The 56655-nt window shown below is 52.7% G+C and carries 56 protein-coding genes and 1 pseudogene (2 of these 57 cut by a window edge); 27 read left to right on the top strand and 30 right to left on the bottom strand.

The genetic code is table 11. The features are described 5' to 3' along the window. Both OGV98_RS19320 and dsbA read left to right on the top strand, forming a co-directional pair. A protein-coding gene (locus tag OGV98_RS19320; protein WP_200003145.1) for a serine/threonine protein kinase crosses the window boundary here: on the top strand, positions 1-166 show its 3' portion. Its footprint begins 821 nt before the window's first position; only the last 166 of its 987 coding nucleotides appear in the window; its start codon lies off the left edge, out of view; the stop codon is at positions 164-166. Positions 167-182: 16 nt separating this feature from the next. Continuing rightward, on the top strand, positions 183-806 hold the full coding sequence (dsbA, locus tag OGV98_RS19315) for a thiol:disulfide interchange protein DsbA (protein WP_003028621.1): 624 nt from the start codon (positions 183-185) through the stop codon (positions 804-806). A gap of 13 nt (positions 807-819) precedes the next feature. Here the strand turns inward: dsbA and yihG are convergent, their stop codons facing one another. Beyond that, complete coding sequence (gene yihG, locus OGV98_RS19310; protein ID WP_003028622.1) at positions 820-1755, bottom strand: 1-acylglycerol-3-phosphate O-acyltransferase, YihG family; 936 nt, start codon at positions 1753-1755, stop codon at positions 820-822. 363 nt (positions 1756-2118) lie between these two features. Between yihG and polA the strand changes: the two genes are divergently transcribed. Both polA and spfP read left to right on the top strand, forming a co-directional pair. Then, positions 2119-4905 (top strand): DNA polymerase I, encoded by a 2787-nt coding sequence (gene polA / locus OGV98_RS19305; protein ID WP_003028623.1) that lies wholly within the window; start codon positions 2119-2121, stop codon positions 4903-4905. 166 nt (positions 4906-5071) lie between these two features. Further along, positions 5072-5119, top strand: coding sequence for a small protein SpfP (spfP, locus tag OGV98_RS23660; RefSeq protein WP_071892919.1), 48 nt, complete (start codon positions 5072-5074; stop codon positions 5117-5119). 119 nt (positions 5120-5238) lie between these two features. On the opposite strand, the gene yihA is transcribed toward spfP, so the two are convergent. Then, positions 5239-5871: a ribosome biogenesis GTP-binding protein YihA/YsxC gene (gene yihA, locus OGV98_RS19300; RefSeq protein WP_003847926.1), complete on the bottom strand. Its 633-nt coding sequence runs from the start codon at positions 5869-5871 to the stop codon at positions 5239-5241. Between the two features lie 209 nt (positions 5872-6080). Here yihA and OGV98_RS19295 point away from each other — a divergent pair. From OGV98_RS19295 to hemN, 3 genes and pseudogenes are all read left to right on the top strand, one after another. After that, positions 6081-6266: pseudogene (locus OGV98_RS19295) on the top strand (hypothetical protein). A 168-nt stretch (positions 6267-6434) separates the two neighbouring features. Continuing rightward, a complete protein-coding gene (gene yihI, locus OGV98_RS19290) occupies positions 6435-6944 on the top strand; it encodes a Der GTPase-activating protein YihI (protein WP_003028627.1) in 510 nt (169 codons plus the stop codon). Between the two features lie 188 nt (positions 6945-7132). Further along, on the top strand, positions 7133-8506 hold the full coding sequence (hemN, locus tag OGV98_RS19285) for an oxygen-independent coproporphyrinogen III oxidase (protein WP_202580885.1): 1374 nt from the start codon (positions 7133-7135) through the stop codon (positions 8504-8506). Positions 8507-8545: 39 nt separating this feature from the next. On the opposite strand, the gene OGV98_RS19280 is transcribed toward hemN, so the two are convergent. From OGV98_RS19280 to glnA, 4 genes are all read right to left on the bottom strand, one after another. Next, the gene (locus OGV98_RS19280; RefSeq protein ID WP_003028631.1) at positions 8546-8656 is read right to left on the bottom strand and encodes a YshB family small membrane protein; all 111 of its coding nucleotides are present in this window, start codon (positions 8654-8656) and stop codon (positions 8546-8548) included. A 111-nt stretch (positions 8657-8767) separates the two neighbouring features. Next, positions 8768-10177 carry a nitrogen regulation protein NR(I) gene (gene glnG / locus OGV98_RS19275; RefSeq protein WP_003028633.1) on the bottom strand — a complete coding sequence of 470 codons (1410 nt, stop codon included), beginning with the start codon at positions 10175-10177 and terminating at the stop codon, positions 8768-8770. A gap of 10 nt (positions 10178-10187) precedes the next feature. Next, on the bottom strand, positions 10188-11237 hold the full coding sequence (gene glnL / locus OGV98_RS19270) for a nitrogen regulation protein NR(II) (RefSeq protein ID WP_003028636.1): 1050 nt from the start codon (positions 11235-11237) through the stop codon (positions 10188-10190). 281 nt (positions 11238-11518) lie between these two features. Then, positions 11519-12928 (bottom strand): glutamate--ammonia ligase, encoded by a 1410-nt coding sequence (gene glnA, locus OGV98_RS19265; RefSeq protein ID WP_003028638.1) that lies wholly within the window; start codon positions 12926-12928, stop codon positions 11519-11521. 380 nt (positions 12929-13308) lie between these two features. Between glnA and typA the strand changes: the two genes are divergently transcribed. Continuing rightward, positions 13309-15132, top strand: coding sequence for a ribosome-dependent GTPase TypA (typA, locus tag OGV98_RS19260; RefSeq protein ID WP_003028641.1), 1824 nt, complete (start codon positions 13309-13311; stop codon positions 15130-15132). A 70-nt stretch (positions 15133-15202) separates the two neighbouring features. Here typA and ompL read toward each other — a convergent pair whose 3' ends face one another. The 8 genes from ompL to yihU all read right to left on the bottom strand — a co-directional run bounded on the left by ompL (position 15203) and on the right by yihU (position 24842). Further along, complete coding sequence (ompL, locus tag OGV98_RS19255) at positions 15203-15895, bottom strand: porin OmpL (RefSeq protein ID WP_003028643.1); 693 nt, start codon at positions 15893-15895, stop codon at positions 15203-15205. Positions 15896-15961: 66 nt separating this feature from the next. Then, the gene (locus OGV98_RS19250; RefSeq protein WP_286551943.1) at positions 15962-17383 is read right to left on the bottom strand and encodes an MFS transporter; all 1422 of its coding nucleotides are present in this window, start codon (positions 17381-17383) and stop codon (positions 15962-15964) included. Between the two features lie 46 nt (positions 17384-17429). Beyond that, positions 17430-18812, bottom strand: a complete 1383-nt coding sequence (locus tag OGV98_RS19245) for an MFS transporter (RefSeq protein ID WP_003028647.1) — start codon at positions 18810-18812, stop codon at positions 17430-17432. Between the two features lie 45 nt (positions 18813-18857). Next, positions 18858-20894, bottom strand: coding sequence for an alpha-glucosidase (locus tag OGV98_RS19240; RefSeq protein ID WP_200018968.1), 2037 nt, complete (start codon positions 20892-20894; stop codon positions 18858-18860). A 48-nt stretch (positions 20895-20942) separates the two neighbouring features. Further along, positions 20943-21785, bottom strand: coding sequence for an aldose-1-epimerase (locus tag OGV98_RS19235; RefSeq protein ID WP_016151256.1), 843 nt, complete (start codon positions 21783-21785; stop codon positions 20943-20945). An 18-nt stretch (positions 21786-21803) separates the two neighbouring features. Beyond that, entirely contained in the window at positions 21804-23045 is a 1242-nt protein-coding gene (yihS, locus tag OGV98_RS19230) for a sulfoquinovose isomerase (protein ID WP_003028654.1), read from the bottom strand. A 14-nt stretch (positions 23046-23059) separates the two neighbouring features. Continuing rightward, positions 23060-23935 (bottom strand): sulfofructosephosphate aldolase, encoded by an 876-nt coding sequence (gene yihT / locus OGV98_RS19225; RefSeq protein ID WP_200018965.1) that lies wholly within the window; start codon positions 23933-23935, stop codon positions 23060-23062. Between the two features lie 10 nt (positions 23936-23945). Beyond that, positions 23946-24842, bottom strand: a complete 897-nt coding sequence (gene yihU / locus OGV98_RS19220; protein ID WP_200018963.1) for a sulfolactaldehyde 3-reductase — start codon at positions 24840-24842, stop codon at positions 23946-23948. Positions 24843-25008: 166 nt separating this feature from the next. Here yihU and OGV98_RS19215 point away from each other — a divergent pair, with 166 nt between their 5' ends. The 6 genes from OGV98_RS19215 (at position 25009) to fabY (ending at position 29733) form a co-directional block, all read left to right on the top strand. Further along, positions 25009-25905, top strand: coding sequence for a sugar kinase (locus tag OGV98_RS19215; RefSeq protein ID WP_192468309.1), 897 nt, complete (start codon positions 25009-25011; stop codon positions 25903-25905). 33 nt (positions 25906-25938) lie between these two features. Continuing rightward, entirely contained in the window at positions 25939-26742 is an 804-nt protein-coding gene (locus OGV98_RS19210; RefSeq protein WP_003847907.1) for a DeoR/GlpR family DNA-binding transcription regulator, read from the top strand. Positions 26743-26847: 105 nt separating this feature from the next. Next, positions 26848-27447 carry a glucose-1-phosphatase gene (gene yihX, locus OGV98_RS19205; protein WP_016151258.1) on the top strand — a complete coding sequence of 200 codons (600 nt, stop codon included), beginning with the start codon at positions 26848-26850 and terminating at the stop codon, positions 27445-27447. Beyond that, positions 27441-28313 (top strand): virulence factor BrkB family protein, encoded by an 873-nt coding sequence (locus OGV98_RS19200; RefSeq protein ID WP_003028669.1) that lies wholly within the window; start codon positions 27441-27443, stop codon positions 28311-28313. The genes yihX and OGV98_RS19200 overlap by 7 nt, the downstream gene beginning before the upstream one ends. Further along, the gene (gene dtd / locus OGV98_RS19195) at positions 28310-28747 is read left to right on the top strand and encodes a D-aminoacyl-tRNA deacylase (protein ID WP_003028671.1); all 438 of its coding nucleotides are present in this window, start codon (positions 28310-28312) and stop codon (positions 28745-28747) included. Before OGV98_RS19200 ends, dtd begins: the two co-directional genes overlap by 4 nt. A gap of 44 nt (positions 28748-28791) precedes the next feature. Beyond that, positions 28792-29733 (top strand): fatty acid biosynthesis protein FabY, encoded by a 942-nt coding sequence (fabY, locus tag OGV98_RS19190; RefSeq protein WP_003825286.1) that lies wholly within the window; start codon positions 28792-28794, stop codon positions 29731-29733. Between the two features lie 150 nt (positions 29734-29883). On the opposite strand, the gene OGV98_RS19185 is transcribed toward fabY, so the two are convergent. Then, positions 29884-30792, bottom strand: coding sequence for an alpha/beta hydrolase (locus OGV98_RS19185; RefSeq protein WP_032950680.1), 909 nt, complete (start codon positions 30790-30792; stop codon positions 29884-29886). Between the two features lie 205 nt (positions 30793-30997). Between OGV98_RS19185 and OGV98_RS19180 the strand changes: the two genes are divergently transcribed. Together OGV98_RS19180 and OGV98_RS19175 are read left to right on the top strand one after the other, a co-directional pair. Then, entirely contained in the window at positions 30998-31240 is a 243-nt protein-coding gene (locus OGV98_RS19180; protein WP_043018956.1) for a ribbon-helix-helix domain-containing protein, read from the top strand. Continuing rightward, entirely contained in the window at positions 31240-31614 is a 375-nt protein-coding gene (locus OGV98_RS19175) for a type II toxin-antitoxin system VapC family toxin (RefSeq protein ID WP_003028682.1), read from the top strand. Before OGV98_RS19180 ends, OGV98_RS19175 begins: the two co-directional genes overlap by 1 nt. Before the next feature lie 36 nt (positions 31615-31650). On the opposite strand, the gene fdhE is transcribed toward OGV98_RS19175, so the two are convergent. The 4 genes from fdhE to fdnG are packed head-to-tail and all read right to left on the bottom strand — an operon-like array spanning position 31651 to position 37174. After that, a complete protein-coding gene (gene fdhE / locus OGV98_RS19170; protein WP_003028685.1) occupies positions 31651-32580 on the bottom strand; it encodes a formate dehydrogenase accessory protein FdhE in 930 nt (309 codons plus the stop codon). Continuing rightward, on the bottom strand, positions 32577-33212 hold the full coding sequence (fdoI, locus tag OGV98_RS19165; protein WP_003028686.1) for a formate dehydrogenase cytochrome b556 subunit: 636 nt from the start codon (positions 33210-33212) through the stop codon (positions 32577-32579). Before fdoI ends, fdhE begins: the two co-directional genes overlap by 4 nt. Beyond that, positions 33209-34111 (bottom strand): formate dehydrogenase O subunit beta, encoded by a 903-nt coding sequence (gene fdoH, locus OGV98_RS19160; protein WP_016155183.1) that lies wholly within the window; start codon positions 34109-34111, stop codon positions 33209-33211. The genes fdoI and fdoH overlap by 4 nt, the downstream gene beginning before the upstream one ends. 12 nt (positions 34112-34123) lie before the next feature. Then, positions 34124-37174: a formate dehydrogenase-N subunit alpha gene (gene fdnG, locus OGV98_RS19155; RefSeq protein WP_085952512.1), complete on the bottom strand. Its 3051-nt coding sequence runs from the start codon at positions 37172-37174 to the stop codon at positions 34124-34126. Positions 37175-37367: 193 nt separating this feature from the next. Between fdnG and fdhD the strand changes: the two genes are divergently transcribed. Further along, positions 37368-38204 carry a formate dehydrogenase accessory sulfurtransferase FdhD gene (gene fdhD / locus OGV98_RS19150; RefSeq protein ID WP_200018960.1) on the top strand — a complete coding sequence of 279 codons (837 nt, stop codon included), beginning with the start codon at positions 37368-37370 and terminating at the stop codon, positions 38202-38204. 128 nt (positions 38205-38332) lie between these two features. Beyond that, entirely contained in the window at positions 38333-38545 is a 213-nt protein-coding gene (locus tag OGV98_RS19145; RefSeq protein WP_181509817.1) for a YdgH/BhsA/McbA-like domain containing protein, read from the top strand. 42 nt (positions 38546-38587) lie between these two features. Here OGV98_RS19145 and OGV98_RS19140 read toward each other — a convergent pair whose 3' ends face one another. Then, positions 38588-38911 carry an AzlD domain-containing protein gene (locus OGV98_RS19140; protein ID WP_003840456.1) on the bottom strand — a complete coding sequence of 108 codons (324 nt, stop codon included), beginning with the start codon at positions 38909-38911 and terminating at the stop codon, positions 38588-38590. Continuing rightward, positions 38911-39570 (bottom strand): AzlC family ABC transporter permease, encoded by a 660-nt coding sequence (locus OGV98_RS19135; protein WP_003028720.1) that lies wholly within the window; start codon positions 39568-39570, stop codon positions 38911-38913. The genes OGV98_RS19140 and OGV98_RS19135 overlap by 1 nt, the downstream gene beginning before the upstream one ends. Before the next feature lie 101 nt (positions 39571-39671). Here OGV98_RS19135 and OGV98_RS19130 point away from each other — a divergent pair, with 101 nt between their 5' ends. After that, on the top strand, positions 39672-40220 hold the full coding sequence (locus OGV98_RS19130; protein WP_003028726.1) for a helix-turn-helix domain-containing protein: 549 nt from the start codon (positions 39672-39674) through the stop codon (positions 40218-40220). 57 nt (positions 40221-40277) lie between these two features. Here the strand turns inward: OGV98_RS19130 and rhaM are convergent, their stop codons facing one another. The 5 genes from rhaM to rhaB all read right to left on the bottom strand — a co-directional run bounded on the left by rhaM (position 40278) and on the right by rhaB (position 45560). Further along, the gene (gene rhaM / locus OGV98_RS19125) at positions 40278-40592 is read right to left on the bottom strand and encodes an L-rhamnose mutarotase (RefSeq protein ID WP_048234209.1); all 315 of its coding nucleotides are present in this window, start codon (positions 40590-40592) and stop codon (positions 40278-40280) included. Next, complete coding sequence (gene fucO, locus OGV98_RS19120) at positions 40589-41737, bottom strand: lactaldehyde reductase (protein WP_044701831.1); 1149 nt, start codon at positions 41735-41737, stop codon at positions 40589-40591. Before fucO ends, rhaM begins: the two co-directional genes overlap by 4 nt. Before the next feature lie 126 nt (positions 41738-41863). Then, positions 41864-42691, bottom strand: coding sequence for a rhamnulose-1-phosphate aldolase (rhaD, locus tag OGV98_RS19115; protein WP_003847879.1), 828 nt, complete (start codon positions 42689-42691; stop codon positions 41864-41866). Between the two features lie 143 nt (positions 42692-42834). After that, positions 42835-44094 (bottom strand): L-rhamnose isomerase, encoded by a 1260-nt coding sequence (gene rhaA, locus OGV98_RS19110; RefSeq protein ID WP_003028731.1) that lies wholly within the window; start codon positions 44092-44094, stop codon positions 42835-42837. Further along, entirely contained in the window at positions 44091-45560 is a 1470-nt protein-coding gene (rhaB, locus tag OGV98_RS19105; RefSeq protein WP_202580883.1) for a rhamnulokinase, read from the bottom strand. The genes rhaA and rhaB overlap by 4 nt, the downstream gene beginning before the upstream one ends. Positions 45561-45863: 303 nt before the next feature. Here rhaB and rhaS point away from each other — a divergent pair, with 303 nt between their 5' ends. Both rhaS and rhaR read left to right on the top strand, forming a co-directional pair. Further along, positions 45864-46712 (top strand): HTH-type transcriptional activator RhaS, encoded by an 849-nt coding sequence (rhaS, locus tag OGV98_RS19100; RefSeq protein ID WP_003840473.1) that lies wholly within the window; start codon positions 45864-45866, stop codon positions 46710-46712. A gap of 131 nt (positions 46713-46843) precedes the next feature. Beyond that, a complete protein-coding gene (gene rhaR / locus OGV98_RS19095; RefSeq protein WP_003847872.1) occupies positions 46844-47692 on the top strand; it encodes an HTH-type transcriptional activator RhaR in 849 nt (282 codons plus the stop codon). On the opposite strand, the gene rhaT is transcribed toward rhaR, so the two are convergent. Next, positions 47689-48723 (bottom strand): L-rhamnose/proton symporter RhaT, encoded by a 1035-nt coding sequence (gene rhaT / locus OGV98_RS19090; RefSeq protein ID WP_003840477.1) that lies wholly within the window; start codon positions 48721-48723, stop codon positions 47689-47691. The two genes, rhaR and rhaT, sit on opposite strands and share 4 nt — an antisense overlap. A 289-nt stretch (positions 48724-49012) precedes the next feature. Between rhaT and sodA the strand changes: the two genes are divergently transcribed. Next, positions 49013-49633: a superoxide dismutase [Mn] gene (sodA, locus tag OGV98_RS19085; RefSeq protein ID WP_003840480.1), complete on the top strand. Its 621-nt coding sequence runs from the start codon at positions 49013-49015 to the stop codon at positions 49631-49633. Positions 49634-49866: 233 nt separating this feature from the next. After that, positions 49867-50850: a 2-keto-3-deoxygluconate transporter gene (kdgT, locus tag OGV98_RS19080; RefSeq protein ID WP_136346032.1), complete on the top strand. Its 984-nt coding sequence runs from the start codon at positions 49867-49869 to the stop codon at positions 50848-50850. A 41-nt stretch (positions 50851-50891) separates the two neighbouring features. Here kdgT and OGV98_RS19075 read toward each other — a convergent pair whose 3' ends face one another. Continuing rightward, on the bottom strand, positions 50892-51788 hold the full coding sequence (locus tag OGV98_RS19075; RefSeq protein ID WP_048234205.1) for a dihydrodipicolinate synthase family protein: 897 nt from the start codon (positions 51786-51788) through the stop codon (positions 50892-50894). A gap of 152 nt (positions 51789-51940) precedes the next feature. Between OGV98_RS19075 and yiiM the strand changes: the two genes are divergently transcribed. Further along, the gene (gene yiiM / locus OGV98_RS19070; protein WP_003847867.1) at positions 51941-52615 is read left to right on the top strand and encodes a 6-hydroxyaminopurine reductase; all 675 of its coding nucleotides are present in this window, start codon (positions 51941-51943) and stop codon (positions 52613-52615) included. Positions 52616-52676: 61 nt separating this feature from the next. Here yiiM and cpxA read toward each other — a convergent pair whose 3' ends face one another. Together cpxA and cpxR are read right to left on the bottom strand one after the other, a co-directional pair. Beyond that, complete coding sequence (cpxA, locus tag OGV98_RS19065) at positions 52677-54050, bottom strand: envelope stress sensor histidine kinase CpxA (protein WP_003840485.1); 1374 nt, start codon at positions 54048-54050, stop codon at positions 52677-52679. Further along, positions 54047-54745, bottom strand: a complete 699-nt coding sequence (cpxR, locus tag OGV98_RS19060; protein ID WP_003028763.1) for an envelope stress response regulator transcription factor CpxR — start codon at positions 54743-54745, stop codon at positions 54047-54049. Before cpxR ends, cpxA begins: the two co-directional genes overlap by 4 nt. A 150-nt stretch (positions 54746-54895) precedes the next feature. On the opposite strand from cpxR, the gene cpxP reads away from it, so the two are divergent. From cpxP to pfkA, 3 genes are all read left to right on the top strand, one after another. Then, positions 54896-55396, top strand: a complete 501-nt coding sequence (gene cpxP, locus OGV98_RS19055) for a cell-envelope stress modulator CpxP (RefSeq protein ID WP_003028767.1) — start codon at positions 54896-54898, stop codon at positions 55394-55396. Positions 55397-55543: 147 nt separating this feature from the next. Next, the gene (fieF, locus tag OGV98_RS19050; RefSeq protein WP_003028775.1) at positions 55544-56446 is read left to right on the top strand and encodes a CDF family cation-efflux transporter FieF; all 903 of its coding nucleotides are present in this window, start codon (positions 55544-55546) and stop codon (positions 56444-56446) included. A gap of 183 nt (positions 56447-56629) precedes the next feature. Next, a protein-coding gene (pfkA, locus tag OGV98_RS19045) for a 6-phosphofructokinase (protein ID WP_003028778.1) crosses the window boundary here: on the top strand, positions 56630-56655 show its start. The gene runs 937 nt beyond the window's last position; only the first 26 of its 963 coding nucleotides appear in the window; its start codon is at positions 56630-56632; its stop codon lies beyond the right edge, outside the window.

Genomic DNA, 56655 nt, shown 5'->3' with positions numbered 1-56655 from the left:
AGTTTATTATCTTGCCTGGCTAATTCGACGTTGGGCTGACCCTGCATTTCCAAAAAACTTCCCGTGGTTAACCGGGGAAGATTACTGGCATCGTCAGACCGCGACCTTTATTGAGCAGGCAAAAATTCTGCAAGAGCCCCCCTTACAATTAACGCCAATGTATTAATCGGAGAAACTTGAACATGAAAAAAATATGGCTGGCGCTGGCTGGTATGGTCTTAGCTTTTAGCGCATCTGCAGCGCAGTTCCAGGATGGCAAACAATACATCACTCTGGAAAAGCCAGTTGCGGGTGAACCGCAAGTGTTGGAGTTCTTCTCCTTCTACTGCCCGCACTGCTACCAGTTTGAAGAAGTGCTTCACGTATCTGATAATGTGAAGAAAAAGCTGCCGGAAGGCACCAAGATGACCAAATACCACGTCGAGTTTCTCGGGCCTTTGGGTAAAGATCTGACGCAGGCATGGGCGGTTGCAATGGCGCTGGGTGTTGAAGATCAGGTCACCGTTCCGCTGTTTGAAGGCGTTCAGAAAACCCAGACCGTTCAGTCTGTTGCTGATATCCGTAAAGTGTTTGTCGACGCAGGTATTAAAGGCGAAGATTATGATGCGGCATGGAACAGCTTCGTGGTGAAATCACTTGTGGCACAGCAGGAAAAAGCGGCGGCTGATTTACAGCTGCAGGGCGTTCCGGCGATGTTCGTGAATGGCAAATATCAGGTCAACCCGCAGGGCATGGATACCAGCAGCATGGATATCTTCGTGCAACAGTATGCGGATACCGTGAAGTACCTAGTTGGTCAGAAATAAAAGCAAAAGCCGGTCACTGACCGGCTTTTTTATTTGAGGCTTTAATCGCGTCGAGCTGCGCGTCTTTCTCACTCCATAGCGTATTTAGCCAGAGCTGAAACCGACGCTTGAATCCCTTATCGTTCACGTAGTCACCGTGCAACTCTTCATGAATTGGCTCCAGATTCACCCGCACGACAATCCGCGTTAACTTACCGCTCAGCATGTCGTAGAACGGTCGACTGCTGTTTTCCGGATAGCACAACGTGACGTTCAACATTTTATCGAACTGTGAACCCAGTACATTCAATGCCATTGCAATACCGGCCGCCTTAGGAGGGAGCAGGTTTTGATAGGGCGAGCGGGTTTGCTCACGTTTATCTTTGGTAAAGCGCGAACCTTCGACAAAATTCACAATGGTTGTCGGGTGTACGCGAAATTTCTCGCAGGAACGACGCGTTGTTTCGACATCTTTACCACGGCGTTCCGGATGGCGAAGCAGATAGCCACGTGAATAGCGTTTCATAAACGGCATATCCAGCGCCCAGCAGGCCAGGCCAATAAAGGGTACCCAGGCCAACTGCTGCTTGAGGAAATATTTATTCATCGGGATGTGCTTACGGAACAGAACGCAAAGCACAACGATATCGGCCCAGCTGTAATGATTACAAATGAGCAGATACCAGTTTTTCTTGCTAAGACCTTCCAGTCCTTCAACATCCCACTTTAGCCGTGGATTAAGGTGCAGCAGTAGCGCCAGACCTTCACACCAGCAGTACATCATGAAATTACAGAAGACAGAAACCTTGCGCCAGACGACAGGAATAGGCAAAAGGAGTTTCACAACTCCCGCAAGGATGATCGGCACAGAACAAAAAATCGTGACCAATATGGTCAATACGATACTCAGCAACAGCGTTATCGCAGCGAGTATTCTCGTCATAATTAAATTATTCAAAAGGTTAGCCATAGACAGTGCGCGAAAGAGGCGCAAGGGGCTGATTTTATCAGAAAACGAACCAAATGATGGATCTTCCCTCAATAGAAAAAAGAGGAATATCTATCCACATCAGGATATAAGCTGTAAAAATGGAATAAAATGCTGTGTATTTATTTAATTCATTGAAATACATATAAAAATATTATGAGGCAATAATTGCCTTGTTATATTTAAAGAGCTGTAAATTATTTATTCACAAAGTTATCCACAGCTGTCTTTGCGAGCAAAGCAGAAGATCTACAAAAGTTTTTCGACAAATGCGGCGAAAAACTCATGTTTTCATCCTGTCTGTGGCATCCTTTACCCATAATCTGATAAACAGGCACGGACATTATGGTTCAGATCCCAGAAAACCCACTTATCCTTGTAGATGGCTCATCTTACCTGTATCGCGCATACCACGCGTTCCCACCGCTGACTAACAGTGCAGGAGAACCTACGGGTGCGATGTACGGTGTCCTCAACATGCTGCGTAGCTTGATTTTGCAATATCAGCCGACCCACGCGGCGGTGGTATTCGACGCCAAGGGTAAAACCTTCCGTGATGAGTTATTCGAACACTATAAGTCGCACCGCCCACCCATGCCGGACGATCTGCGTGCGCAGATTGAACCTCTGCATGCGATGGTAAAAGCGATGGGGCTGCCACTGTTGGCGGTTTCTGGCGTGGAGGCGGATGATGTCATCGGTACGCTGGCGCGGGAAGCAGAGAAGGTGGGGCGTCCGGTGCTGATTAGCACTGGTGATAAAGATATGGCTCAGTTGGTGACGCCGAATATCACCCTTATCAACACCATGACCAATACGATCCTCGGCCCGGATGAGGTGGTAAATAAATACGGTGTCCCGCCGGAACTGATCATCGATTTCCTGGCGCTGATGGGGGATTCCTCAGATAACATTCCTGGCGTTCCAGGCGTAGGTGAAAAAACTGCGCAGGCTCTGCTGCAGGGGCTGGGTGGGCTGGATACTCTCTATGCTGAATCAGACAAAATTGCGGGGCTGACATTCCGTGGTGCGAAAACCATGGCGGGCAAACTTGAGCAGAATAAAGAGGTGGCGTACCTCTCTTATCAATTGGCTACTATCAAAACGGATGTTGAGCTGGAGTTGACCTGCGAGCAGCTGGAAGTCCGTCAACCGGCAGCAGAAGAACTGCTTGGCCTGTTTAAACAGTATGAATTCAAACGTTGGGTTACTGACGTTGAAGCGGGTAAATGGCTACAGGCGAAAGGGACGAAGCCGGCGGCAAAACCGCAAGAAACTATTGTCGTCGATGAAACGCCTGAGGAGCCGGCTACGGTTCTTTCGTATGATAACTATGTGACGATTCTGGACGAAGCGACGCTGGAAGAGTGGATCGCGAAGCTGAAAAAAGCACCTGTCTTTGCCTTCGATACGGAAACTGACAGCCTGGACAATATTTCCGCGAATCTGGTTGGCCTGTCTTTTGCCATTGAACCGGGTGTGGCGGCATATGTTCCTGTTGCCCACGATTACCTGGATGCCCCCGATCAAATAGCTCGCGATCGCGCGCTGGAGCTGCTGAAGCCGCTGCTTGAAGATGAGAATGCGCATAAAGTCGGGCAGAACCTGAAGTACGATCGCGGTATCCTGGCGAACTATGGCATCGAGCTGCGCGGCATCACCTTTGACACCATGCTTGAATCCTACATTCTTAACAGCGTCGCTGGCCGACACGATATGGACAGCCTGTCGGACCGCTGGCTTAAACATAAAACTATCACCTTTGAAGAGATCGCTGGAAAAGGCAAAAACCAGCTGACCTTTAACCAGATAGCATTGGAAGAAGCCGGGCGTTACGCTGCGGAAGACGCCGACGTTACGCTACAGCTGCATCTGAAAATGTGGCCAGAATTACAGCAACATAAAGGGCCACTGAACGTCTTTGAAAATATCGATATGCCGCTGGTGCCAGTTTTGTCTCGTGTTGAGCGCAACGGTGTGAAAATCGATCCGGCTGTTCTGCACAAGCATTCAGAAGAACTGACGCTGCGTTTGAACGAGCTGGAGCAAAAAGCGCACGAGATCGCCGGAGAAGCGTTTAACCTCTCTTCCACCAAGCAACTGCAAACCATCCTGTTTGAAAAGCAGGGTATTAAGCCGCTGAAGAAAACCCCTGGCGGCGCACCATCAACGTCAGAAGAAGTGCTGGAAGAGCTCGCGCTGGATTATCCGTTGCCGAAAGTTATCCTGGAATATCGTGGTTTAGCAAAACTGAAGTCGACCTATACGGATAAGCTTCCGTTGATGATTAACAAGAAGACCGGGCGCGTGCACACTTCCTATCATCAGGCAGTTACCGCAACGGGTCGCTTGTCTTCAACGGATCCGAACCTGCAAAACATCCCGGTACGTAATGACGAAGGTCGTCGTATTCGTCAGGCGTTCATTGCGCCAGAAGACTACGTGATTGTCTCTGCGGACTACTCACAGATTGAACTGCGTATCATGGCGCACCTTTCACGTGATAAAGGTCTGCTTACCGCGTTTGCCGAAGGGAAAGATATCCACCGCGCAACGGCGGCAGAAGTCTTTGGTTTACCGCTTGATTCTGTGACCAGCGAGCAGCGCCGCAGCGCGAAAGCCATCAACTTCGGTTTGATCTACGGGATGAGCGCTTTTGGTCTGGCGCGCCAGTTGAATATTCCGCGTAAAGAAGCACAGAAGTACATGGATCTCTACTTCGAACGCTACCCTGGCGTGTTGGAATATATGGAACGCACCCGCGCGCAGGCGAAAGAGCAGGGTTATGTAGAAACGCTGGAAGGTCGCCGTCTCTATTTACCGGATATTAAATCCAGTAATGGTGCTCGTCGTGCAGGTGCAGAACGCGCGGCAATTAACGCCCCGATGCAGGGTACTGCCGCAGACATTATCAAACGAGCGATGATTGCGGTGGACAGATGGCTGCAAACCGAGCAACCGCGTGTGCGTATGATCATGCAGGTACACGATGAACTGGTGTTTGAAGTGCATAAAGATGACCTCGAAAGCGTCTCTAAAAAGATCCACCAACTGATGGAAAACGAGACCCAGATTGACGTGCCGTTGCTGGTGGAAGTCGGTAGTGGCGAAAACTGGGATCAGGCGCACTAAGGGTTTACTGAATAACGGCTCTTTTTCGTAACTAAGCAACATAAGAGAGAGCTTTTTGTGATGTCCATTAGAATTCCCTATGTAAGGAATGAAAAAAAATTACAAAAAGTGCTTTCTGAGCTGCTCAAAAAAGAGTAAAGTTATTCTCGTAGGGTACAGAGGTAAGATGTTCTATCTTTCAGACCTTTTACTTCACGTAATCGGATTTGGCTGAATATTTTAGCCGCCCCAGTCAGTAATGACTGGGGCGTTTTTTATTGTGCGAAAGAAAAGTTTTGTACATGCTGTAGGCCGGATAAGACGCGCAGCGGCGCCATCCGGCAATACGGTGGGTTATTCCCCGTCCTGCATCTCTTCAACCGGTGCCAGTTCACTAAACCAGCTATCCAGTTTTTGCCGCAGTTTGTCCACACCCAGCTTTTTCAGCGATGAAAATGCTTCTACCTGCACATCACCGTTAAATGCCAGTACGGCTTCGCGTACCATATTCAACTGCGCTTTGCGTGCACCGCTGGCCAGCTTATCTGCTTTAGTCAGCAGTACCAGAACCTGAACGTTGCTCTCAACCGCCCACAGGATCATCTGTTGATCGAGATCTTTTAACGGGTGACGAATATCCATCAGTACCACCAGACCTTGCAGGCTCTGACGTTTTTCCAGATATTCAGCCAGCGCGCGCTGCCATTTGCGCTTCATCTCTTCTGGAACTTCGGCATAACCGTATCCTGGCAAATCGACCAGGCGTTTGCCGTCAACGACTTCAAACAGGTTGATGAGCTGAGTACGACCTGGCGTTTTAGATGTACGCGCCAGACCCTTTTGATTCGTCAGGGTATTTAGCGCACTGGATTTGCCTGCGTTGGAACGGCCAGCAAAAGCCACTTCTATACCCGTGTCGGAAGGTAAGTGGCGAATATCAGGCGCACTCATCACAAAGTGCGTCTGTTGATAATTCAAATTAGTCAAAGCAGTCCTCTCCATCAATCAGGGCTTTGCAGCGATTATACCTGAACCCCAGCAAAAGGCTGGTTTTTCGACGAGTGGGCAGTGTGAGTAAAAACCACGCGCTTTGTGAGACATTGCCGACAGTTTCTATACGAGATGACAGAGTAAAAAATGACAGAACTAAAATAAATCATGGAGTTACATTTGGGCGCTATTCTTAAAATCGGAAATTGTTACCCAGGTTACTTGTACGTTTAAACCAAAACGGTAAAGTAGCATCCATAGCGAGGAAGCTGACAGGATAGACGACTCAGGATGAGGGTCAGGAGCGCCAGGAGGCGAAGACACAGGATTGTCAGGAAGACAAACGTCCGGAGACGTTAGTAAAAGGAAATGGAAACAACACGGAATGTTAGAGGCTAAGGGAAAAACAGGGTGTGTTGATAGCCAACAGGGATTGTAGAGCCCGTAAGGGTTGAGAGTCAGGAAAAAAGGCGACAGATTACTCTGTCGCCTTTTTTCTTTATTTCTGCTAGATTCCGGCGCAATTATATACTGAATAAAACAGCCAAAGACGAATCATGATGAAACCAACTTCTACACCACGCGGTAAAGGTCCTGCAAAAGCGCGTCGTAAAACACGCGAAGAAATTAACCAGGAAGCTCGCGACCGTAAGCGCCAGAAAAAACACCGTGGTCATGCGGCAGGTAGCCGTGCGTCCGGTAGCGAAGGCGCATCTGGTGGCGGAAACCAAAATAAGCAAAAAGATCCTCGTATTGGCAGCAAAACCCCCATTCCATTGGGCGTGACCGAAAAAGTCACCAAACAGCACAAACCGAAGAGTGAGAAACCTATGCTTTCACCACAGGCTGAGTTGGATTTACTGGAAACGGATGAGCGCCTGGATGCGCTGCTGGAGCGTCTTGAAGCAGGAGAGACCCTGAGCGCGGAAGATCAGTCCTGGGTTGATGCCAAGCTGGACCGCATTGATGAGCTGATGCAAAAGCTGGGTCTTTCTTACGATGACGAGGAAGAAGAGGAAGAAGAAGAAAAGCAGGAAGACATGATGCGCCTCCTGAAAGGCGGCAACTAACGGTTTTACACCGTGGGTCTTCCCGTCCTGCTTATAACCCTTCCGGTTATATGTTATCTGGTGTGGTTATTCGTTAAACTACAGCGGTTGTCGCGGCGACAGAAGTGGCTGCGCAACCGACTTATCACCCGTACTGGGGTTAAGTCGGTACGCCGTACCCGCCAGAGACGCCATCGGAAGGAGTGAGCATGTCAGAGCAGTTAATAGACTGGGACCTGGCCCTGATCCAGAAATATAACTATTCCGGGCCACGATATACCTCGTACCCGACCGCGCTGGAGTTTTCTGAAGACTACGGCACTGAAGCATTTCTAAAGGCCGTGGCGCGTTATCCTGAGCGTCCTCTCTCGCTGTACGTTCACATCCCGTTCTGCCACAAGCTGTGTTATTTCTGTGGCTGTAACAAGGTCGTGACTCGCCAGCAGCATAAAGCCGATCAATACCTCGATGTCTTAGAACAAGAAATTATTCATCGCGCACCGCTGTTTGCCGGACGTCATGTCAGTCAGCTGCACTGGGGCGGCGGCACGCCAACGTATCTGAATAAAGCGCAAATCAGCCGTTTGATGTCGCTGCTGCGTGGCAACTTTAACTTTAACGACGACGCCGAAATCTCGATCGAAGTGGATCCGCGTGAAATTGAGCTGGATGTGCTCGATCATTTACGCGCTGAAGGTTTTAACCGCCTGAGCATGGGGGTGCAGGACTTCAATAAAGAAGTTCAGCGCCTGGTGAACCGTGAGCAGGATGAGGAGTTTATCTTTGCGCTGCTGAATCATGCGCGTGAGATTGGCTTTACCTCAACGAATATCGATCTGATTTATGGTTTGCCAAAACAGACGCCGGAAAGTTTCGCCTTTACCCTGAAACGCGTTGCTGAGCTGAATCCAGACCGACTGAGCGTCTTCAACTACGCGCACCTGCCGACGCTGTTTGCCGCTCAGCGCAAGATTAAAGACGCCGACCTGCCCAGCGCGCAGCAGAAGCTGGATATCCTGCAGGAAACCATTTCTTCACTGACCGAAACCGGTTATCAGTTCATTGGTATGGATCACTTTGCTCGGCCGGATGATGAGCTGGCGATTGCTCAACGCAAGGGTGTGCTGCATCGTAATTTCCAGGGTTATACCACCCAGGGTGATACCGATCTGCTGGGAATGGGCGTGTCAGCCATTAGTATGATTGGTGACAACTATGCGCAGAACCAGAAAGAGCTGAAGCGCTATTATCTGCAGGTAGACGAGCAGGGGGACGCACTGTGGCGCGGAATTGCCCTGACCCACGATGACTGCATTCGTCGTGATGTTATTAAGCTCCTGATCTGTAACTTCCGCCTCGACTATGCCGCTGTGGAACAGCAATGGGATCTGAACTTCGCTGACTATTTTGCCGAAGACCTGAAACTGCTGGCACCACTGGCGAAAGATGGGCTGGTGGATGTGGATGAGAAGGGGATTCAGGTTACGCCGAAGGGACGCCTGCTGATCCGTAATATTTGTATGTGCTTTGATGCCTATCTGCGGCAGAAAGCACGCATGCAGCAGTTCTCACGGGTGATTTAACGTTTTGCCCGGTAGCGTCAGCGCCACCGGGCAAACTGCTTAGCTGAACAGCCCAACCAGCGCTGCACACAGCACTGCGGCAACCGCAGTTTGTGGCGTATGGCTTTCGACCGCACCGCTCGACAGTAGATTAATCATTGATTCCAGCATGATGACTTCCCCCGTTTGCCGGGCACGATCATACTTAACTCATCGGAACAGTAAAGCGCAAAATAGCAGCAATTTGCGCTCAATTATCAATCTTTACACAGTGACGAATCGTCACTCCATTCCGAGTTCTTTTAACTTACGCGTCAAGGTATTACGGCCCCAGCCAAGCAGGCGTGCGGCTTCCTGTTTGTGCCCCTGGGTATGACGTAGCGCGGTGGTCAACAGCGTGCGCTCCATTTCAGGTTGAGCCTCAGAAAGCAGGTTTTGATGACCGGAACGCAAGGCCCGGTCTGCCCACTGTGCCAACAGGGTTGCCCAGCTGTCTGGCTGCATATGGGACGGTGCGTCAGGCACGGTGGTTTCAAACAGCTCGGCTGGTAAGTCCTGAATCAGTACTTCCTGCCCGGCCGCCATGACGGTTAACCAGCGGCAGGTGTTCTCAAGCTGACGCACGTTACCCGGCCAGGCCAAACGGGTCAGCGCCGCCTCGGTCTCCGGGTGTAATTGTTTGGCTTCAACCCCCAGTTCGTGCGCGGCCTCCTGCAGGAAATGGCGCGCCAGACGTGGGATATCTTCCCGACGTTCACGCAGTGGCGGCAAATGCACGCGGATGACGTTCAGACGATGGAATAAGTCCTCGCGGAATTTGCCTTCCTGTACGCGTAGTTCCAGATTCTGGTGCGTGGCGGCGATAATACGTACGTCCACCTTCACGGGCGCATAGCCGCCAACGCGGTAAAACTGTCCATCGGCTAATACGCGCAATAAACGCGTTTGCACGTCCAGCGGCATATCGCCAATTTCATCGAGGAACAGCGTACCGCCGTCAGCCTGTTCAAAGCGCCCCTGACGAATGGTATTCGCCCCGGTAAACGCGCCTTTCTCGTGACCAAACAGCTCAGATTCGATCAAATCTTTTGGGATTGCCGCCATGTTCAGGGCGATAAACGGCGCTTTGACGCGCGGGCTATGACGGTGCAGCGCATGGGCGACCAGCTCTTTACCGGTCCCGGACTCCCCGTTAATCAATACGCTGATTGACGATCGGGACAGGCGGCCAATAATGCGAAAGACGTCCTGCATTGCCGGCGCTTCGCCGATGATGTCGGTTGTTGGGCCGTTGATCTGAACATTGCGCGGCTGCTGCTGTTCCTGATAATGGCTGATGGCACGTTCGACCAGCGCTACGGCTTCATCAATATCAAAAGGTTTGGGCAGATAATCAAACGCCCCTTGCTGATAGGCGCTGACGGCAGCATCCAGATCGGAGTGCGCGGTCATTATGATGACCGGAAGCATCGGATGCCGCTGTTTAATCTGTTTTAACAGCGTCAGACCGTCCATGCCCGGCATGCGAATATCCGACAACAGTACGTCAGGCGTTTTGCTGGCCAGCGCGTCCAGCACCTCTTTACCACTTTCAAATGTGGTACAGCTTAGCCCTGCCCCTGCGAGCGCACGTTCAAGCACCCAACGGATGGAACTATCGTCATCAACGACCCAGACTATTCCTCGTTGCATAAACGTCACCTTATTTCCTGATAGGCAGGTAAACCGAGAACTCGGTATGACCCGGCCAACTGGTAAATTCAATTTTGCCGGAATGTTGATCAATTAAATTGCGGGCGATGGATAATCCAAGCCCAGTACCGCCTTCGCGACCGCTGACCATTGGGTAGAACAGCGTGTCCTGCAAATGCGAGGGAATACCCGGACCGTTGTCCTCAACATCAATCCGTGCCGCCAGGCGATAACGTACGCCGTGCAGCGTGAGCTGAAACGCGGTGCGGGTACGTAGAATGATCTCACCGCCTTCCGCTCCCAGCGCCTGCAAAGCATTGCGCACGATGTTTAACAGAACCTGCTCGATCTGGTCCGGATCGTGCAGTAGTTCGGGCAGACTCGGGTCGTAATCACGAATCAGCGTGACGTTTTCCGGGAGCTCCATTGAGACCAGCGCCACCACGCGCTCCGCCACCTTGTGAATACTTTCCGTGACATGCATGCCAGGCTGTTGTGGTCCCAGCAGACGGTCGACCAGATTACGCAGGCGGTCGGCCTGCTCAATAATGACTTTGGTATATTCGGTCAGCGCCGGGTCCGGAAGCGCTTTGCTGAGTAGCTGCGCTGCGCCGCGTAATCCACCTAAAGGGTTCTTGATTTCGTGCGCCAGACCGCGCACCAGATCGCGGGCGGCAATCTGCTGGGCGTGCTGAAGCTGCTCCTGACTCAGACGGCGCTGGTTATCCATTGGCGCCATCTCCAGCAGGATAAGGCCATCAGGCAGCCTCTGAGCTGTCACTGAGAGGATATGTGAGTGGCTGTCTATCACCAGCGTCACTTCGTTATCCGTAAAGCCCTGGCCTGCTTCCAGGCTCTCTCGCATCAGTCCGATGTTTAAGGAGAAATAACTCAACAGATCGGGAAGCGGTGTACCAAACAGTTTGCGGGAGCTTTGGGCGAGCAGCTGTTGTGCCGCCGGGTTGGCGTAATGTACCGCCAGCTCATCGTCGACGAGTAAGATGCTGTTGATTAAAGAATTGAGGATCTGCCCAGCATCGGGCAGCGTGCCGGTTGCCATTCAGCAGTCTCCTGAAAAGTGTTGCACCAATTTAGTGCATTATAGCTTTTTACATCAAAAAAGCGCGAGAAAGCAGGTTGTTAGTGGAGAAAAAAGCCCATCCTGGGATGGGCTACAGATGACTGGCAAACGCAGATGCCGGATGGCGGCTTTGCTTTATCCGGCCTACAAGGTGATGTTACCGGTAGGCCTGATAAGCTTGCGCCATCAGGCGTCTTATCATTCGCCATCGATCTCAAGCCTGCCTGAGCAGGCTAAAATTTCCACGGCAACTCAAACGATTAAACGCTGTAGTACAGCTCAAACTCTACCGGGTGCGGAGTCATACGCACACGGTCATCTTCTTCGCGACGCAGCGTAATGTACGCATCGATCGCTTCATTGGTGAACACGCCGCCTGCAGTCAGGAACTCACGGTCCAGATCCAGTTCTTTCAGTGCTTCTTCCAGAGAACCAGCAACCTGTGGGATCTCTTTCGCTTCTTCCGGCGGCAGGTCGTACAGGTTTTTGTCCATGGCTTCGCCCGGGTGGATCTTGTTCTTGATGCCGTCAAGACCGGCCATCAGCAGTGCTGCGAAGCACAGGTACGGGTTAGCAGCCGGGTCCGGGAAACGCACTTCAATACGACGCGCTTTCGGAGAAGCAACAACCGGAATACGGATAGAAGCAGAACGGTTACGGGCAGAGTAAGCCAGCATTACCGGCGCTTCGTAGCCTGGGACCAGACGCTTATAGGAGTTGGTGGTCGGGTTAGCCAGGGCGTTGATCGCTTTAGCGTGCTTGATTACACCGCCGATGTAGAACAGCGCCTGCTCAGACAGACCCGCATATTTGTCGCCAGAGAACAGGTTTACGCCGTTCTTGGACAGGGACATGTGGCAGTGCATACCGGAACCGTTATCACCGAACATCGGTTTTGGCATAAAGGTCGCGGTTTTACCGAAACGGTGCGCAACGTTGTGCACGACGTATTTGTAGATCTGAATTTCGTCCGCTTTTTTGGTCATGGTGTTAAAGCGGGTCGCGATTTCGTTCTGGCCAGCGGTCGCCACTTCGTGGTGATGCGCTTCAACAACCAGGCCCATCTCTTCCATGATCAGACACATGGTAGAACGGATGTCCTGAGAAGAATCTACCGGAGGAACCGGGAAGTAACCGCCTTTCACACCAGGACGGTGACCTTTGTTACCACCTTCGTATTTGGTGGAGGAGTTCCATGCGCCTTCGATGTCATCGATTGCCACGTGGGAACCGGAAATAGACGCGCCGAAACGGATGTCGTCAAACAGGAAGAATTCTGGCTCTGGCCCGAACAGAACGGTGTCTGCGATGCCGGTAGAACGCAGATACTCTTCAGCGCGTTTTGCGATGGAGCGCGGGTCGCGGTCATAGCCCTGCAGTGTACCAGGTTCCAGGATATCGCAACGGATGATCAGGGTGGACTCTTCATAGAACGGGTCGATGAGTGCAGTAGACGCATCTGGCATCAGAACCATGTCTGATTCGTTAATGCCTTTCCAGCCACCGATTGAGGAGCCGTCAAACATTTTGCCTTCTTCAAAGAATTCGGCATTTACCTGATGAGCAGGAATAGTGACGTGCTGTTCTTTACCTTTGGTATCAGTGAAGCGCAAATCAACAAACTTCACTTCGTGTTCGTTCAGCATCGTCAAAACGTGTTCAGCGGACATACTTACTCTCCCGGATTGGTCATGGTCGTCGTGGTAACGAAGTCTTCAATTCTGCAAAAAATTGGCCGTGTCGCCGTAAAAAATATAAAGCGAAATCTGTGCCAACTTTTAAATTGCCCCTAAAAGGCGTTATCATGCGCACTATCGTGCAAAGGGGCTGCACCATGAAGGTTGTATTGCACCATTATAGTGCTTTAATGTGAACATTAAGCACCATATTGGTGCAAAGCATGTCAGATTACCCCTTTTAACGCTCCGTGAATGTGATCACAAAGAAACTCTGCAATACTTGTTTGCGGAGGATGTTTGTGATCCTGTTTTGTACTGCGATTAATCCGTGTACAATAACGCGCTATTTCTAAAATGCCTGAGGCAAAGTTGTGATCGAAAATTTGCGTAACATCGCCATCATCGCGCACGTAGACCATGGTAAAACGACCCTGGTAGACAAGCTGCTCCAACAATCCGGTACGTTCGATGCACGTGCTGAAACCCAAGAGCGCGTGATGGACTCCAACGATTTGGAGAAAGAGCGTGGGATTACCATCCTCGCTAAAAACACCGCTATCAAATGGAATGACTACCGCATCAACATCGTTGATACCCCGGGGCACGCCGACTTCGGTGGTGAAGTTGAACGTGTAATGTCCATGGTCGACTCCGTGCTGCTGGTGGTGGATGCAATGGATGGTCCGATGCCGCAGACGCGCTTCGTGACCAAAAAAGCCTTTGCCCATGGCCTGAAGCCAATTGTTGTTATCAACAAAGTTGACCGTCCTGGCGCGCGTCCTGACTGGGTTGTTGATCAGGTATTCGACCTGTTCGTTAACCTCGACGCTACCGACGAACAGCTGGACTTCCCGATCGTTTACGCTTCCGCGCTGAACGGTATCGCAGGTCTGGATCACGAAGATATGGCTGAAGACATGACTCCGCTGTATCAGACCATCGTTGATCGTGTACCGGCTCCGAACGTAGATCTTGATGGCCCGCTGCAGATGCAAATCTCTCAGCTGGACTACAACAACTACGTTGGCGTAATCGGCATCGGCCGCATTAAACGCGGTAAAGTTAAACCGAACCAGCAGATCACTATCATTGATAGCGAAGGCAAAACTCGTAACGGTAAAGTCGGTAAAGTTCTGACTCATCTGGGTCTGGAACGTATCGAGAGCGATATTGCCGAAGCCGGCGATATCATCGCGATCACCGGTCTGGGCGAACTGAACATCTCCGACACCATCTGCGATCCGCAGAACGTCGAAGCGCTGCCGGCTCTGTCCGTTGATGAACCGACCGTAACCATGTTCTTCTGCGTAAACACCTCTCCGTTCTGTGGTAAAGAAGGTAAATATGTTACCTCTCGTCAGATCCTTGACCGCCTGAACAAAGAGCTGGTGCACAACGTTGCGCTGCGCGTTGAAGAAACCGAAGATGCGGATGCGTTCCGCGTATCCGGTCGTGGTGAGCTGCACCTGTCTGTTCTGATTGAAAACATGCGTCGTGAAGGTTTCGAAATGGCGGTTTCCCGTCCGAAAGTTATCTTCCGCGAAATCGATGGCCGTAAACAAGAGCCGTTCGAAAACGTAACGCTGGACGTCGAAGAGCAGCATCAGGGTTCTGTCATGCAGGCTCTGGGTGAGCGTAAAGGCGACCTGAAAAACATGAATCCAGATGGCAAAGGCCGCGTACGTCTTGACTACGTGATCCCAAGCCGTGGTCTGATCGGCTTCCGTTCAGAATTCATGACCATGACTTCCGGTACCGGTCTGCTGTACTCCACCTTCAGCCACTACGACGACGTTCGTGCGGGTGATGTGGGTCAGCGTCAGAACGGCGTACTGATCTCCAACGGCCAGGGTAAAGCAGTTGCGTTCGCACTGTTCAGCCTGCAGGACCGCGGTAAGCTGTTCCTGGGTCACGGTGCTGAAGTTTACGAAGGCCAGATCATCGGTATTCACAGCCGCTCTAACGACCTGACTGTAAACTGCCTGACCGGTAAGAAATTGACCAACATGCGTGCGTCCGGTACTGACGAAGCAACGGTTCTGGTTCCGCCGGTTAAGATGACTCTGGAGCAGGCTCTGGAATTCATCGATGACGACGAACTGGTAGAAGTTACTCCAACCTCTATCCGTATTCGTAAGCGTCACCTGACTGAAAACGATCGTCGCCGTGCAATGCGTGGCGCGAAAGAAGAGTAATTAACGCTCTTTCTCAGGTAAGCATAAAAAAGCCGCTGATTATCAGCGGCTTTTTTTATCATCAGCAGTATCAGAAGAAATACTTTGCCCCAACACGAATCTGGTTTTGTTCGCGATGATAAGGTTCAACATTGCGATCTAACCAGCGTAATTCCAGGTAGGGCAACCAGTGTTCATTGATCCGATATTTAAAGGTATTGGTAATTTCCCAGTGATGATCTTTTCCGTTGCTGCTATTGAAGTCATTGACTCGCATAAAATAGTGCGGTTCAAAGGTATAGGAAAATTTATCGGTAATGGCAAAGTTCCAGTAGTTACCTATTTCATAGGTATCATTATTATCCAGGTCACCGTTCAGGTCGGTTGAACTGTAGTTATTATGATTATATCGATTACGCACGGTAAGATTAAACCATGGTGTAAATTTATAGTTAACATCCAGATAAACAGCGCCGCCAGAACCAATACTCTTATCGTTTATTAGCCCGCCAGGTTGGATTGTTAATTTATCTGTCGGTTTAAATAACGGATACCAGCCCTCTATTTCGTTATAGCCGTGTTTTAGCTCATCCTTGCGTTGCATCGTGTAGGTGTTGGTGAGCATGATACCTGCGCCCATATCAGAGTTATAGCCGACGCGCATCATGACCTCTATTTGATCGGACGCCAGATTATATGCTTCCCGGTTTTCTACATAGGCTCCAGCGAAAGCAGAGGTTGATACCACAGAGGATAAGAAAATTATTGTCGTTAATTTTTTCATGATAAATCCATTTTTTAAGCGTAGGGAGGCCGCCATCCATTGGGATGGAACAGGCGGCTATTATTTTTATACGTTTACAGCAGAGGTATTCTTTTTATTGGTAATAGGGTCCGGTTGGATATTGTTTTTCTTCCGTTGGCTGATTTCCTCAATAATAAAAGCAAAACGTGTTTCGTTGAGTTTATAAAAGAAGCCCATTGTGAGTGCTGCAATAATTGCAAGTCCGCAAGGCCAGAGAAAGATGAGTTGACGCAAACCGAGCAGGGTAGCATCGCTCTGGGCTATGTTGGGGATATAACCGATTTGTGTCAGCATAATCCCAGGCAGGAAGCCTGCGAGCGCCGCGGAAATTTTGCGCGAAAAGGTATAACCCGTATATACCGAGCCTTCCGCACGGATCTCCGTCTTCCATTCTCCATAATCGACCGTATCCGGAACCAGCGCCCAGTTCAGGCTGTTAACAAAAGCGGTTCCGAAGAAGGCCATGCAAGAAAACATCACGAATAAAAATGACGTGCTGCCCCAGAAAAAGTTCAGCACATCGCCGATTGCCCATAGCGCCAGACCGCCGAGGTAAACCTGTTTTTTACCGAAGCGTTTTACAGCTGTGGGAACCAGCAGTACCCCAACCAGAATGCATCCCATGCTGAAGAAACCCATCCACGACAGCAGATGTATATCGTTCAGCACGTACTGGGTGTAATACACCTGAATCGCCAGCTTAATGTTGAATGCCGCCAGCGTGCACAAGTTGGCAACACATAGCACCAATAGTGGAGGGTTACGGAAAATGGCGCAGAACGATTTGAGAATACTGGGTTTATGGTGATCCGGTACGATTTCGATATAGCGTTCCTTCACACCGCTAAAGCACCACCACATACTGAACAGTCCGCAGACAGAGAAGAGCAGTGCGGCAATCAGATAACCCAGCGAAGGCGAACTGACAAATAGAGCCTGAATTGGCATAAAGCCAACGGTACACAGTAACAGGCCTACGGTAGCGCCGCCCTGACGCCAGGCGGCGAGCTGAGCGCGTTCATGTGGATTTTTAGTAATTGCAGGCACCATCGCGCCGTAGGAACAGTTCATCAGGCTATAGAACAGGCCGAACAGCATGAACAACACCGTTGCCAGCCCCGTTTTCACCGTTAGCGTAAAGCCTGTCGCTAAAAATTGCGCGCTGGCGACGACGGCGACAGGAAATGACGCATACAAAATAAAGGGTCTGAATTTCCCCTTTGCGCCAATATTACGCCTTGAGTCCAGCAACACGCCGGTCAGAATATCGGTGAAGGCGGTGAAGAACTTCGCTACTAAAAAGATAATCCCACCGTACCAGGCCGGCATCCCTAGTTCATCGGTATAAAATTTAAGCAGATACAGCGTGCCGATACACAGCATCAAATTTGAGCCGAAGTCACCCACTCCGTAGGCGAATTTTTCACGCAGGCTCAGTTTTAGCGTTAGCGGATCATGAAAAGACATAATCGCTCCTCAATAGCGCCCCGTAGAGCGCTATTCATTATTATTATCAAACGGTTTGTTTACGCGCTTCTATCTCTTCAACGATGCGGACATACATCTTCTCGTTAAGGTTGTAGAAACAGCCCATAGCTACAATGGTGATCACCGCCAACGCGCAGGGATAAATAAAGATCAGCTGGCGCAATCCTTCGACCGTACTGGCAGATTGCACCACGTTGGGGACATAGCCGATTTGCGTTAGCATCCAGCCGGGGAAGAATCCTGCCAGCGCTTGTGACACTTTACGAAAGAAAGTGAAGCCGGTGTATACCGTTCCTTCCGAACGTACGCCGGTACGCCATTCGCCATATTCCACCGTGTCGGAGACCAGCGCCCAGTTCAGGCTGTTGACGAATGCTGAGCCGAAGAACGCCAGGCACGAGAAAGCGACAAAGCTGACGGAACCGCCGCCAAAGAAGTAGTTAAGCAGATCGCCCGCGACCCAAATCAACAAACCGCCGATGTAGACCTTTTTCTTGCCGAAACGTCTGACCATTCCCGGCATCAAGAAGACACCGATGAAGATACAGCCCATGCTGAAAAAGCCCATCCAGGAAAGGAGAATCGGGTCGTTCAGTACGTACTGGGTGTAATAGACCTGAATCGCCAGTTTGACGTTAAACGCGCCAAGTGTGCAAAGGTTGGCAACGCACAGAATAAACAGCGGGCGGTTACCTGCGATGGCGCGGAAGGATTGCAGCAATCCCGGTTTTTGCGCGGCATCAACGGGTTTCACTTCCACGTAGCGTTCTTTAACCCCGGCATAGCACAGCCACATAAACAGCAAGCCGAACAGAGAGAATAAGGTGGCGGCGAAGATATAACCCAACTGTGAGTTGCCTTCGATCAGGTTCATTACTGGCACAAAACCGACGGTGCACAGCAGCAGGCCAAGAGTGGCTCCGCCCTGTCGCCAGGCTGCCAGCGAGGCGCGTTCGTCCGGGTTTTTGGTGATCGCGGGGACCATCGCACCGTAAGAGCAGTTCATCATACTGAAGAACAGTCCGTACAGCATAAACAGTACCGTTGCCATCACCGTTTTACCGGTGACTTCAAATGGTGTACCGACAAAGTTCGCAATCGCCAGCAGCGTCACTGGAAATGCGGCATACAGAACGAACGGGCGGAATTTGCCTTTCGGGCCGATTTTGCGGCGCGAGTCGAGCATAATCCCAGTCCCCATATCGGTAAACGCGGTAAAAAACTTGGCGATAAGGAAAATGATACCGCCATAAGTTCCAGGTAAACCAAGAACATCGGTATAAAACTTGAGTAAATAGAGCGTACCTATGTCCAGCAGGATATTGGAACCTAAATCACCCATCCCATAGGCGAGTTTTTCTTTGAACGGCAAGCGTAGGGTTGCCGGATTAGAAGAGGTCTGACTCATTATTATTCTCCATGTGCCCGTGAGTCTCCTCACGGGCGAGCCGTATTAGATTTTGCGTAAAGTGGCAAACAGTGGCGCCCATTCACTCTTCGCGCGATAAAACACCGGAGGCTTGCCAATAGGCGCATCCACGGTAATTTCACCGCCCTGATAGGTTTCCCCGGTCCAGACATTTATCCAGCTATCTTCCGGCAGATACAGGGTCCAGTCGGATTTGCCTTGCTCGTGAACTGGCGCGACCAAAAGATCTTGTCCCAGCAGATACTGATATTTCAGGGTATAGGTACGCGCATCGTCTTCGTAATGCAGGAACAGCGGACGCATCACCGGCAGACCGGTAGCGCTGTTTTGCGCGACGGCCTGTTTGAGATACGGTTTCAGGGTGGTAAACACGGTGGTCATTCGTGCAAAGTGGGCGATGGTTTCAGCATCACCATCAAACTGCCAGTTATCGCCTGGGCGGTTACCCTCGTGGGTACGCATCATCGGCGTGAAGGCGCTGAAGTCACACCAGCGCAGCAGCAGTTCTTTGCTGCGTTTCATGTCAAACAGGGTGGTGTAGCCGCCGATATCGCTGTGGTGCAGACCGTGACCGGTCATCGCCAGCGACAGCGCTGCAGGAACGACGGAAGCCAGACCGTCGTCAAGGCTCCAGTCCACGTTCTGATCGCCCGCCCACATCATGGTGGAGTATTTCTGGCTGCCGGTGTAACCCGCACGCATAAAGAACAGGATCTTGCCGAGTTTGCCGGTCTCCTGTAGCGCTTCGTAGTTACATTTCGCCCACAGTGCGGGCCAGGCGTTGTGCATGATCTCGGCGCTGACGCCGTTGTGCAGATACGTATCTGTCGGCAGGTATTCGCCAAAATCTGCCATCCAGCCGCCGCAGCCCAGTTCGATCATGTTTTTCTTGATGACCTCTTTGAACCAGTCGTAGGCTTCCGGGTTGGTCAGATCGACCACGCCGCCGTAAAACTCGCCAAACTCTACGAGGTAATCGCCGCCGGATGCATCTTTCGCCAGATAACCGTGTTTGGCCGCTTCGGCACAGAGATCTTTATCGCTGGCAACATACGGGTTGATGTAGGAGAGGAACTGCACGCCTTCTTCTTTCCATTGCTTAATACGGCTATCCAACTGCGGATAATTGTCGCTGTTCCACTTCCAGTTCCACATCACGCGTTTGCCAAAGGAGGTCATGCGGATCCCGGACCAGTCCTGCGCCCAGATGCCGTTTACTTTCACGCCTGCGTTACGCATGGTGTCCAGTTTGCTCTGGCAAACCTCAGTACCGCCCTGAATACCGAGCGTGACGCCATCGTAGATCCAGTCCGGCAGCTCCGGCTGGCGTCCTAACAGCGCAGTCAGTTTTTCCAGCAGAGAGATGTAGGTATCAGCACACTCAAAGCGCAGGGTGGTTTTGTCCTCCCACAGCGCCAGTTCGTGATACTCCGGCGCGCTGAAGTCGAAATTCATATAGCAACTGTTATCAACGTGGCAGTAGTACTTCTGCGTGCTGACGAAGGTCGGCTGTGGGAAGAAGGTCCAATAGTAGTCGCCACCGGCGTTCTCTTTACAGTCGGCTTGCCAGGTGACATAGCTGTTTTTGTTTCGGCCCACGCCCTGTTCACTGGTCCACAGCGGGAACGGCTTACCGCGTAAGTCGAAATAAGAGAACTGTTCGCCGCAGCCGTAAATATGATCGTCCGCCCTGGCGGCCAGACGCAGCCAGATGCGGTTATGGTTGAGATCGCCGTTGTGCAGATCCAGCTTCAGGCGACCCTGTTCATCGGTGGAAATATGCAGCGTGGCGTTGATGGTATCACCGCGGCTGAAATGCACCCGCCAGCCGTCTGGCGACTCGCTTACCGTGGCGCCAGTCAGAGCAATCTTCTCATTGAGCCTGTCTTTAATGCTGAAGTTGCCGCGAAACATGTCAATGTCGGCAACGCCAGCGCCGATCCACAGGCAGGGCGTTTCTGTGCTGTGGCGTAAAATCAGGCGCTGGTGGTACGTTAAAGCAAATCCATCAGGTAATGATGTGAGTTCTATGGCGGTTGACCGTTGTTGTAGCGAATTCATTGTCGTCTCCGTAAAAATAGGGTAATTCGGTAATTTGTCGGAAATCTGTTATTCACTGCCGATTAAAAAATGCATCTGATGTTGTTCTCCGGGCGCGAGATGAATCAGGCTAATTCCGGAGTTAAAGGCGTCTGGCGGGCAGGTCATCGGTTCAACCGCCAGGCCACGCCGTGCTAATTTTTCGCCGGTATACACTTGCAACCAGGGCTGGTGGCTGCGTAAAAAAGTGGACATGTTTTGCGATGGGCTGGTCATCCTGACTTCCCACTCAGCGTCAGGTGGCATAGTCCTGAACGTATGATCGATAGCGGTCTGCGCAATGCGTTGCGGCGTGGTGAAATATCGTTCATCACATGTTTCTTCAATCACCGGGAGTGTTAATTCACAGTCATCAATGGGTTGCAGATTGCAGGTCAAATAGGGATGTGCTCCCGCGCCATACGGCGCGATTTCGTCACCCACATTCTGTGTGCGGATAAAAACGTGCAGTCCACGGGTTGCCTCCAGTCGGTAAATCACCTCTGAAACCAGCGCGAAGGGATAACCATAAGAAGGCGGCAGAAAAATCGTCAGCGACACTTCCGATGCCGACTGCTGGTTAATCTGCCAGTCCCGCCAGGCCAGTAACCCATGAATGGCGGTATGTGAAACCGAGTCGTTAACGGCAAGCTGGTAATCCTTGCCGTTATAGTGATAGCTGCCGTCTACAACGCGGTTTGGCCAGGGGATTAACACTTTCCCCAAGTGTGCCAGCGGCATTTCTTCCGGTTTGTGGGGAATAACGATATGACGCCCACGGTGCGTCAATTCTGCTAGCCCAGCGCCAACCGTGACGATTTTCGCCTGGTAGTGTCCGGCCTGAAGATGAATGGTTTTTCCACCGCTATGCATGGCAGCCCACCTTGTTACTTATTTAGCGTTGATATCCAGCAGACCGGCGGCAACAGCCGGAGCAAGGCCCGGAGCCAGCGGCAGACGTGGGATCACCAGGCAGTGCAGCAGGTGATAAATATCCTGCTTGCCGTCCCAGACTTTGGTGGTCACCTTGTTATCGGTGTCCAGCTCCTGCCACCATGAACCGGTCTCGTAATCCATCAGGTAGGTGATGCAGTAATCCCACCATTTCTGGTACCAGGCTTCGTACTGGCTGTCGCCTGTGAGGGTGTACAGGGCGTAGGCGGTACCCATCGCTTCGACTATCGGCCAGCGCACTCTTTCGCGAACGATCGGTTTGCCGTCCCAATCCACCGAATAGACAAAACCGTCTGCGCCGTCCGGTGCCCAGGCGTCGCGGATAGTGGCGTGGAAAAGTCCTTTTGCATCTTCCAGCAGCCAGGCAGGAGGCGTTTCAAAGCGAGCTTCCAGCGCAGCATGCAGATGCAGCATCAGGCGGCCCCACTCGATCCAGTGACCCGGCGTGCCACCGTAGGCGCGGAAACGGTGAGCTGGGTTGTCCTTGTTGTAATCGCGGATTGGGTTCCACTGTGAATCGAAGTGTTCATTGACGCGGTACTCCCCGCTACGGGCCACGTCGTGAATAATCACCGAAGCGATACGCAGTGCGCGATCGAGCCATTTACGGTCATGAGTAACGTCATACACGATCAGGAAAGCCTCGACCGCGTGCATGTTAGCGTTGCCGCCGCGATAATCTTCTGTCTGGCTGAAGGCTTCGTCCCAGGACTCCAGGCACATTTGTTCGTCTTCGCTCCAGAAGTACTTCTCAATCACCTCGATGGCGTCATCCAGCAATTTTCTGGCCTGTGGATGACCGGTAGTGACCGCGCTTGCCGCGCCAAGTAAAACGAAGAAATGCTGATAACCCTGCTTGGAGGCATCCATCACGCCTTCGTCATTGACGCAGGCGTACCAACCGCCGTAGCGTGTGTCGCGTAGCGCGCCGTTCAGCGCCTTAATGCCGTGGTCTACGAGTTGATATGCACCTGGGCGACCCATGGAGGCGGCAACGGAATAGACGTGCAGCATGCGGGCGGTGATCCACAGATGTGTTCCCATATCCGCTCTGACCTGACCACTGTTTCCTAACCAACCAAACCCGGTGGGCACCGCCGCGTTCTTACCAAAGTTAAAGATGCGATCGGTTTCTTGTTCCAGCCAGCGGTTGTGGCTTAAGGTGTTAAACCATTTCATGCTTTGATCCTCTATTAGCGGCGGGCCATCATTTCGTCGACGATATCGCCCAGACGCTGCAACTTCGGTGCGGAAACATCACGCAGCATCAGTTCGGTATCCGGCAGACCCACGACGGATGACCAGACCGCACGCCCGGCCAGGAAGCCGGATGCGCCTGCGGTCATTGCTACGCTGACCGCGCGTGGGAACAGTTTTTCATCCACACCAGAGGAGAGAATGACCCACGGCATGTTGATGTTTTCATTCAGGCGCTGAGAGGCGCTAAGCAATTCCTGTTGGGTTCCTTTGCCGTACAGCGGCATTTCGACCTTGTAGAGATCGGCACCGCTGTCGCCCAACTCTTTCGCGGCATCGATGATGGCCTGTTCACGGCAGAACTTATCGCCACGACGCGGTGGGCGAACAACCGGCTCGATGATGCTCAGCAGCCCATTGGAATGGCATAGCTCATTAAATTCTTTCACCATGTCCAGGCGCTGTTGGGTATCTTCATCGCTACGCCACAGCACCAGCAATTTGAGAGCCTTGGTGCCATCTTGCTTCACAGCCTGCGGGTTGATTTTTTTATCAATCACTACGCTATCGACCGGAATTCCGTTACCCGGAATAAACTCATCAGCGGCCACAATCATGGCGCAGTTTTTGGCTACCGCGTTTTGCTCTACAACCTGGCGGTAGCAGAATTGCTGATCGACCAGAATGGCGGAGGCATAGGGGGACAGGATCTTTGCCGCATTTACTTTGAAATCGGTCAGCACGCTGTCATTGACCGGGGATTTTGCACCCGCAGCGGCAAACATTAAGCGCATGGCTTCGCGCTGATCGACCGCCAGCATGGCAAAACCGCCGGAAGCTCGGGTGATATCTTTCAGGGTGTACTTCGTCATTGTTCAGTCCTTACTTATCTGTGTGTTTATTTAGCCCGGCGGATGCGCGAACCTGTTCAAGAATGGCCGTCCAGTCTTCCCGGCCACGGCCAGCGGCGCGTGCCTGGTTATAGACTTCGCGGGAGGCGGCACCGAGCGGCATCGGCACATGTAGTTGGTTGGCAACGTCCAGCGCGATGCCAAGATCCTTGTGAGCTAAATCGATCATAAAAGCCGGGGAAAGATCGCCTTTCAGCACTTTGTTCGGCCAGGAGGTAGTGAAGTGGCCTTTCCCGGCGGGAGTGCCGCTCATGACTTGCAAGGCCACATCGAAGGAGAGGCCGAGCGCTTCGCACAACACGGCGGCTTCAGCAGACAAGGTGTTTAACGCGATGCTCATGTAGTTGTTGATGAGCTTGACGCGAATGCCCATGCCGGGACCGCCTGCGTTGATCAATTCATTACCCATCGCCATCAGAACCGGTGTGGCGCGTTCTACCTGCTGTGACGTTCCACCTGCCAGCAGCAACAGCGTTCCTGCGATAGCGTGATCGGAGGTACGTCCAACCGGGCAATCCATCATGTCGAAGCCTTTGTCACGCATATCGGCGATCAGTTTGTCGGTTTGCAGTGGGTGAATAGTCGACATATCAATCACTAATGCCTGCGGGGAGAGGTTTTCGCAGATACCCTGCTCACCGAACAGTACGCTGCGCACTAGATCGCCGTTTGGCAGCATTGTGATGACAAATTCTGCCCCTTTTACTGCCTGAGCCGGGCTGCTGGCAGGTTGGGCTCCTTTTTCCACCAGGCGCTGAACGGCATCCGGGTTAACGTCAAAGACGCTGAGTTGATGACCCTGCTTCAGCAAGTTGCTCGCCATGGGTGAACCCATCTGACCTAATCCGATAAATGCTATAACTGCCATAACGTTCTCCTGAGACGTGGATGTCATTTTTTGTCATTTAAAGTCGTTTGTTTTTGTCTGTTTTTGATCGTATTTGTAATTTATGGTCAAAAAATTGACAGTCGTCACTTTTTAAACATTTTGTGAAATTAAAATGATCCCATCTTGAAACGCCTAAGGAATGACCATGATTCGTATTGCTTGTGTAGGTATTGCCGTGATGGATCGCATCTATTACGTGGAAGGTTTACCGACCGAAGGAGGTAAGTATGTGGCGAAGCGTTACACGGAAGTGGGCGGCGGGCCTGCTGCAACGGCCGCAGTGGCTGCAGCGAAGCTGGGCGCGCAGGTGGACTTTATTGGCCGTGTGGGCGATGACGACACCGGAAATAGCCTGCTGGCGGAGCTGGAATCCCTGGGGGTAAACACCCGCTACACCCGGCGCTATGCGGGGGCAAAGTCTTCGCAATCGGCAATTATGGTTGATGCGCAAGGAGAACGGATTATCGTTAACTATCCCAGCCCGGATTTACTGCCGGATGCTGCCTGGCTGAATAAGATCGATTTTTCCCAGTGGGATGTGGTGTTGGCGGATGTTCGCTGGCACGAAGGCGCCAGGCAGGCGTTCACGCTGGCGCGTCGGGCGGGAGTGATGACGGTACTGGATGGTGACGTCACGCCACAAGATATCAGTGAGCTGGTGGCGTTGAGCGATCATGCGGCGTTCTCTGAACCGGGTCTGGCGCGTTTAACCGGGATAAATGATTCTGAAGCTGGACTTAAAAAAGCAAAAACGCTCACAAATGGTCATGTCTATGTGACACGAGGGAGCGAAGGCTGTGACTGGATAAAAAATAATACGTTGCAGCATCAATCTGGATTTAAAGTCGATGTTGTGGATACTACGGGAGCTGGGGATGTTTTTCACGGTGCGCTCGCATTCAGCCTGGCGGGTGGCGATGCTCCAGAAGAGGCCGTCAGGTTTGCCAGTGGGGTTGCTGCGTTAAAATGCACTCGCCCGGGAGGAAGGGCCGGAATCCCTGACTGTGATCAAACCCGATCTTTTCTGTCACTTTTTGTATAAAATGCCAGGGCAATGGTTTTTCGAGGAAATTTCATGAGTCTTACCGAACTGACCGGTAATCCGCGACACGATCAACTGCTTATGCTGATTAGCGAGCGCGGTTATATGAATATCGACGAGCTGGCGAGCCTGCTGGACGTGTCCACGCAAACTGTGCGTCGTGATATTCGTAAACTCAGCGAGCAGGGATTAATTACGCGTCATCATGGTGGCGCGGGCAGAGCCTCCAGCGTGGTGAATACGGCGTTTGAGCAGCGTGAAGTTTCCTGGACGGAAGAGAAGAAGGCCATCGCGGAAGCGGTGGCTGACTACATTCCCGATGGATCAACGGTGTTTATTACCATTGGCACCACCGTTGAGCAGGTGGCCCGCGCGCTGTTAAACCATAATCATTTGCGCATTATTACCAACAGCCTACGCGTGGCGCACATTCTGTATAACAACCCACGTTTTGAAGTTATGGTACCAGGTGGAACGTTACGCCCGCACAACAGCGGCATCATTGGCCCTTCTGCTTCAGCATTTGTGGCTGATTTTCGGGCTGACTATCTGGTTACCAGCGTTGGCGCGATCGAAAGTGATGGCGCGCTGCTGGAGTTTGATGTCAATGAAGCCAGCGTAGTGAAAACGATGATGTCCCATTCAAGACACATTCTGCTGGCAGCGGATCATACGAAATATACGGCTTCTGCCGCGGTAGAAATTGGTAACGTGTCTCAGGTGACTGCGTTGTTTACTGATGAATACCCAGGTCCGGCATTACACAATTTACTCCAGTCACAGCAGGTTGAAATTGTGCAGGTGAGTCCTTCACAGGATGATGCTCTGGCCGTGTAATTCCTTCTAATGATGGCTTGATAAGTTCGTAGCCATCACTCTCGCATAGTCAAACTTCTCCTTTCCCGCTACAGTTATTCATCCACGGCGAATAAGGAGAAGGGCATGCTCTATATCTTTGATTTGGGTAATGTGATTGTCGATATCGACTTCAACCGCGTGTTGGGCACATGGAGCGATCTAAGTCGTGTACCGTTGGCTTCGCTAAAGCAAAGTTTCACCATGGGGGAGGCTTTTCACCAGCACGAGCGAGGTGAAATAACGGATGAAGCCTTTGCCGAGGCGCTATGTCATGAGATGGCGCTGCCGCTAAGTTACGAGCAGTTCTCTCACGGCTGGCAGGCCGTTTTTGTCGCCTTGCGCCCTGAGGTCATCGACATCATGCAAAAGCTGCGTGAGCAGGGGCATCGGGTGGTCGTCTTGTCGAATACTAACCGCCTGCACACCACGTTTTGGCCGGATGAATATCCCGAGATCCGTCAGGCTGCTGATCATATTTACCTTTCCCAGGACCTGGGCATGCGTAAACCGGAAGCGCGGATTTACCAGCACGTCCTGCAGTCTGAAGGTTTTTCTGCGCACGATGCGGTCTTTTTTGACGATAACGCCGATAATATTGAAGGGGCTAACCGGTTAGGGATCACCAGTATCCAGGTCGTCGATAAAAAGACCATTCCTGACTATTTCGCGACGTTGTTATGCTAAAAAATGTTCAGCAGCAAGCCAGGCATCATACGCGTCCTGTACGAGACTGGCTGAAGCTATTATGGCAGCGGATTGATGAGGACAACATGACGACGCTGGCAGGGAATCTTGCCTATGTTTCATTGCTCTCATTAGTGCCGCTTATTGCCGTCGTATTTGCGCTTTTCGCCGCATTTCCGATGTTTTCCGACGTCAGTGTCCAGTTACGTCATTTTATTTTCGCAAACTTTATCCCGGCGACGGGAGACGTCATTCAACGTTATATCGAACAGTTTGTCGCCAACTCGAACAAAATGACGGCAGTCGGGGCATGCGGGCTGATTGTCACAGCGTTATTGTTGATGTACGCCATTGATAATGCGTTGAATACTATCTGGCGCAGTAAGCGTACTCGCCCTAAAGTTTACTCTTTCGCCGTCTACTGGATGATTTTAACGCTGGGTCCGCTGTTGGCGGGGGCCAGTCTGGCGATCAGCTCTTATCTGTTGTCATTGCGCTGGGCCAGCGATCTCAACACGGTGATTGATAACGTCCTGCGTATTTTCCCGCTGGTGCTTTCCTGGCTCTCGTTCTGGCTGCTTTACAGCATCGTACCGACTACGCGTGTACCCAACCGTGATGCGGTTATTGGTGCCTTTGTGGCTGCTGTGTTGTTCGAAGCCGGAAAGAAAGGATTTGCGCTCTATATCACGATGTTCCCGTCTTATCAGCTCATTTACGGTGTTCTGGCGGTGATCCCCATTTTATTTGTCTGGGTATACTGGACCTGGTGTATCGTCTTGCTAGGCGCGGAAATAACTGTCACTCTCGGGGAATACCGCAAACTTAAACAAGCCGCAAAAGAAGAAGAAGCAGAGCAACCATGATTGCATTAATTCAGCGCGTAACCCGTGCCAGCGTCACCGTGGAGGGCGAGGTGACGGGTGAAATTGGCCCAGGACTTTTGGTCCTGTTAGGTGTCGAAAGGGATGATGACGAACAGAAAGCGAATCGCCTGTGCGAGCGTGTACTCGGTTATCGAATCTTTAGCGATGCCGAAGGTAAAATGAACCTCAACGTGCAGCAGTCAGGCGGCAGCGTGCTGGTGGTTTCACAGTTTACGCTGGCGGCAGATACCGAGCGTGGCATGCGCCCGGGGTTTTCGAAAGGCGCAGCGCCCGAGCGTGCAGAAGCGCTGTATGAATACTTTGTTGAGCGTTGCCGCCAACAGGAAATGAATACGCAAACCGGTCGATTCGCTGCGGATATGCAGGTTTCACTGGTTAATGATGGCCCGGTGACGTTCTGGTTACAAGTATGAACCAGCTACCGGTATGGCCGCGGACAACAAGAGAGAATACGACTATGTATCACCTTCGAGTACCGCAAACAGAAGAAGAATTGGAGCGTTACTACCAGTTTCGCTGGGAGATGCTGCGTAAACCATTGCACCAGCCAAAAGGCTCCGAACGGGATGCCTGGGACGCGATGGCGCATCACCAGATGGTGGTGGACGAAGAGGGGAATCTGGTTGCGGTAGGGCGTCTGTATATCAATGCGGATAATGAAGCTTCCATACGCTTTATGGCCGTAGACCCTTCCGTGCAAGAGAAAGGGTTGGGCACGCTGATGGCGATGACTCTGGAGTCTGTGGCGCGTCAGGAAGGGGTCAAACGCGTAACCTGTAGTGCCCGTGAAGATGCGGTCGAATTTTTCGCCAAGCTCGGTTTTGTGAGCCAGGGGGAAATCACCACGCCGCAAACCACGCCGGTGCGCCACTTTTTGATGATTAAGCCCATTGCGACGCTGGACGATATTCTCCATCGCGGTGACTGGTGCGGACAGCTACAACAAGCCTGGTACGAACATATTCCATTGAGTGAGAAAATGGGCGTACGCATTCAGCAGTACACTGGGCAGAAATTTATCACCACGATGCCCGAGACAGGCAATCAGAATCCGCACCATACCCTGTTTGCCGGTAGCCTGTTTTCACTGGCTACGCTAACGGGCTGGGGACTTATCTGGCTGATGCTGCGCGAGCGTCATCTGGGTGGGACAATAATCCTGGCCGACGCGCATATCCGATACAGCAGGCCGATCACCGGGAAACCAACTGCTATTGCCGATCTGGGGTCGTTGAGCGGTGACCTCGACCGCCTGGCAAGAGGTCGCAAGGCGCGCGTTCAGATGCAGGTCGGGGTGTTTGGCGATGACACACCGGGCGTCGTGTTTGAAGGTACTTACATTGTGCTACCTGCGAAACCGTTTGGCGCATATGAAGAAGGCGGTAACGAGGAAGAGTAGGTCCTCTGGCTAAAATGTAATGTTGGGTTCATTTGCTGATGTAAAATGCGGATTATGAAAATGCCATAATCCGTATTTTGATAAAAATCGCATGCTGTCGATGATTGTATTGACGGGTACCTTCCTTAATTTCAGAACTCATGAACATCCTTATTGGCCAAGCCGCCAGGCCACATCTCGCATCACATTTCGTGCCGCCGGGCTCACCCCTGCCAACTGGAAAAAACCGTGGATAACGCCGAGATAGCGTTGGCAAGAGCACTCCACGCCTTGCTCCAGGAACCGTTGATACAGGGCTTCACCCTCATCTCGCAGTGGGTCGAATTCGGCAGTAATGATGTGCGTGGGCGGTAAACCGTTGAAGTCTTTGCGCCAGAGTGGGCTGACTTCGGGATGTAATGGATCGGTTTTCGGCATATACATTTCGTAGCCCGAAAGCAGTGTATCGCGGGTGATAATGTAATCCCGTCCATTATGGTCATAGCTCGCAAAGCTGGCAGTTGCGTCCAGCATCGGGTAGATCAGCATAAGCTGTGCAGGTTGCCATTGCCTGGCAGCTTTCAGGCGTAGTGCGGTGACCAGCGCCAGGTGTCCACCTGCGCTGTCGCCAGCAAGCGTAATGTTGTCCCGGTCTACTCCCAGTTTCTGGGCATACTTCCAGATGATATTGGCCCCGGTTTCAGCATCGTTATGTGCTGCCGGGAAGGTATGCTCTGGTGCGAGGCGATACTGCACCGCAATGACCCGACAGCCGCTGTACCAGGCGAGTTGCCTTAGCTGGTTATCATGTGTGGCAAATCCACCGCTGACAAAGCAACCGCCGTGATAATAGATAACGCAGGGGAGATTTCCCGTGCTGCCCCGCGGCGAAATAACGCGAAATGCCATGGCGTCGAGTTCAATATCTTCAACCTGTACGCGGGTTTCAGTTTCTCCGGCCAGCGCCGTACTGGCAATATAGGCCGCTCTCCGGTCATCAATATTCTGCTCACGGGAAGAAGGGCGTCCCGCCGCGATAAATGCCTCAACTAACTGCGCAATCCCGCTTTCCAGTGCCATTTTTAAATACTCTGATCTGTATGGATATACAGGTTTATAACCTGGATTACTAAGAATGAAAATGGGAAAAATAGGGATGGGTATGATTTTGGAAAGCGGCTCGCAAAAGTAAAAATCGTTCGCGTGGAGGCTATTTTCTTGCTTTTTTCAGGTGTATGTTGTGTGGAAATTAATCGCTGATGATATACTGGAGGTATATATGAGTATGATGGCTGGGATGGATATGGGCAGAATTTTACTCGATTTATCAGATGAAGTGATTAAACGTCTTGATGATCTCAAGGTGCAGCGCAACCTGCCGCGAGCAGAACTTTTACGGGAGGCCGTTGAACAGTATCTTGAGAGGCAGGATCAGGCTGAAACCACAATTTCACGTGCTCTTGGGCTGTGGCAAGGCTGTGAGGAAGATGGTGTTGAATACCAGCGTAAACTCCGTGAGGAATGGTAATGGTCAAAGGATCCGCGCTTTTTGATACCAACATCCTCATCGATCTGTTTAGTGGGAGAAATGAAGCAAAACTAGCGATAGAAACATGGCCGCCGCAGAATGCAATCAGCCTCATTACATGGATGGAGGTGATGGTGGGTGCAAAAAAATACCATCAGGAAGCCCGTACTCGTGTTGCGCTAGGTGCTTTTAACGTGATCGGCGTTTCACAGGATATTGCTGAACGAAGCGTGAGTATCAGACAGGAATATGGGATGAAATTGCCGGATGCCATTATTTTGGCAACAGCACAGATTCATCGTCTTACGCTGGTTACGCGAAATACTAAGGATTTTGCAGGCCTATCCGGTGTGGTCACACCGTATACATTATAACCCGGGCGACTTACGCCGCCCGGTAGTGCGAAGAACTTACTCCCCTTCACCCGGGAACAGGAACGGGTTGATGGAGCTGCGGGCAAAGCCCTCTTGCTCCATATGCGCGTCCAGCATCAGTGAGGCGAGATCGTCGGCCACGGCTTCGACTTTCGGGTCTTTTTCCTGATAGAGAATCTTCAGGTAAGTCCCGCAGTCGCCGCAGCTTTCAGCTTTGATTGCCGCCTGTTCGTTATCCAGTGACCAGTAGTTCAAATCACGGCTCTGTTCGCAGTTGCTGCACTTCACGCGCACCACGTGCCACTCGGTTTCGCACAGGTTGCAGTGCAGATAACGCAGACCCTGGGTGGTACCGATTTGCACCATGCTGGAGACCGGCATTGAACCACACACCGGGCAGTACTGACGCTGTTCACCGTATTCCGCACGGGCTTTGCCGGGGATCAGGCTTGCCATCTGCGCCCAGTAGAGCGACAGGGCAGCCCAAATGAACGGTGCTTTGTCGCTGCTGACGGAGGCAAAATCAGAGGCAAACAGCGCGCTGGCCATTAGCTCCAGTTCTTGCTCTGAGGCTTTTTCCAGATTCTCGATCACCGCTAACGCGGGACCGCTCATCTCTGGCTTCAGCTCAGCAATCAACGACTGCAGCAGCTTTTGCCAGTGCTTGTCGCGTGGCAGGACGTGGATATCCAGCGGCGGTTTGCCCTGATCGTTCGCTTCTTTGATGCGCGCGGTCAGATCCATCTGCAGCGGATGGTCGTACAGCACCACTTCCTGCGCGTGGGCGATCAGCGCGGCAAAGCGCAGGTAGTCGCCCAGCGGGTTGTTCTCGGCCAGCTCGCGCAGGCGCTCAGCGCGGCGGTTATACAAATTTTTGAGTCTGGGGAATAATAACGGCGGAATCATATCCGCCGTGCGTTTCTCGCTCTTCTCCAGCTCATCTTGCGGGATTATGCGAATACTCATTCAGATGACTTTTCCTGTTTCTGGCGGACTTCACGGTACCAGCGCGGGTGATGTTTCTTCGCCCATGAGCTGGTAACCCATCCTTCCACCATCGCGGTAATGGTGCCTTTCACCCAAAGGGCGGCGTAAATGTGCACCATGATAACCACAATTAGCGCTACTGCGGCAAATGAATGCAGCATTAACGCGAATCGGATCACCGGGATTGAGAAAGCAGGTGCAAAATACGGACGCCAGATGACCACTCCGCTCACCAGCAACAGGACCAGGAAGATAATCGCCGCCCAGAATACGCATTTCTGGCCGAAGTTATAACGTCCCGTGTCACCTACTTCCTCGTTGACGACAATCTTACGAATATTCTTCGCCCAAAAGATATCATCCCGATTGATTAGATTGTGGTGCCAGTAACGGAAAAACATGATGATAAACGAGGCAAACATGATCACGCCGACAAACGGGTGCACAATTCGCGCCAGTTGCGGAGTGCCCATGATGTGCATCAGCCAGTTAAAAGACGGGAAGAGAAAGCCCATCCCGCTCACTGCCGCCAGAATGAAGCAGAAGGCGGTGATCCAGTGGTTGATGCGTTCCGGCGCCGTGTAGCGCACGATGGTGTCACGTCGTTTCATTTGCGCACCTCGTCTTTTTCTTCATGCAGGTTGTCTTCTTCCTCTTCCGCGCGGTTCGGGCCTACACCGACGTAGTGGAAGATACTGGCCGCAAATGTCGCTGCGAAGCCGACGGCTGCGAGAGGTTTCCAGATGCCTTTCCAGAATTTCACGGTGGCGCTGATTTCCGGGTTCTCCGGCAGGCCGTGATACAGACTCGGCTTGTCAGCATGGTGCAATACGTACATGACGTGCGTACCACCAACGCCTGCCGGATCGTACAGACCCGCGTTTTCGTAACCACGCGTTTTCAGCTCCGCCACACGCTCGCCTGCCAGCGTTTTCATCGACTCTTTAGTACCGAAATGAATCGCGCCGGTTGGGCAGGTTTTCACGCAGGCCGGTTCTTGCCCGACCACGACACGGTCAACGCACAGCGTACATTTGTAGACGCGGTTGTCTTCCGGGTTGAGGCGCGGCACGTCGAACGGACAGCCTGCGATACAGTAGCCACAGCCGATACACTGCTCGGACTGGAAGTCGACGATACCGTTGGCGTACTGAATGATTGCGCCTTCAGCCGGACACGCCTTCAGGCAGCCCGGATCGGCACAGTGCATACAGCCATCCTTGCGGATAAGCCACTCCAGTTTGTCGTTCTGTTCCACTTCCGAGAAGCGCATTACCGTCCAGGATTTAGCAGTCAAATCAGCTGGGTTGTCGTACACCCCAACGTTGTTGCCCACTTCATCACGGATGTCGTTCCATTCAGAACACGCCACCTGACACGCTTTACAGCCGATACAGGTGGTGACGTCGATAAGCTTCGCCACCTCTTCCTGATGGTCCCGCGCCTGAGGCGCGGGGGTGAAACCGTTAGTGGCGGAACGACGAATGATGTCTTGCGATTGATAAGCCATAGGTCGTCTCCGTTACACCTTTTCCACGTTCACGAGGAAGGACTTAAATTCCGGCGTCTGCGTGTTCGCATCACCGACGAATGGCGTTAACGTGTTAGCGATAAAGCCTTTTTTCGCCACACCTTCGTAGCCCCAGTGAATCGGAATACCGATGGTGTCGATATCCTGACCGTTGGCCTTCAGCGTGCGAATACGTTTAGTCACCACTGCTTTGGCTTTAATGTAGCCGCGGTTAGAGGAGACTTTGACGGTATCGCCATGAGAGATACCGAGCTTATTCGCCAGCTTCTCGCCAATTTCCACAAACTGTTCCGGCTGTGCGATGGCATTGAGCAGCGCATGCTTGGTCCAGTAGTGGAAGTGCTCGGTCAGACGATAGGTCGTACCGACGTACGGGAATTTATCTGCTTTACCCAGTGCTTCCGCGTCACCTTTAAAGATGCGCGCGGCAGGGTTAGAGATAACGTTCGGGTGCAGCGGGTTAGTCCCCAGCGGCGTTTCAAACGGCTCGTAGTGTTCCGGGAACGGACCTTCCGCCATCTTATCGATAGCAAACAGGCGTCCCATTCCTTCCGGCTGCATGATGAACGGACCAACGTTGCTGCCAGGTGCGGCGGCGCTGTAGTCCGGAATATCCATCCCGCTCCATTTCGCCCCATCCCATTTCAGGATCTGACGTTTTGGATCCCACGGATTCCCCTGCGGATCAGCGGAAGCGCGGTTATACAGAATGCGTCGGTTGAGCGGCCACGCCCATGCCCAGCCCAGCGTGTTGCCAAGGCCTGATGGGTCGGCGTTATCGCGACGTGCCATCTGGTTGCCTTCCGGCGTCCAGCTACCGGCAAAAATCCAGCAGCCGCTGGAAGTGGTGCCGTCGTCACGCAGTTGGGCGAACGAGCTAAGCTGTTGGCCTTTCTTAACGATAACTGCACCTGTTGCCGGGTCGATAATGTCGGCCAACGCTTTACCGTTGCTCTCCATCGCCACTTCTTCCGAAGCCGGTTCGTGTGGTGTGGAGTAGTTCCAGGTCATGCTCAGCACCTGTTCCGGGTTCGCGCCACCCTGCTCGGCATACATCTTGCGCATGCGCAGGAAGATACCGGCGAGGATTTCACCATCGGTAACGGCAATCCCCGGGGCATCCGCGCCTTTCCAGTGCCACTGCAACCAGCGACCGGAGTTAACGATAGAACCGTTCTCTTCGGCGAAGCAGGTGGACGGCAGACGGAATACTTCGGTCTGGATTTTCGACGGATCCACATCGTTCGACTCACCGTGGTTCTGCCAGAAGGTAGACGTTTCGGTGTTGAGCGGGTCGATGGTGACCAGGAATTTCAGTTTGGACAGTGAAGCCACGACCTTGTTTTTATTTGGGAATGACGCGACCGGGTTAAAGCCCTGGCAGATATAGCCATTCACTTTGCCCTGGTTCATCATCTCGAAGTACTGCAGCACGTCGTACCCTTTATCCCACTTCGGCAGCAAGTCGAAGCCCCAGCTGTTTTCCGCTGTCGCCTTATCGCCAAAGAAGGCTTTCATCATCGAAACGAAGAATTTCGGGTAGTTACCCCAGTAGTTCACCTGACCTTCCAGCAACGGTTTTGGCGTGTTGGCGGCAAGGTAGGTTTGCAGGTCAGTCTGTTTTTCGCTCGGCAGCGTCATATAGCCAGGCAGGCTTTGTGACAGCAGGCCTAAGTCGGTCAGACCCTGAATGTTGGAGTGACCGCGCAGGGCGTTAACACCGCCGCCGGCCATCCCCATGTTGCCAAGCAGCAACTGGATCATCGCCATGGTACGGATGTTCTGCGCACCTACGGAGTGTTGTGTCCAGCCAAGGGCGTACAGGAACGACGCGGTTTTATCTTTGGCACTGGTTTCTGCGATGTACTCACAGACCTTCAGGAAGTCAGCCTTTGGCGTACCGCAGATATTTTCTACAACGTCCGGCGTGTAGCGGGAGACGTGCTGTTTCAGCAGGTTCCACACGCAGCGCGGGTGTTGCAGGGTGACATCGCGTTTGGCGAAGCCTTTTTCATCCAGCTCGTAGTTCCAGCTGGTTTTGTCATACTTGCGTTTGTCCGCGTCGTAGCCAGTGAACAGGCCATCTTCGAAACCGTAATCCTCACGCACGATAAGGCTGGCGTTGGTATAGGCTTCAGTGTATTCGCGGTTGAATTTTTCGTTGTTCAGCAGGTACAGCAAGACGCCTGACAGGAAAGCAATGTCAGTACCGGAACGAATCGGCGCATAGAAATCAGCCACCGCTGCGGTTCGCGTAAAGCGCGGATCGATCACAATCAGCTTCGCGCCGTTGTGAATTTTAGCTTCCATCGCCCAGCGGAATCCGACCGGGTGGGCTTCAGCGGCGTTACCGCCCATCACCACAACGAGGTTGGCGTTTTTAATGTCGACCCAGTGGTTGGTCATCGCACCGCGACCAAATGTTGGAGCAAGACTTGCTACCGTTGGTCCGTGTCAGACGCGTGCCTGGTTGTCGACCGCGAGCATACCGAGCGCGCGGGAGAATTTTTGCGTTAAATAGCCGGTTTCGTTACTGGAAGCGGAAGCACACAGCATCCCAGTGGAAAGCCAGCGGTTAACGGTTACGCCTTCGGCGTTTTGTGCAACGTAGTTTGCGTCGCGGTCTTCTTTCATCAGCTTAGCGATGCGGTCAAATGCCTCATCCCAGCTAATCTGTTGCCACTTATCAGAGCCTGGTGCGCGGTATTCCGGGAATTTCAGGCGACTTTCGGAGTGGATGAAGTCCACAAGTCCTGCCCCTTTCGGGCACAACGCGCCACGGTTCACCGGGTGATCCGGGTCCCCTTCGATATGGAAGATGGATGCTTTGGCGTTTTTTGCTCCGTCACCGAGACTGTACATTAACAGTCCACAGCCAACGGAACAGTAAGTGCAGGTGTTACGGGTTTCGCGGGTACGCAGCAGTTTATATTGCCGTGTTTCCGCGAGCGCTACGCCGGGTGCAAAACCCAGTGCCGCTGCCGTGGTGCCTGCCATACCGCCAGCGCAGATCTTAAAGAACTGCCTTCTGCTGACCTGCATGGTTTGCTCCTTTTTCGACATTGTCACGTTCCCTTCACTTTTCCGTTACTCGAGCGTGAGGGAAGTGGTTGTTATTTTTCTTTGCGGACGGGACCGCAAAGGTCCAGAATTGGGTGAATTTCCCTCCGTCCAGGAGGGATTTGTAAAGAATACCACAATGTTGGTATGCGTGTTCCAATATGGTTAAAAGAAAGTGAATAAGATTATTCGAGAAAACATCAAAAATGTGACGACTTTGACAGGATCGCGCCAGTTGACCCTCTGGAAACGCGAGGATTTGCAACATCCTCAGCCGGATGTCGTCGCTGAAGAAGTACCGGTTGCGCTGGTTTACAACGGGATTTCGCACGTGGTGATGATGGCGTCACCGAAAGATCTTGAGCACTTTGCGATGGGCTTTTCACTTTCTGAAGGCATTATTGAGCGCCCACAGGATATCTACGCAATGGAAGTGGTTCCTTCCTGTAACGGATTAGAAGTGCAGGTTGAGCTGTCCAGTCGCCGATTTATGGGGCTGAAGGAACGTCGTCGCGCGCTGGCCGGTCGCACCGGTTGCGGCGTTTGTGGCGTGGAGCAGCTCAATGACATTGGCAAGCCAGTCCAGCCGCTGCCGTTTACCCAGACATTCGATCTGGCGAGTCTCGATCACGCTTTACGACATCTCAATGATTTTCAACCCGTGGGGCAACTGACAGGCTGCACGCACGCGGCTGCCTGGGTACAGCCGTCAGGTCATCTGGCGGGCGGGCATGAAGATGTTGGGCGTCATGTTGCGCTGGATAAACTGCTGGGGCGACGCGCAATCGAAGGCGAAACCTGGCAACAGGGTGCGGTATTAGTCTCCAGCCGCGCCAGCTACGAGATGGTGCAGAAGTCGGCGATGTGCGGCGTGGAGATCCTGTTTGCTGTTTCTGCGGCGACAACGCTGGCGGTAGAAGTTGCCGAGCGCTGCAACCTGACGCTGGTGGGCTTTTGCAAACCGGGCAGGGCGACGATTTATACACACCCCGAGCGTCTGATAGCTGAATAACAAGCATTCAATTATTTTGAATAAGACTGGCAAATCCTTCCGCTTTTAGTTGTGCGATGTGAGGGCTATTATTTATCACATCAAGGCACGGTGCCTTACTCAAACAACTAAGTTAAAGGGTTTATATCATGAAAAGCATCAAAACTTTTGTCGCAGTTATCGCTCTGGCTACTTCTTTCGGTTCTTTCGCTGCTCAGACAGTTACCGCAACCGGTTCTACGCTGGAAAGTGCTGAAGCAAAAATTGCCGTCCAGGCTGAACGTGCAGGCGCCAGCGATTATAAAATCACTCAGGCTTACACCGGCAACCGCGTGCACATGACTGCTGAACTGCTGAAATAAGATACCTCAGTACTGTCGAAAGAGCGCCCTTGAGGCGCTTTTTTAGTTTATGCCCGCTATACGCAGCAATGCGGTCACCACCGCGGCGGCAACGATCACCACGATTAGCGGCAGCTTGCGCCAGGCGAGAAATACCGCGAAGCCAACCCCAAGAACCCGCGCCATACCGGCAAAGTGTTCGCCTTCGTAAAAGGTGGTCGCCAGCGCAACGGAGAACAGTAATACCGTTGCGGCGTCGGAAAGCAACGCCTGCGAGCGTTCCGAGAACGCTAAACGACTCCCAAGCTTCGCTCCGCCTAAACGCATTAAATAGGTTCCCAGAGATAAGATGGCGATACCGACGATAAACAGCGTCATGTTGCCCATTATTTTTTCCTCGTCAGTAAGCCAAACAGTGAGAGCAAAACCGGTAAACCGACCGGCGCAAAGGGGATGGCGGCAAGCGACAACCCGGCACCGCTACAGGCGCGAATCAGCGTGGTGCGGTTTTTAAAGGCCGGAACCACTAAGGCCAATAAAATTGCAGGGAAGACGGCATCCAGACCGATGGTTTCCGGGGCGGGGAGCAGTTTGCCGACGCCCGCGCCGATCAGTGTGCCAACAGGCCAGAAAATAGCGACGCCCAGACCGCACAGCCAATAGGCTGCTTTACGTTGTTCGGGTGTTTTTTGCGACAGGCCGAATACTACGCTTTCGTCGTTCATGATATGACAGCCGAGGAAACTCGCAGCCCGGGAGCCCACAAGATCGCGCACCGTGACGCCAAACGGGATGTGTCGGGCGTTGACCAGTAAACCGGCAGCCGCAGCCGCCAGTGGGTTACCGCCGCTGGCGACGATGCCGATAAACATAAACTCGGATGCACCCGCCAGCACGGTAATAGAGAGCACAAACGGTACCCACAGCGGGAAGCCGTAGGCCATTGCCAGCGAGCCGTATGACATGCCGACTACGCCGACGGCCAGACAGACTAAAAATATTGCTTTTATTGTGTCGCCTTTGAGACTGGAAAAATAATGTTTCATACCATTTTAGCCATATCGAACGAATTTCCATTATAATGAACGCGACCAGTTAATATTACAAGTCGAACGATTCGTTCGATATAAAGAACATGGAGTCGTGAATGACCCAGCCCATCAGTATGATCGCGAAAAGCCTGGTGCGTGAACGTCAGCGCACCGGTTTGTCATTGGCAGAGATTGCCCGTCGCGCAGGGATTGCAAAATCGACACTCTCGCAATTGGAAGCGGGCAATGGCAATCCTAGCCTGGAAACGCTCTGGTCGCTGTGTGTGGCGTTGGATATTCCCTTTGCGCGCCTGCTGGAGCCGCAGGAACAAAAAACGCAGGTGATTCGCCGCGGCGAAGGAACAAAAGTTGTGGCTGAGCAGGCCCACTATCAGGCCATTTTACTGGCCGCCTGCCCACCGGGGGCACGGCGGGATATCTATCTGCTGCTGACGCAGCCGGGTGCGGATCGGATTTCACAGCCGCATCCGCCGGGATCGGTTGAACACATCATCGTGACGCAGGGTAAGGCGATGGTGGGATTGACGGAAGCACCGGAGGAGTTAGGCGAGGGCGACTATATTTGTTACCCCGCTGACCAGGCGCATATCTTTAAAGCGCTGGAGCCTGACACCCAGGCGATTCTGGTTTCTGAGCAGAACTAGCTGTTATGTTGCGTTGTGCCGGATGCGGCGCGTTAGCGCCATATCCGGCCTACAAGACTACTGCAAATAAAACACTTCTTTTAGCTCTGCGCTGACCGGACTGTTGTCTGGGTTGGTCGGCATTACGTCGCGCATATGCTTCCACCAACGTTGGCAAACGTCGGTGCTGGCAACGGCATTCCAGCGTTCTTCGGACTCAATCTCAACGGTGGCGAACAGCAGATTGCGTGTCTGATCGAGATAAATCGCGTAGTGATGGGCGCCGTGTGCTTTCAGCACTGTTTCCAGTTCTGGCCAGATGGGGTTATGACGACGCTGGTACTCAACGTGCGCGTCGGCATTCACCTGCATTATAAAGGCCTTGCGAATCATAACGCCTCCAGATACAGCTCGCGGACCTCGTCGCGGCTGGCGGTGCGCGGGTTGCACGGCGCACACGGATCGGCCAACGCTTTATCCAGCCAGCCCTCAATATCCTCTTTCGTCACGCCAAGTGAACTAAAGCCCGCAGGAATACCGACACGCTTGCTGAGTGCACGAATCGCGTTGATGGCCTCCATACTTGCCGCTTCATCGCTCATGTCACGGGTATCGACGCCCATCGCCTGCGCTACGCGGGCAAAGCGCGCCACGGCGTTTGGACGGTTAAAGTTTTCGATTACCGGCAGCAGGATGGCGTTGCAGACGCCGTGTGGCAGATTATGGGTTGCGCCCGGCTGGTGCGCCAGCGCATGCACCAGACCGAGACCAGCGCTGTTAAAGGCCATCCCCGCCAGATACTGACCAAACGCCATTTGCTCACGAGCGTCGAGATTATGACCGTCGTCGACCGCTTTTGGTAGCCACAGGTTGATCAGGCGAATCGCTTCCAGCGCGTTAGCGTCGGTGAGCGGATGCGCACCAACGGAAACATAGGCTTCCACCGCGTGGGTTAAGGCGTCCATACCGGTTGCGGCGGTGACGGATGCCGGGATGTCCAGCATGACGCTGGCGTCATCCACGGCGATATCCGGGATGATATTCGGGTCGATGATCACCTCTTTGACCTTACGGGCAGAGTCGATAATGACAGCGTTGCTGGTCATCTCTGCTGCCGTACCGGCGGTGGTATTGATGGCGACCAGCGGTACACCCGCATTTTTCACTTTGCCTACGCCGGAGTAAGCAGTAGAAGGGCCGGGGTTGGCGGTCAGGATCTTCACCGCTTTAGCCGTATCGATCGGGCTACCGCCACCGAAGGCAATAATGTAGTCACATTTGGCGTCCTGATACGCCGCGAAACCTTTCTGCACCAGCTCTTCCGTCGGGTTTGGAAACACCTCATCAAACAGCTGGTAAGACATCTGATGTTCATCCAGCGCGGCAAACAGGCTATCCAGCAGGCCCAGCTTTACCAGTTGACCATCGGTGACGATCAGCGCTTTGCCCCATTGTTTATTCGCCACGAGGTTCGCCATATCGGCAATCGCGCCGGCGCCATGCAGGCTAATTTTTGGCAGTGCCAACATAAAGCTCATCACTATTCTCCTTAAAAAAATTCCCTGGTGCCCGATGGCGCTACGCTTATCGGGCCTACGGTGAAATGCGCACCGTCATGTAGGCCGAATAAGGCGAAGCTGCATCCGGCGTTGAGTGGGGAGGTATCAGTACAGCTCTATGGCGCTGGCCAGCGGCGTCACGCCGAAGCGTTTGCCAAGTGCGATCAGCTCTTCACGCGTAATGGTCTGCTTCATACCGCCCATCGAATAGATTTTGACTAAAACTTCAGCGGATTTCTCTGCGGTATCGATCAAACCGAACGCTTCATCGAGGGTGGGTCCACTGCCGAACACGCCGTGGAATGGCCACAGTACCAGCGAGTGTTTCTGCATTTCCTCGGCGGTCGCCTGACCAATTTCATCTGTACCTGGCACCATCCACGGCAGAATGCCAACGCCATCCGGGAACACCACCAGGCACTCGGTGCTGCCTTCCCACAGCTTGCGGGTAATCAGCGCGGTGTTGTTTTCCAGCACGTAGGTCAGAGCGATCAGGTTGGTGGCATGGCAGTGCATGATCACGCGGTCTTTACCGTTCGTCGCTTTAATGCGTTCGCAGTGAGAGAGGAAGTGAGCCGGCAGTTCAGAGGTCGGTACGGCCTCGTGAGTCAGGCCCCAGAGGATGTGGTAGCCCGCACCGTCGCTGTCGATTTTTACCACGCCCAAATTGGCTGCTGGATCGAGCTGGACGTTGCGGAAAAATTTCCCCGAACCGGTGACGATAAACGGCGTATTCGCCAGCAGCGGCATCGGCTGACTCAGCGCGATATAGCGTGGTTTTTCGTGGAAATCGGCGCTAAATGGCGCGATATCTGCTTCATCAAGACGCAGCGTCAGGTTACCGCCGTTACGCTCGTCCCAGCCTTTCAGCCACGCATCAGAAGTGGCTTTGATCATCCCCTGGACGAACCAGGAAGTAGTAATGTTTTGCATGTTCGGTGTTCCTGTTTATTGCCCGAACGTTATCGGGTCTTACGTAGGCCGGATAAGCGAAGCACCATCCGGCAATCGTGTTTCATTCATTGCCGGATGGCGACGCGGGGCGTCTTATCCGGCCTACAAGCCTGGCGTCACGGTTAGCTACGTTTGCTCAAAATCTCTTTTTCATAAGTGCGCACGCTGTCCAGCCACTGGCTGCCCGCAGGCGTGTCGTGACGCTGGCAATACATCTCCCAGACGGCCTGCCACGGCAGCGATTTTTGCTCTTCCAGCAGGGCCAGGCGTGCGGTGTAGTCGCCGCTGGCTTCGAGCTGGCGCAGTTGCTCGGTCGGTTCTAACAGCGCGCGCAGCAGGGCTTTTTTCATATTGCGGGTACCGATCACCCACGCGGCGATGCGGTTAATGGAGGCGTCGAAGAAGTCGAGGCCGATGTGTACGCGGTCAAACAGGTTGTGGCGCACGATCTCGCTGGCAATCGCCTGCGTTTCATCATCTAGCAGCACCACGTGATCGCTGTCCCAACGCACTGGGCGGCTGACATGCAGCAGCAGGCGCGGCACGTACAGCATGGCGGCGGAGATTTTGTCGGAAATCACTTCGGTCGGATGGAAGTGACCCGCATCCAGACACAGCGCCGTCTGGCGACTGGTGGCGTAACCCATGTAGAACTCGTTAGAGCCCACGGTGTAGCTTTCCGCACCGATGCCAAACAGCTTGCTTTCGACGGCATCGATATGGTGCGCCGGGTCTAGTTTCTCGCTGATCACTTCGTCCAGCGCATCCAGCAGACGCTGGCGCGGCGCTAAACGATCAACGGTGATATCTTTCATGCCATCCGGGATCCAGATGTTCATCACTGATGGCGTACCCAACTGCTCGCCAAAATACGCCGAGACGCGACGGCTGGCTTTGCAGTGATCGATCCAGAACTGGCGAATGGTGTCATCGGCGTGGGCCAGCGTGAAACCGTCAGCGCTCAGCGGGTGTGAGAAGCAGGATGGGTTGAAATCCAGTCCTAACTGATTCGCTTTCGCCCACTCCACCCAGTTTTTAAAGTGCTCAGGTTTGATTTGATCGCGGGCAACCGGCGTATCAGATTCCAGATAGATCGCGTGCAAATTCAGACGTTTTGGACCCGGAATCAGGCTCAGCGCCTGCTCCAGATCGGCCCGCAGTTCGGTGGCGTTACGCGCTTTACCCGGATAGTTACCGGTAGCCTGAATACCGCCAGTGAGCGAACCTTCCGGATTTTCGAAACCGGCGACATCATCGCCCTGCCAGCAGTGCATGGAGACCGGCAGACGATCGAGCTGGCGTAAGGCCGCCTCGACATCAATGCCTACCGCGGCGAAACGCAGTTTTGCCAGTTCCCAGGCTTGTTCAAGTTGAGTGGTCATGCGCAAAGCTCCTTTGTCTGTCGTAGTGATTGAAACTGCGCCTGGTAGCGGGCAATTTCACTTTCAGGATTGGGAATGAAGGTGGTCAGTTCGTAGTTGGCGCGCACCACCTGACGGAAATCATCAACGTTGTTCAGCTCGTCCAGCGTCATCAGCTGGATGCCAATATTGCCGAGCGTGGAGGCCTCAATTGGCCCGGACATCACGCGAATACCACAGGCATCCGCGCACAACTGGTTCAGCAAGGCGTTCTGGCAACCGCCACCGACAATGTGCAGTTGGCTAAATTCTGCACCACGCAGTTGTGCCAGCTCTTGCAGGATGTCGGCGTACAGCAACGCCAGGCTGTCGAAGATACAGCGCGCCAGTTCGGCGTTTTGCAGGGGGACGGGTTGGCCTGATTCACGGCATGCTGCCTGAATTTCTGCACTCATATCGTCGGGGTTGATAAAGCGATCGTCGTTCGGGTTTATCAGGAATTGACAGGCCGGCAGCGCTTGCGTTTGGCTGATAAGCGTTGGCAGATCGGAAATCTGGCGCTCTTTTAATACGCGCTGGAGCAGCCACAGCCCCATAATATTTTTCAGGACACGGTAGCGCCCTTCCGCGCCGCCTTCGTTGGTGATATTCGCCGCCAGTGCCGCATCGTTGGTATAAGGCGTTCTGCTCTCAAAGCCCATCAGCGACCAGGTCCCGGAAGAGAGATAGGCGCTGTTTTTGTCGGCCAGCGGAGAAGCAATGACCGCGCTGGCCGTGTCGTGACTGGCGACGGCTACGACCGGAATTTGATTTTTCTGCGGGCAAATCCAGTGACCAATTACGTTCCCCGGATGCGTCGGACGACCAAACCAGGCTTTGTCTGCTCCGGTCCACGCCAGCAGAGTGTCATCCCAGTCGTCGGTATTGATATTGACTAACTGGGTGGTGGTGGCATTGGTGTATTCCCAGTTCATTTTGCCGGTCAGGCGAAAGCTGAAGTAGTCGGGGATCAGCAGGGCATGGGCCACCTGCGGGAGCAGTTCTGGCTGTTGTTCAACCAGCGCACGCAACTGATACAGGGTGTTAAAGGGCAGAAACTGAATGCCGCTACGGCGGTAAATTTCACCTTTACCCGGCTGCGCCATCGCTTGCGCCATAATGCCGGTCGTGCGGCTGTCACGGTAAGAGACCGGCAGACCGACACGTCGACCGACGTTATCGATCAGAACGTAATCCACGCCCCAGGTATCAATTCCGATGCTGTCTATCCGAATGCCTTCATCGCAGACTTTTTTCAGGCCAAGACGAATATCGTTTTCCAGGCTGTCGATGTCCCAGGTGTCAAAACCGTCTGTTTTTTGCAGGCAGTTCACGAAGCGGTGGATTTCACGCAGCGTCAGGGTGCGGTGTTCACTGTCGTAACGCGCCAGCATTACGCGCCCACTGGATGCGCCGAGATCGACTGCGACACAATGGCGAAAAGTCATAGCGAGGTCCTTCTGAGTTTTATTGCACTCAGTCTAAGAACCCCAGATAACGCGTACCTTCTTGACAGTGACAGCCACAATTAGCGGCTGGCAACATGGCAAAGGTGAACGTGATGCTGTTCACAATTTCTATTAATAGGGTCGGTTTTAGCGGATGTGACGTCTTCCGCAATTCCCGATCTTTCCCGCCATTTCTTGAAGAATTGACCGTGTTTACGCACTTTGGCGTCAAAAATTTAAGGTGAGGGTGATAACCCTTAATTACTATTCAGCCATGTTCATTTGATCGGGAAGGATGTCATCATGACGATATTGCATTGCGTGGATTTTTTTCCGACAGGTAAAGCGCCAGTGGCTATTGAACCGCGGCTTCCTCAACCTGCGTTTCCAGAACATCATCATGATTTTCATGAAATTGTGGTGGTCGAACATGGAACGGGGATCCATGTGTTCAACGGACAGCCTTACACCATCAGCGGCGGTACGGTGTGTTTCGTTCGCGATCATGACCGGCATTTATATGAACATACTGACAATCTGTGCCTGACCAATGTGTTGTATCGCTCCCCGGATGCGTTTCAATTTCTGGCTGGGCTGAATCAGCTTTTACCTCAGGAACAGAATGGGCAGTATCCTTCGCACTGGCGGGTGAATCAGGGTGTGTTGCAGCAGGTTCGACAACTGGTGGGGCAGATGGAAGCGCTCGGTGAGGGGATGGATACACCAACGGCGGCAAATCGCGAGATCCTGTTTATGCAGTTGCTGGTGCTGCTGCGTAAAAGCAGCCTGATGGAAGCAGCGACCGATAACGACGCGCGGCTTAACCTCCTGATGGCGTGGCTGGAAGATAACTTTGCCGACGAGGTATGTTGGGAGGCGCTGGCCGAGAAGTTTTCCCTCTCTTTGCGTACTCTGCATCGCCAGCTCAAACAGCAAACCGGATTGACGCCGCAGCGCTACCTTAACCGCTTGCGGCTGATCAAGGCTCGGCATCTGCTTCGTCACAGTGATGATAGCGTGACAGACATCGCTTATCTCTGCGGATTCGGCGACAGTAACCACTTTTCGACGCTTTTTCGCCGTGAGTTCAAGTGGTCGCCACGCGATATTCGTCAGGGGCGCGATCTCGTTGTGGCAAGCAGCCTCCAGTAACGCGAAAGCTATCAACGTTTTTTATCGCCGAATCTCAGATAATCATGTTCCTTAACGCCGGATGGCGGCTACGCCTTATCCGGCCTACAGATTACGTGACACGTAGCCGCCACCCGGCAGGGAATATTGTGATGGCGAACCATCTGGTCCTTCTGAAATCAGACTTTTTTGCGCATGAACAGCAGGCTGTCGCCGTAGCCGATCGTTATCCGCAGGATGTCTTTGCTGAGCATACCCATGAGTTTTGCGAGCTGGTTCTGGTCTGGCGCGGTAATGGCCTGCATGTCCTTAACGATCGCCCGTACCGGATAACCCGTGGCGATCTGTTTTACATTCGCGCCGAAGATAAACACTCCTACACTTCCGTTAACGACCTTGTGCTACAAAATATCATCTACTGCCCGGAGCGGTTGACGCTGAATGTTGACTGGCAAGGGGCGATCCCCGGATTTGATGGTGCGCCGAGGCACCCGCACTGGCGACTCGGTAGCGTTGGCATGAGCCAGGTCAGACAGGTGATAAGCCAGCTTGAGCATGAAAGTAATCAACGGGATGCGCAGGCTTTTACCATGGCTGAGCTGCTGTTCGGGCAACTGGTGACCCACCTTAAACGGCATCGTTATGCAACGGATACGCTCCCGGCGACGTCGAGCGAAACGCTGCTGGATAAACTGATCACCGCGTTAGCCGGTAGCCATGAGCATGCGTTCGAACTGAATAAGTTTTGTGAGCGCGAACGGTGCAGCGAGCGCGTTTTGCGCCAGCAGTTTCGCAGCCAGACCGGCATGACCATCAACCAGTATCTCCGCCAGGTGCGGGTTTGCCATGCGCAGTATCTGCTCAAACATAGTCGGTTGATGATTAGTGAGATTTCCATGCGCTGCGGCTTTGAGGACAGTAACTACTTTTCGGTGGTGTTCACGCGCGAAACCGGGATGACGCCCAGCCAGTGGCGTCATCTCAGCAACCAACATGATTAACTGGCCATTCCCAGACCAACAATGTTTGCCGCGACAATGATCACCACGCAGCCAAGGCTTAGCACACTGACCGGACGGCGACCTGCGTTTTTCCACTCTTTCAGCACCAGCCCGACAATCCCGCCGCACAGAACATAGAAGCTCATGTGCAGCATCCAGCTTACATAATCATATTGAGCCGGAATACGCGCGTGGCCCCAGGCGTAGAAGAAGAATTGCAAATACCACATCAGGCCACCAAGCGCAGACAGCAGCACGTTGGTGATAATCAGTGGCTTGGCTAACGAGAAGTCGGCTTTTATCGACAAGTTTTTCACTTTTGCCAGACGAATGAAGCAAAAGCCCAGGTTGACTAACGCGCCGCCGCCCATGATAACCACGTAGCTGGGCAGGGCGACATACAATGGATCGACACCCAGCGCGGCGGCGGCATCGTGCATTGGTTTAGCGGCGTTCATCGCAAATGACATCCCGGCGGAGAAAATGCCGCACATGACCGCCAGAACCAGCCCTTTTTTCAGGTTGAACTCTTCCGCTTTGATGCCCATTTTGCGTTCTTTTAACTGACCGGCCCGAGTCACAATACCGACGCCAATCAGCGCGACCAGTACGCCAAGCAGTGTCATGCGTCCGCCGGAAGTATTGATCAGCACATCAAAGTTGCCGTTGATAATTGGGGTCATCAGCGTGCCGACAATCAACGTAATCCCAATTGCAATGCCGATCCCCATCGACATACCGAGATAGCGCATGGTCAGACCATAGTTGATATTGCCAATCCCCCACATCGCGCCGAACAGAAACACCGGCGCCAGCGTAGAGAGGCTGAAAGAGCTGAAGTAGGCCCAGAAATTGGGAAGCAACATGGCGCTAATGGTCCATGGCAGGATAAGCCAAGAGACGATCCCGCCAACCGACCACATCGTTTCCCATGACCAATGTTTGACTTGTTTGAACGGGGCATAGAAACAGGCGGCACTGGCTGCGCCTATCAAATGCCAAAAGATACCCATCGTAATCGCGTTACTCATGACTTAATCCTCGTTATTTTTTATCGTCGGTAATGACCCCTCCGACCAAACGAGTTTAAAAATTACGCAGGGTGTTAACCTTTTAACGATTGCCGCCATTTTGCGCATGTTGGCAATCATCACGTTAACTGGGTGATTCGGTTCACATCTTTAGCAATCAACATGCGCTATTAAAACCTTGTAAAAAGTACGGCATTGATAATCATTTTCAATATCATTTAATTAACTATAATGACCCAACTGCTTACGCGGCGTTAACACAGGCCGCCCGACAATACTGGAGATGATTATGAGTTATACACTGCCATCCCTGCCGTACGCTTATGATGCCCTTGAACCGCACTTCGATAAGCAGACGATGGAAATCCACCATACCAAACACCACCAGGCTTACGTAAACAACGCGAACGCTGCGCTGGAAAGCCTGCCAGAATTCGCCAGCCTGTCCGCTGAAGAGCTGATCACCAAACTGGATCAACTGCCAGCAGACAAGAAAACCGTACTGCGTAACAACGCGGGCGGTCACGCTAACCACAGCCTGTTCTGGAAAGGCCTGAAAACCGGTACTACGCTGCAGGGTGACCTGAAAGCGGCTATCGAACGTGACTTTGGCTCCGTTGACAACTTCAAAGCTGAATTTGAAAAAGCAGCGGCAACCCGCTTTGGCTCCGGCTGGGCGTGGCTGGTGCTGAAAGGTGACAAACTGGCTGTTGTTTCCACCGCCAACCAGGATTCCCCGCTGATGGGTGAAGCTATCTCTGGCGCTTCCGGTTTCCCAATCGTGGGCCTGGATGTTTGGGAACACGCTTACTACCTGAAATTCCAGAACCGTCGCCCGGACTACATCAAAGAGTTCTGGAACGTCGTGAACTGGGACGAAGCTGCCGCGCGTTTCGCAGCAAAAAAATAAATTCTATGCTTTAACGAAGCCCTGCAAGCGATGCTTGTGGGGTTTTTTTGTGATCAAACTCAATATAAAAACAATGATCCACTTAAATTGAAACAAGGTTTTATTATGCGAGTGGGATCACTTTTATAGTCTCTATGAATGTCTATCTTCTTTTCATCAAGACGGGCGCATCTCAAAGCAAGATGCAATCGCCCATAAAAATTGCCCCATTTTTATGTCTACAGGTGATGGAAATGCAGATCAAACGTACGATAGAGAAAATCCCAGGCGGTATGATGCTGGTGCCGCTTTTCCTGGGCGCGTTGTGTCACACCTTTTCCCCCGGCGCCGGGAAATACTTCGGCTCCTTTACCAACGGTATGATCACCGGTACGGTACCTATCCTGGCGGTCTGGTTCTTTTGCATGGGGGCGTCGATCAAGCTAAGCGCCACCGGCACCGTGCTGCGTAAATCAGGTACGTTAGTCATAACCAAGATTCTGGTGGCGTGGGTGGTTGCAGCGATTGCCTCACGCATTCTGCCGGAACATGGCGTAGAGGTCGGATTCTTCGCTGGGTTGTCTACGCTGGCGCTGGTGGCCGCGATGGATATGACCAACGGCGGGTTGTATGCCTCGATTATGCAGCAGTACGGCACCAAAGAAGAGGCTGGGGCGTTTGTCCTGATGTCGCTGGAGTCTGGCCCGCTGATGACCATGGTGATTCTGGGAACTGCCGGGATCGCGTCGTTTGAACCGCACGTATTTGTTGGCGCAGTATTGCCGTTCCTGATTGGTTTTGCGCTGGGTAATCTGGATCCTGAGCTGCGGGAATTCTTCAGTAAGGCCGTGCAGACGCTGATCCCGTTCTTTGCCTTCGCATTAGGTAACACCATTGATTTGAGCGTGATTGCTCAGACCGGCGTGCTGGGTATTCTGCTGGGCGTGGCAGTGATTATCATCACTGGTATTCCATTGATTATCGCCGATAAACTGATTGGTGGTGGCGATGGTACGGCGGGGATTGCGGCTTCCAGTTCTGCGGGGGCGGCGGTTGCTACGCCAGTGCTGATTGCTGAAATGGTTCCGGCATTTAAACCGATGGCACCGGCAGCAACTTCCCTGGTCGCCACGTCGGTGATTGTGACCTCCATTCTGGTGCCGATTATCACGTCTATCTGGTCGAAAAGGGCCAAAGCAAAGGCGGCAGAAATTGATCTTCGTGGCACCGTGAAGTAAGTCTCTTAAGCCGGATGGTCTGCACCATCCGGCCTAATTATTTACCCTTTGACGACAAACACCTCATCGATTGTTCTACACTCACTCTCGTTCAACTCTCCACCGGCATTACGTGACACGCCGGAGCAATAGCCAAACTTACGCGATACCACGGTTTTGATGGTGGTGACAAAATCTTCGCCGATGGCATAGATGGACATGTAGGTGCCAATCTGGTCCTGAATATCGCGAAGCGCTGCCAGGTCGCCCTGCTTAAACGCTTCCCGCGCGCTGACAAACAGTTCCGGCATGACGTTGTTCAACCCTGAAATAATCCCTGCGCCACCTGCCAACAGGTTGGGAATATAGTATTCGTCGTAGCCGGACAGCACGGCAAAATCCTCCCGCACGGCGCGGGTAGTCTGAATCATACTGCGAGTATGAGACTGGCAGTCGACGGTGTCTTTGATACCAGCGAAATTCGGGAACTCAGCGGCGAGGGAGGCAACCAGCTCGGGGGTTAAATCGCAGCCGGTGCGTGCCGGGAAGTTATAGGCAAACCATTTGCCGCTGAGTTTCTGCCCCAACTGGCGGAAGTAACTCAGCAGCTGTTTCGCCGTTTGTCCGTAGTAGTAGGGCGGCAGGATCATCACGGCATCGTAACCTGAGCGATACGCTTCCTGCGCCATCAACAATACATCATTCTGGCAGGTGGATGAGACGTTGGCGACCATCTTCAGCGAGCTCATGGCGCGGGCCTCGCGGATCAGCAGCAGCCTTTCTTCGAGCGTAAAGGAAGCAAATTCCCCGATGCTACCCATCAGCAAAATCACATCGATTTTGGCCTCGGTAAGGCGTTTGAGATGCTGGCTTAGACCGTTGAGATCGATCTTACCGTCATTGTCCATTGGCGTAATGGAAGGACACCAGACGCCAGCAAATTGCGATTGACCAGTCACGTTGTCGACTCCTTATTTGAAATGATGTTTCAAAACCAGCTTACATTGATAGCATGTGTCCCTAAGTTTCATGTGAACCGTGCTCTCATTTTGAGCGACTGGGGTAAAATAAATGTGGTGTAATGGGGGAAATTTATCGGGAGAGGGAACAGATGCGATATCCGGTCGATGTTTTTACGGGCAAAGTTCGGGACTACACGGGAAGCCGTCCCAGCGCGATTGCTAAAGTCCAGATTGACGGTGAGCTGATGCTGACCGAACTGGGGCTGACGGGAGATGAACAGGCGGAAGCGAAAATTCATGGCGGGCCGGATCGCGCGCTGTGTCACTATCCGCGTGAACACTATCAGCACTGGAGACAAGCGTTTCCGGAGCAGGCGGAGCTATTTGTCGCGCCCGCGTTTGGTGAGAACCTCTCTACTGAGGGGCTGACTGAAGAGAATGTGTATATTGGTGACATTTTCCAGTGGGGAGAGGCGTTGATTCAGGTCACGCAGCCGCGCTCGCCGTGCTTTAAGTTGAATTTCCATTTTGGCATCAGCGATATGGCCTGCCAGATGCAGGATGCAGGTAAGACGGGCTGGCTGTGCAGCGTCGTCGCGGCAGGGCTGGTATCTGCAGACGCGCCGTTGATCCTGGCGTCACGCGTGAGCGACGTCAGCGTGCGGGAGGCAATTGCTATCGCCTGGCATATGCCGTTTGATGATTCGCAATATCACCGTTTACTGTCGGCTGCCGGGTTATCAAAAAGTTGGACCAGAACGATGCAAAATCGTCGTTTAAGCGGCAAGATCGAAGACAATTCCCGCCGTTTGTGGGGGAAATAATTCCCCCTGTCCGTGGAGGCCGGATGAGGCATTACGCCGCCATCCGGCAACACAGAGAGACTCAGGAACGCTTATACAACGGTAACCAAATTACCAGCCGTAAACCACCCAGCGGGCTGTCTTCGGCTTTCACCCAGCCACGATGCTGCTGGATTGCGGTTTCAACAATCGCCAGACCCAGACCTGTTCCGCCAGACTCGCGATCGCGCGCCTCATCGGTACGATAGAACGGACGGAAAATCTGTTCTCTGTCTTCAGGGCTTACACCTGGACCATCGTCGTCCACGGTGATAGTAATCCCGTCGATATCCACCGCGAAGCCAACTTCAATCTTCGTATGTGAATAGCGCAGGGCATTGCGCACAATGTTTTCCAGCGCACTTTCCAACGCATTTGGGTTACCGTACAGCGGCCACGGACCCGGCGGGAAATTCACCGTGAGCGATTTACCCATCTGCTCAGCTTCAAAGGCGGCGTTATCCAGCACTTCGCCCCACAGCTGATTAGCTTTCACCGTTTCACTGACCAGCGCGTTTTTCTGCTGATTACGTGACATCACCAGCAGGTCGTTGATCATGCTGTCTAGTCGGTGTGCTTCTGTTTCAATGCGCTCCAGCTCTTTGCTCTCACCGCTACGACGGCGCAGCAGAGCGGTGCCCAGTTGCAGACGCGTTAGCGGTGTTCTCAGCTCGTGAGAGATGTCCGACAGCAGACGTTGCTGCGTGGTCATCATCCGTTCCAGCGCCGTCACCATCTGGTTAAAGCTGGCACCTGCCGCCAGAAACTCCTGCGGACCGGCTTCCAGCTCCGGATGTTGACGCAGGTTGCCCTGGGCCACTTCATCCGCAGCGTTTTTCAACTTACGCGCTGGTTTCGCCAGACTCCAGGCAAGCCAGAGCAATAGCGGAGAGCTGACTAACATGGTGACGATCAGCAACAACAGCGGTCGGTCAAACAGCAGGTTGATAAAGTCAGATTGTGAGCTGCTGGCTGGTCGAATGAGATACAGCTGGTAGTTATCTTCACCGTCTCTGACGGAGAAAGGCCCGACCATCTCAACGCGACCGTATTTTTTCTTTTGCGGATGGTCGGCGTTATCGGCCTGACCAATAAAGTTACGAATGATCTGCATTTCATTGCGTTCTGCGCCGATCACGCGTCCTTCCGTCGTAACAAGTAATAACCGCTGTCCTGGTGGCGCCCACTTGTCTATCGCCCGAAACAAGCGACGCCACCACATCAAATCGTTGGGTGGATCGTTCGCCAGTTCAGCTTCAACGTGTTGCTCAATCATTAACCCCTGGCGCTGCTCGCTGTCCAGTAGCTCGGTCATCTGGCGTGAGTCGAGCTTGGGTAACATCAGTACCAACATCAACACCAGTGCCAGCGTCAACCAGAAGATGGCAAAGATGCGCGCGGTTAAACTCCCTATCATGAAGCGGAAACCATCAGGTAGCCGCGACCACGCAGGGTTTTAAACCACGGGTGTCCGTCTTTACGCTCTGGCAGCTTACGACGCAGGTTCGAGATATGCATATCGATAGCGCGATCGAAAGGCGTCAGGCGTTTACCCAGCACTTCCTGGCTCAGGTGCTCACGCGAAACCACCTGACCGAGATGCTGTGCCAGCAAATAAAGCAGGGTGAATTCGGTGCCGGTTAACTCCAGGATTTGCCCGTCAAAGCTGGCTTCCTGGCGGCCCGGATTAAGGCTTAACGCATCTACTTCCAGAGTCGGCGAGCCGTTATCGCTGTTCTGCTGCTGTTCGCTCCAGTGTGAGCGACGCAGAATAGCGCGGATGCGCGCGACCAGTTCACGGTCGTTAAACGGTTTGGGTAAATAGTCGTCCGCGCCCAGCTCAAGGCCAAGTACGCGATCCAATTCGCTGCCGCGAGCGGTCAGCATGATTACGGGTGTCTGGTGTGTCTGACGAAGTGCTTTCAGCGTATCAATGCCGTTTTTCTTCGGCATCATGACGTCGAGCAAAAGTAAATCGATGCTGTCATCCAGAAGCTCAAGCGCCTGTTCCCCATCATAGGCAACCAGCACATCGAAACCTTCCATTTCGAGCAACTCCTTTAACAGGGAAGTCAGCTCTCGGTCATCATCAACTAACAGGATTTTATTCATTGTTTACGTACCTCCGAGGCAGAAATTACGTCATCAGGCGTCGCTAATCTATGACTTTACGTTGTTTTACACCCCCTGACGCATGTTTGCAGCCCGAATCGTAAACTGTCTCTCGTTGAATCGCGACAGAAAAGATTTTGGGAGCAAGTGATGGGCAAAGTTAGCGCTGCCGTCATGGCCTCAACGCTGGCACTCAGTACATTTAGCCATGCAGCTGAAGTCGTCACAGGCGATCACTGGCACCTGGGTGAAGGCTCATCGCAACGTAGCGTTCAGAGCCACATGTTTGACGGTATCAGTTTAACCGAACATCAACGTCAACAGATGCGAGATTTAATGCAGCAGGCAAGACACGAACAGCCTCCTGTTAATGTTAGCGAAATGGAGACAATGCATCGCCTTGTCACCGCAGAGAAATTTGATGAAAGCGCAGTGCGCGCTCAGGCAGAAAGAATGGCGCAAGAACAGGTTGCCCGCCAGGTTGAAATAGCCAGGATCCGCAACCAGATGTATCGCCTGTTAACGCCCGAGCAGCAAGCGGTTTTAAATGAGAAACATGAACAACGAATGGAGCAACTGCGCGACGTAGCGCACTGGAAAAAAAGCTCATCGTTGAATTTATTGAGTAGTAGCAACTCACGTTCCCAGTAGTAACCCTGTTTTCCTTGCCATAGACACCATCCCTGTCTTCCCCCACATGATGTGGGGGTTTTTTTTGCCCAAAATTTGTCACTCGGTTATTGCCTGACTGTTTTACTTCATCCGTTATACTAGCGGCATATTCTGGCTGGAGTGTTTATGAATCATACCTATGGGCGGCTGGTGAGCCGGGCGGCAATCGCGGCGACCGTGATGGCATCGCTGTTACTTTTGATCAAAATTTTCGCGTGGTGGTACACCGGATCGGTCAGTATTCTGGCTGCACTGGTGGATTCTCTGGTGGACATTGCGGCGTCGTTAACCAACCTGTTGGTGGTGCGCTATTCGCTGCAACCGGCCGATGATGAACATACGTTCGGACACGGAAAAGCGGAATCACTGGCGGCGCTGGCGCAAAGCATGTTTATTTCCGGTTCGGCGCTGTTTTTATTCCTGACCGGGATTCAGCATCTCATCCAACCGACGCCGATGAAAGATCCCGGCGTTGGGGTGGTTGTCACCATCATTGCGTTAGTGTGTACAATCATTCTGGTCTCGTTTCAGCGCTGGGTAGTGAAGCGTACGCAAAGTCAGGCCGTTCGGGCAGATATGCTTCATTATCAGTCTGATGTTATGATGAACGGTGCGATTCTCATTGCGCTCGGGCTGGCATGGTACGGTTGGCATCGTGCGGATGCCTTGTTTGCGCTCGGGATTGGCATCTATATTTTATATAGCGCATTACGCATGGGGTATGAGGCAGTGCAATCTTTGCTGGATCGCGCTTTACCCGATGAGGAACGTCAGGAAATTATTGATATCGTGACGTCATGGCCTGGGGTCAGCGGCGCTCACGATCTTCGCACGCGGCAGTCAGGGCCGACCCGCTTTATTCAGATTCATTTGGAAATGGAAGATAATCTGCCGCTCGTTCAGGCGCATTTAGTGGCTGAACAGGTTGAGCAGGCAATTTTACGGCGTTTCCCGGGATCGGATGTCATCATTCATCAGGATCCCTGTTCAGTCGTACCCAAGGAAGGCAAGGTGTTTGAGCTTTCATAATTCGTTGTAAAAAGTGAACCGGGCCAGCATTTTGTGTATAAATTACCACCATTTGGCCTGACCTGAATCAATTCAGCAGGAAGTGATTGTTATACTATCTGCATATTCGTTGGATCGTTTCGATATGCGGAATCGACTTCCGGCAGCAGATTTCATTTTGCATTCCAAAGTTCAGAGGTAGTCATGATTAAGAAAATCGGTGTGTTGAC

Origin of the sequence: Citrobacter sp. Cf136 (genome assembly GCF_030333815.1) — a bacterium.
Classification (GTDB): domain Bacteria; phylum Pseudomonadota; class Gammaproteobacteria; order Enterobacterales; family Enterobacteriaceae; genus Citrobacter; species Citrobacter freundii.
Note: the sequence above shows the minus strand (reverse complement) of the source record. Positions and strands in the feature narration are given on the sequence as shown.

Bases quoted from the DNA above. Each gene is read 5' to 3' on its own strand.
- sodA (WP_003840480.1), top strand. From the start codon at position 49,013: ATGAGTTATACACTGCCATCCCTGCCGTACGCTTATGATGCCCTTGAA.
- polA (WP_003028623.1), top strand. From the start codon at position 2,119: ATGGTTCAGATCCCAGAAAACCCACTTATCCTTGTAGATGGCTCATCT.
- yihS (WP_003028654.1), bottom strand. From the start codon at position 23,045: ATGAAATGGTTTAACACCTTAAGCCACAACCGCTGGCTGGAACAAGAA.
- dsbA (WP_003028621.1), top strand. From the start codon at position 183: ATGAAAAAAATATGGCTGGCGCTGGCTGGTATGGTCTTAGCTTTTAGC.
- rhaA (WP_003028731.1), bottom strand. From the start codon at position 44,094: ATGACCACTCAACTTGAACAAGCCTGGGAACTGGCAAAACTGCGTTTC.
- rhaS (WP_003840473.1), top strand. From the start codon at position 45,864: ATGACGATATTGCATTGCGTGGATTTTTTTCCGACAGGTAAAGCGCCA.
- OGV98_RS19135 (WP_003028720.1), bottom strand. From the start codon at position 39,570: ATGAAACATTATTTTTCCAGTCTCAAAGGCGACACAATAAAAGCAATA.
- fdhE (WP_003028685.1), bottom strand. From the start codon at position 32,580: ATGAGTATTCGCATAATCCCGCAAGATGAGCTGGAGAAGAGCGAGAAA.
- yiiM (WP_003847867.1), top strand. From the start codon at position 51,941: ATGCGATATCCGGTCGATGTTTTTACGGGCAAAGTTCGGGACTACACG.
- cpxP (WP_003028767.1), top strand. From the start codon at position 54,896: ATGGGCAAAGTTAGCGCTGCCGTCATGGCCTCAACGCTGGCACTCAGT.
- yihG (WP_003028622.1), bottom strand. From the start codon at position 1,755: ATGGCTAACCTTTTGAATAATTTAATTATGACGAGAATACTCGCTGCG.
- OGV98_RS19180 (WP_043018956.1), top strand. From the start codon at position 30,998: ATGATGGCTGGGATGGATATGGGCAGAATTTTACTCGATTTATCAGAT.
- OGV98_RS19215 (WP_192468309.1), top strand. From the start codon at position 25,009: ATGATTCGTATTGCTTGTGTAGGTATTGCCGTGATGGATCGCATCTAT.
- glnA (WP_003028638.1), bottom strand. From the start codon at position 12,928: ATGTCCGCTGAACACGTTTTGACGATGCTGAACGAACACGAAGTGAAG.
- OGV98_RS19240 (WP_200018968.1), bottom strand. From the start codon at position 20,894: ATGAATTCGCTACAACAACGGTCAACCGCCATAGAACTCACATCATTA.
- glnG (WP_003028633.1), bottom strand. From the start codon at position 10,177: ATGCAACGAGGAATAGTCTGGGTCGTTGATGACGATAGTTCCATCCGT.
- cpxA (WP_003840485.1), bottom strand. From the start codon at position 54,050: ATGATAGGGAGTTTAACCGCGCGCATCTTTGCCATCTTCTGGTTGACG.
- OGV98_RS19200 (WP_003028669.1), top strand. From the start codon at position 27,441: ATGCTAAAAAATGTTCAGCAGCAAGCCAGGCATCATACGCGTCCTGTA.
- fdoI (WP_003028686.1), bottom strand. From the start codon at position 33,212: ATGAAACGACGTGACACCATCGTGCGCTACACGGCGCCGGAACGCATC.
- rhaR (WP_003847872.1), top strand. From the start codon at position 46,844: ATGGCGAACCATCTGGTCCTTCTGAAATCAGACTTTTTTGCGCATGAA.
- yihX (WP_016151258.1), top strand. From the start codon at position 26,848: ATGCTCTATATCTTTGATTTGGGTAATGTGATTGTCGATATCGACTTC.
- OGV98_RS19185 (WP_032950680.1), bottom strand. From the start codon at position 30,792: ATGGCACTGGAAAGCGGGATTGCGCAGTTAGTTGAGGCATTTATCGCG.
- dtd (WP_003028671.1), top strand. From the start codon at position 28,310: ATGATTGCATTAATTCAGCGCGTAACCCGTGCCAGCGTCACCGTGGAG.
- fabY (WP_003825286.1), top strand. From the start codon at position 28,792: ATGTATCACCTTCGAGTACCGCAAACAGAAGAAGAATTGGAGCGTTAC.
- OGV98_RS19210 (WP_003847907.1), top strand. From the start codon at position 25,939: ATGAGTCTTACCGAACTGACCGGTAATCCGCGACACGATCAACTGCTT.
- rhaT (WP_003840477.1), bottom strand. From the start codon at position 48,723: ATGAGTAACGCGATTACGATGGGTATCTTTTGGCATTTGATAGGCGCA.
- rhaD (WP_003847879.1), bottom strand. From the start codon at position 42,691: ATGCAAAACATTACTACTTCCTGGTTCGTCCAGGGGATGATCAAAGCC.
- OGV98_RS19250 (WP_286551943.1), bottom strand. From the start codon at position 17,383: ATGTCTTTTCATGATCCGCTAACGCTAAAACTGAGCCTGCGTGAAAAA.
- ompL (WP_003028643.1), bottom strand. From the start codon at position 15,895: ATGAAAAAATTAACGACAATAATTTTCTTATCCTCTGTGGTATCAACC.
- glnL (WP_003028636.1), bottom strand. From the start codon at position 11,237: ATGGCAACCGGCACGCTGCCCGATGCTGGGCAGATCCTCAATTCTTTA.
- fieF (WP_003028775.1), top strand. From the start codon at position 55,544: ATGAATCATACCTATGGGCGGCTGGTGAGCCGGGCGGCAATCGCGGCG.
- OGV98_RS19130 (WP_003028726.1), top strand. From the start codon at position 39,672: ATGACCCAGCCCATCAGTATGATCGCGAAAAGCCTGGTGCGTGAACGT.
- OGV98_RS19245 (WP_003028647.1), bottom strand. From the start codon at position 18,812: ATGAGTCAGACCTCTTCTAATCCGGCAACCCTACGCTTGCCGTTCAAA.
- hemN (WP_202580885.1), top strand. From the start codon at position 7,133: ATGTCAGAGCAGTTAATAGACTGGGACCTGGCCCTGATCCAGAAATAT.
- yihU (WP_200018963.1), bottom strand. From the start codon at position 24,842: ATGGCAGTTATAGCATTTATCGGATTAGGTCAGATGGGTTCACCCATG.
- kdgT (WP_136346032.1), top strand. From the start codon at position 49,867: ATGCAGATCAAACGTACGATAGAGAAAATCCCAGGCGGTATGATGCTG.
- OGV98_RS19280 (WP_003028631.1), bottom strand. From the start codon at position 8,656: ATGCTGGAATCAATGATTAATCTACTGTCGAGCGGTGCGGTCGAAAGC.
- OGV98_RS19175 (WP_003028682.1), top strand. From the start codon at position 31,240: ATGGTCAAAGGATCCGCGCTTTTTGATACCAACATCCTCATCGATCTG.
- yihT (WP_200018965.1), bottom strand. From the start codon at position 23,935: ATGACGAAGTACACCCTGAAAGATATCACCCGAGCTTCCGGCGGTTTT.
- OGV98_RS19145 (WP_181509817.1), top strand. From the start codon at position 38,333: ATGAAAAGCATCAAAACTTTTGTCGCAGTTATCGCTCTGGCTACTTCT.
- fdoH (WP_016155183.1), bottom strand. From the start codon at position 34,111: ATGGCTTATCAATCGCAAGACATCATTCGTCGTTCCGCCACTAACGGT.
- fucO (WP_044701831.1), bottom strand. From the start codon at position 41,737: ATGAGCTTTATGTTGGCACTGCCAAAAATTAGCCTGCATGGCGCCGGC.
- OGV98_RS19140 (WP_003840456.1), bottom strand. From the start codon at position 38,911: ATGGGCAACATGACGCTGTTTATCGTCGGTATCGCCATCTTATCTCTG.
- cpxR (WP_003028763.1), bottom strand. From the start codon at position 54,745: ATGAATAAAATCCTGTTAGTTGATGATGACCGAGAGCTGACTTCCCTG.
- rhaB (WP_202580883.1), bottom strand. From the start codon at position 45,560: ATGACTTTTCGCCATTGTGTCGCAGTCGATCTCGGCGCATCCAGTGGG.
- rhaM (WP_048234209.1), bottom strand. From the start codon at position 40,592: ATGATTCGCAAGGCCTTTATAATGCAGGTGAATGCCGACGCGCACGTT.
- OGV98_RS19235 (WP_016151256.1), bottom strand. From the start codon at position 21,785: ATGCATAGCGGTGGAAAAACCATTCATCTTCAGGCCGGACACTACCAG.
- yihI (WP_003028627.1), top strand. From the start codon at position 6,435: ATGAAACCAACTTCTACACCACGCGGTAAAGGTCCTGCAAAAGCGCGT.